Annotated in this window: 50 protein-coding genes and 1 pseudogene (2 of these 51 cut by a window edge); 16 read left to right on the forward strand and 35 right to left on the reverse strand. The window is 39.3% G+C overall.

The features are described 5' to 3' along the window. Positions 1-92 carry the beginning of a pirin family protein gene (locus tag B3H30_RS18905; RefSeq protein ID WP_046671756.1) on the reverse strand. 808 nt of this gene lie to the left of the window's left edge, so the window shows 92 of its 900 coding nt (coding positions 1-92); its start codon is at positions 90-92; its stop codon lies off the left edge, out of view. A 45-nt stretch (positions 93-137) separates the two neighbouring features. On the opposite strand from B3H30_RS18905, the gene B3H30_RS18910 reads away from it, so the two are divergent. Then, on the forward strand, positions 138-737 hold the full coding sequence (locus B3H30_RS18910) for a hypothetical protein (protein ID WP_286834783.1): 600 nt from the start codon (positions 138-140) through the stop codon (positions 735-737). Here the strand turns inward: B3H30_RS18910 and B3H30_RS18915 are convergent. Then, positions 734-1,516: a Cof-type HAD-IIB family hydrolase gene (locus tag B3H30_RS18915; RefSeq protein WP_046671754.1), complete on the reverse strand. Its 783-nt coding sequence runs from the start codon at positions 1,514-1,516 to the stop codon at positions 734-736. The genes B3H30_RS18910 and B3H30_RS18915 overlap by 4 nt on opposite strands. A 566-nt stretch (positions 1,517-2,082) precedes the next feature. Between B3H30_RS18915 and dnaE the strand changes: the two genes are divergently transcribed. Both dnaE and trxA read left to right on the forward strand, forming a co-directional pair. After that, a complete protein-coding gene (gene dnaE / locus B3H30_RS18920) occupies positions 2,083-6,501 on the forward strand; it encodes a DNA polymerase III subunit alpha (protein ID WP_286834784.1) in 4,419 nt (1,472 codons plus the stop codon). 124 nt (positions 6,502-6,625) lie between these two features. Then, on the forward strand, positions 6,626-6,946 hold the full coding sequence (gene trxA / locus B3H30_RS18925; protein WP_046671752.1) for a thioredoxin: 321 nt from the start codon (positions 6,626-6,628) through the stop codon (positions 6,944-6,946). A 570-nt stretch (positions 6,947-7,516) separates the two neighbouring features. Here the strand turns inward: trxA and B3H30_RS18930 are convergent. The 9 genes from B3H30_RS18930 to B3H30_RS18970 all read right to left on the reverse strand — a co-directional run bounded on the left by B3H30_RS18930 (position 7,517) and on the right by B3H30_RS18970 (position 15,105). Continuing rightward, complete coding sequence (locus B3H30_RS18930) at positions 7,517-8,365, reverse strand: IS3 family transposase (RefSeq protein WP_286834785.1); 849 nt, start codon at positions 8,363-8,365, stop codon at positions 7,517-7,519. A 14-nt stretch (positions 8,366-8,379) separates the two neighbouring features. Further along, a complete protein-coding gene (locus B3H30_RS18935; protein WP_259655432.1) occupies positions 8,380-8,808 on the reverse strand; it encodes a helix-turn-helix domain-containing protein in 429 nt (142 codons plus the stop codon). A 104-nt stretch (positions 8,809-8,912) separates the two neighbouring features. Further along, the gene (rplI, locus tag B3H30_RS18940) at positions 8,913-9,356 is read right to left on the reverse strand and encodes a 50S ribosomal protein L9 (protein ID WP_046671751.1); all 444 of its coding nucleotides are present in this window, start codon (positions 9,354-9,356) and stop codon (positions 8,913-8,915) included. A 15-nt stretch (positions 9,357-9,371) separates the two neighbouring features. Then, on the reverse strand, positions 9,372-9,635 hold the full coding sequence (gene rpsR, locus B3H30_RS18945; protein WP_028071347.1) for a 30S ribosomal protein S18: 264 nt from the start codon (positions 9,633-9,635) through the stop codon (positions 9,372-9,374). Then, on the reverse strand, positions 9,635-10,003 hold the full coding sequence (rpsF, locus tag B3H30_RS18950) for a 30S ribosomal protein S6 (protein WP_046671750.1): 369 nt from the start codon (positions 10,001-10,003) through the stop codon (positions 9,635-9,637). The genes rpsR and rpsF overlap by 1 nt, the downstream gene beginning before the upstream one ends. Positions 10,004-10,151: 148 nt before the next feature. After that, positions 10,152-11,030 (reverse strand): 4-hydroxy-tetrahydrodipicolinate synthase, encoded by an 879-nt coding sequence (dapA, locus tag B3H30_RS18955; protein WP_046671749.1) that lies wholly within the window; start codon positions 11,028-11,030, stop codon positions 10,152-10,154. Between the two features lie 36 nt (positions 11,031-11,066). After that, positions 11,067-13,091: an NAD-dependent DNA ligase LigA gene (ligA, locus tag B3H30_RS18960; RefSeq protein ID WP_286834786.1), complete on the reverse strand. Its 2,025-nt coding sequence runs from the start codon at positions 13,089-13,091 to the stop codon at positions 11,067-11,069. A gap of 119 nt (positions 13,092-13,210) precedes the next feature. After that, positions 13,211-14,242 carry a glycosyltransferase family 2 protein gene (locus B3H30_RS18965; protein ID WP_070566056.1) on the reverse strand — a complete coding sequence of 344 codons (1,032 nt, stop codon included), beginning with the start codon at positions 14,240-14,242 and terminating at the stop codon, positions 13,211-13,213. Beyond that, complete coding sequence (locus tag B3H30_RS18970; protein WP_046671746.1) at positions 14,239-15,105, reverse strand: lysophospholipid acyltransferase family protein; 867 nt, start codon at positions 15,103-15,105, stop codon at positions 14,239-14,241. The genes B3H30_RS18965 and B3H30_RS18970 overlap by 4 nt, the downstream gene beginning before the upstream one ends. Before the next feature lie 87 nt (positions 15,106-15,192). Here B3H30_RS18970 and B3H30_RS18975 point away from each other — a divergent pair, with 87 nt between their 5' ends. Together B3H30_RS18975 and B3H30_RS18980 are read left to right on the forward strand one after the other, a co-directional pair. Continuing rightward, positions 15,193-15,804, forward strand: coding sequence for a WbqC family protein (locus B3H30_RS18975; RefSeq protein ID WP_070566052.1), 612 nt, complete (start codon positions 15,193-15,195; stop codon positions 15,802-15,804). Positions 15,805-15,868: 64 nt separating this feature from the next. After that, the gene (locus B3H30_RS18980; protein WP_286834787.1) at positions 15,869-16,555 is read left to right on the forward strand and encodes a hypothetical protein; all 687 of its coding nucleotides are present in this window, start codon (positions 15,869-15,871) and stop codon (positions 16,553-16,555) included. A gap of 2 nt (positions 16,556-16,557) precedes the next feature. Here the strand turns inward: B3H30_RS18980 and B3H30_RS18985 are convergent, their stop codons facing one another. Continuing rightward, positions 16,558-17,562: a YihY/virulence factor BrkB family protein gene (locus B3H30_RS18985; RefSeq protein ID WP_070566046.1), complete on the reverse strand. Its 1,005-nt coding sequence runs from the start codon at positions 17,560-17,562 to the stop codon at positions 16,558-16,560. Between the two features lie 35 nt (positions 17,563-17,597). Next, positions 17,598-19,364 carry an AMP-dependent synthetase/ligase gene (locus tag B3H30_RS18990; RefSeq protein ID WP_286834788.1) on the reverse strand — a complete coding sequence of 589 codons (1,767 nt, stop codon included), beginning with the start codon at positions 19,362-19,364 and terminating at the stop codon, positions 17,598-17,600. A gap of 260 nt (positions 19,365-19,624) precedes the next feature. Here B3H30_RS18990 and B3H30_RS18995 point away from each other — a divergent pair, with 260 nt between their 5' ends. Further along, positions 19,625-20,125: a hypothetical protein gene (locus B3H30_RS18995; RefSeq protein ID WP_112375613.1), complete on the forward strand. Its 501-nt coding sequence runs from the start codon at positions 19,625-19,627 to the stop codon at positions 20,123-20,125. A 58-nt stretch (positions 20,126-20,183) separates the two neighbouring features. On the opposite strand, the gene B3H30_RS19000 is transcribed toward B3H30_RS18995, so the two are convergent. After that, positions 20,184-21,929 (reverse strand): M61 family metallopeptidase, encoded by a 1,746-nt coding sequence (locus tag B3H30_RS19000; RefSeq protein ID WP_115046822.1) that lies wholly within the window; start codon positions 21,927-21,929, stop codon positions 20,184-20,186. A 318-nt stretch (positions 21,930-22,247) separates the two neighbouring features. On the opposite strand from B3H30_RS19000, the gene B3H30_RS19005 reads away from it, so the two are divergent. Next, the gene (locus B3H30_RS19005; protein ID WP_070566035.1) at positions 22,248-23,114 is read left to right on the forward strand and encodes an N-acetylglucosamine kinase; all 867 of its coding nucleotides are present in this window, start codon (positions 22,248-22,250) and stop codon (positions 23,112-23,114) included. Positions 23,115-23,125: 11 nt separating this feature from the next. Further along, a complete protein-coding gene (locus tag B3H30_RS19010; RefSeq protein ID WP_286834789.1) occupies positions 23,126-23,650 on the forward strand; it encodes a glutathione peroxidase in 525 nt (174 codons plus the stop codon). Positions 23,651-23,812: 162 nt separating this feature from the next. Here the strand turns inward: B3H30_RS19010 and B3H30_RS19015 are convergent, their stop codons facing one another. Further along, entirely contained in the window at positions 23,813-24,949 is a 1,137-nt protein-coding gene (locus tag B3H30_RS19015) for a serine hydrolase domain-containing protein (RefSeq protein WP_070566031.1), read from the reverse strand. 224 nt (positions 24,950-25,173) lie between these two features. Here B3H30_RS19015 and B3H30_RS19020 point away from each other — a divergent pair, with 224 nt between their 5' ends. Then, complete coding sequence (locus B3H30_RS19020; RefSeq protein WP_115046824.1) at positions 25,174-27,690, forward strand: TonB-dependent receptor; 2,517 nt, start codon at positions 25,174-25,176, stop codon at positions 27,688-27,690. An 80-nt stretch (positions 27,691-27,770) separates the two neighbouring features. Here the strand turns inward: B3H30_RS19020 and B3H30_RS19025 are convergent, their stop codons facing one another. Beyond that, on the reverse strand, positions 27,771-28,682 hold the full coding sequence (locus B3H30_RS19025; protein WP_236560271.1) for a LysR family transcriptional regulator: 912 nt from the start codon (positions 28,680-28,682) through the stop codon (positions 27,771-27,773). A 135-nt stretch (positions 28,683-28,817) separates the two neighbouring features. Here B3H30_RS19025 and B3H30_RS19030 point away from each other — a divergent pair, with 135 nt between their 5' ends. Then, positions 28,818-29,531 carry a class I SAM-dependent methyltransferase gene (locus tag B3H30_RS19030; RefSeq protein ID WP_046671831.1) on the forward strand — a complete coding sequence of 238 codons (714 nt, stop codon included), beginning with the start codon at positions 28,818-28,820 and terminating at the stop codon, positions 29,529-29,531. A 296-nt stretch (positions 29,532-29,827) separates the two neighbouring features. Here the strand turns inward: B3H30_RS19030 and B3H30_RS19035 are convergent, their stop codons facing one another. Genes B3H30_RS19035 through B3H30_RS19045 form a run of 3 tightly spaced genes read right to left on the reverse strand, consistent with a single transcriptional unit; the run spans position 29,828 to position 32,311 of the window. After that, positions 29,828-30,283: an NUDIX domain-containing protein gene (locus B3H30_RS19035; protein ID WP_046671830.1), complete on the reverse strand. Its 456-nt coding sequence runs from the start codon at positions 30,281-30,283 to the stop codon at positions 29,828-29,830. Positions 30,284-30,321: 38 nt separating this feature from the next. Then, on the reverse strand, positions 30,322-31,068 hold the full coding sequence (locus tag B3H30_RS19040) for a hypothetical protein (protein WP_112375617.1): 747 nt from the start codon (positions 31,066-31,068) through the stop codon (positions 30,322-30,324). Positions 31,069-31,120: 52 nt separating this feature from the next. Continuing rightward, on the reverse strand, positions 31,121-32,311 hold the full coding sequence (locus B3H30_RS19045; protein ID WP_172462455.1) for a DEAD/DEAH box helicase: 1,191 nt from the start codon (positions 32,309-32,311) through the stop codon (positions 31,121-31,123). Positions 32,312-32,538: 227 nt separating this feature from the next. On the opposite strand from B3H30_RS19045, the gene B3H30_RS19050 reads away from it, so the two are divergent. Then, positions 32,539-34,953, forward strand: coding sequence for an alpha-ketoacid dehydrogenase subunit alpha/beta (locus B3H30_RS19050; RefSeq protein WP_070566023.1), 2,415 nt, complete (start codon positions 32,539-32,541; stop codon positions 34,951-34,953). Between the two features lie 57 nt (positions 34,954-35,010). On the opposite strand, the gene B3H30_RS19055 is transcribed toward B3H30_RS19050, so the two are convergent. From B3H30_RS19055 to B3H30_RS19075, 5 genes are all read right to left on the reverse strand, one after another. Next, positions 35,011-35,865, reverse strand: coding sequence for an ROK family protein (locus B3H30_RS19055; protein WP_070566021.1), 855 nt, complete (start codon positions 35,863-35,865; stop codon positions 35,011-35,013). Further along, the gene (gene aroC / locus B3H30_RS19060; protein WP_046671826.1) at positions 35,852-36,958 is read right to left on the reverse strand and encodes a chorismate synthase; all 1,107 of its coding nucleotides are present in this window, start codon (positions 36,956-36,958) and stop codon (positions 35,852-35,854) included. The genes B3H30_RS19055 and aroC overlap by 14 nt, the downstream gene beginning before the upstream one ends. Before the next feature lie 203 nt (positions 36,959-37,161). Continuing rightward, the gene (aroA, locus tag B3H30_RS19065) at positions 37,162-38,412 is read right to left on the reverse strand and encodes a 3-phosphoshikimate 1-carboxyvinyltransferase (protein WP_070566017.1); all 1,251 of its coding nucleotides are present in this window, start codon (positions 38,410-38,412) and stop codon (positions 37,162-37,164) included. Next, complete coding sequence (locus B3H30_RS19070) at positions 38,412-39,524, reverse strand: chorismate mutase (protein ID WP_046671824.1); 1,113 nt, start codon at positions 39,522-39,524, stop codon at positions 38,412-38,414. The genes aroA and B3H30_RS19070 overlap by 1 nt, the downstream gene beginning before the upstream one ends. Positions 39,525-39,570: 46 nt before the next feature. Continuing rightward, positions 39,571-40,395: a prephenate dehydratase gene (locus tag B3H30_RS19075; RefSeq protein WP_046671823.1), complete on the reverse strand. Its 825-nt coding sequence runs from the start codon at positions 40,393-40,395 to the stop codon at positions 39,571-39,573. A 559-nt stretch (positions 40,396-40,954) separates the two neighbouring features. On the opposite strand from B3H30_RS19075, the gene B3H30_RS19080 reads away from it, so the two are divergent. The 4 genes from B3H30_RS19080 to B3H30_RS19095 are packed head-to-tail and all read left to right on the forward strand — an operon-like array spanning position 40,955 to position 43,777. Then, positions 40,955-41,431, forward strand: a complete 477-nt coding sequence (locus tag B3H30_RS19080; RefSeq protein WP_070566015.1) for a thermonuclease family protein — start codon at positions 40,955-40,957, stop codon at positions 41,429-41,431. Positions 41,432-41,445: 14 nt separating this feature from the next. After that, positions 41,446-42,312, forward strand: coding sequence for a transporter (locus tag B3H30_RS19085; protein ID WP_070566013.1), 867 nt, complete (start codon positions 41,446-41,448; stop codon positions 42,310-42,312). After that, entirely contained in the window at positions 42,309-42,926 is a 618-nt protein-coding gene (locus tag B3H30_RS19090; protein ID WP_115046833.1) for an IMPACT family protein, read from the forward strand. Before B3H30_RS19085 ends, B3H30_RS19090 begins: the two co-directional genes overlap by 4 nt. Continuing rightward, positions 42,923-43,777, forward strand: a complete 855-nt coding sequence (locus B3H30_RS19095) for a nucleoside phosphorylase (RefSeq protein ID WP_070566009.1) — start codon at positions 42,923-42,925, stop codon at positions 43,775-43,777. The genes B3H30_RS19090 and B3H30_RS19095 overlap by 4 nt, the downstream gene beginning before the upstream one ends. A gap of 100 nt (positions 43,778-43,877) precedes the next feature. Here the strand turns inward: B3H30_RS19095 and rodA are convergent. The 11 genes and pseudogenes from rodA to B3H30_RS19150 all read right to left on the reverse strand — a co-directional run. Then, positions 43,878-45,134 (reverse strand): annotated as a pseudogene (gene rodA, locus B3H30_RS19100) (rod shape-determining protein RodA); the annotation flags it as partial. Further along, positions 45,127-47,109, reverse strand: a complete 1,983-nt coding sequence (gene mrdA, locus B3H30_RS19105) for a penicillin-binding protein 2 (RefSeq protein WP_046671818.1) — start codon at positions 47,107-47,109, stop codon at positions 45,127-45,129. The pseudogene rodA and the gene mrdA, both read right to left, overlap by 8 nt. Positions 47,110-47,136: 27 nt before the next feature. Next, positions 47,137-47,655 (reverse strand): hypothetical protein, encoded by a 519-nt coding sequence (locus B3H30_RS19110; RefSeq protein ID WP_046671817.1) that lies wholly within the window; start codon positions 47,653-47,655, stop codon positions 47,137-47,139. Then, positions 47,648-48,490, reverse strand: coding sequence for a rod shape-determining protein MreC (mreC, locus tag B3H30_RS19115; protein ID WP_070566004.1), 843 nt, complete (start codon positions 48,488-48,490; stop codon positions 47,648-47,650). Before mreC ends, B3H30_RS19110 begins: the two co-directional genes overlap by 8 nt. A 91-nt stretch (positions 48,491-48,581) precedes the next feature. Next, positions 48,582-49,607, reverse strand: coding sequence for a rod shape-determining protein (locus tag B3H30_RS19120; RefSeq protein ID WP_046671815.1), 1,026 nt, complete (start codon positions 49,605-49,607; stop codon positions 48,582-48,584). 475 nt (positions 49,608-50,082) lie between these two features. Beyond that, positions 50,083-51,393: an NAD(P)/FAD-dependent oxidoreductase gene (locus B3H30_RS19125; protein ID WP_286834790.1), complete on the reverse strand. Its 1,311-nt coding sequence runs from the start codon at positions 51,391-51,393 to the stop codon at positions 50,083-50,085. A gap of 253 nt (positions 51,394-51,646) precedes the next feature. Next, the gene (locus B3H30_RS19130) at positions 51,647-51,979 is read right to left on the reverse strand and encodes a 2Fe-2S iron-sulfur cluster-binding protein (RefSeq protein WP_112375625.1); all 333 of its coding nucleotides are present in this window, start codon (positions 51,977-51,979) and stop codon (positions 51,647-51,649) included. 2 nt (positions 51,980-51,981) lie between these two features. Next, the gene (locus B3H30_RS19135; RefSeq protein ID WP_286834791.1) at positions 51,982-52,986 is read right to left on the reverse strand and encodes an NAD(P)/FAD-dependent oxidoreductase; all 1,005 of its coding nucleotides are present in this window, start codon (positions 52,984-52,986) and stop codon (positions 51,982-51,984) included. 2 nt (positions 52,987-52,988) lie between these two features. Next, the gene (locus B3H30_RS19140) at positions 52,989-53,426 is read right to left on the reverse strand and encodes a MarR family winged helix-turn-helix transcriptional regulator (RefSeq protein WP_046671811.1); all 438 of its coding nucleotides are present in this window, start codon (positions 53,424-53,426) and stop codon (positions 52,989-52,991) included. Between the two features lie 115 nt (positions 53,427-53,541). Beyond that, entirely contained in the window at positions 53,542-56,523 is a 2,982-nt protein-coding gene (gene secDF, locus B3H30_RS19145) for a protein translocase subunit SecDF (protein WP_070565994.1), read from the reverse strand. Between the two features lie 258 nt (positions 56,524-56,781). Further along, complete coding sequence (locus B3H30_RS19150; RefSeq protein ID WP_286834792.1) at positions 56,782-57,255, reverse strand: hypothetical protein; 474 nt, start codon at positions 57,253-57,255, stop codon at positions 56,782-56,784. 225 nt (positions 57,256-57,480) lie between these two features. On the opposite strand from B3H30_RS19150, the gene guaB reads away from it, so the two are divergent. Further along, positions 57,481-57,671, forward strand: the 5' end (the start) of a protein-coding gene (guaB, locus tag B3H30_RS19155; RefSeq protein WP_115046845.1) for an IMP dehydrogenase. It continues 1,285 nt past the right edge of the window; 191 of the gene's 1,476 nt are visible here — the first part of the coding sequence; it begins with the start codon at positions 57,481-57,483; its stop codon lies off the right edge, out of view.

The raw sequence follows: 57,671 nt of genomic DNA on the forward strand, positions 1-57,671 counted from the left end.
ATACGTTTCTGCCTGAAAGGAAGAAGTCGCCCAACTAAGAAATTGCCTATGTCAGCGGCTCTTTCTTCAATAACTATTGCAATATTTGACATAATGTTTCCTTATTTTTGTGTTTCTAATCTACAGCAATTTAAGAAATGTCAAGTATAATCAATCGGTTTTTGGGTAAAAAGAGTGTAAGAAATGAAGCGCTTTTGGCACTGGCAGATAGGTTGTCTTTTAGGAACAGTCAGCTGGACAGTTTCTTGATCGATCACCTAATACAAAGTAACAAAATAGATCCAGCCGACTTTTTTGCTTTCCAAGAGCAGTTGCTTAAGCTTCATGTTGACCGATTGGAGTCGATGCAGGTGGAGCTTAGCTTGTTGAACCAATATTTGCAATTGGCTGAACGTTTTCTTCCAGCAGGTTTTACAGTCAAATGGGAAAATAAGCTTCAGGCTCAGGAGGAGATGATGTTGCCGCCGCTCATTCTTTTTCCTGTGGTACAGCATGCTGTTGAGAATGGTTATAATACGATGTCTTCTCATCCTGTACGGATCCGATTATCGGGCTCATCCAAGTTGATTATGCTTGAAGTTAGCTATCGTGTGAACCATTATCTGGAAAGTCAATTTAGCAGTACACTGATACGTGATTTTAGACAGCGATTGGACTATCTTTTTCCGGAAAAACATAATTTGCTGATGAATAGCAACAGCAATACTTCTCGAATAACTTTAACTATCCAACTTTAGATGATATTGAAGTGTTTTAATGCATTCCAGATACCATTTTCATCAACACTGTCTGTTATATAATCTGCAATTTCCTTTACCTCGGGATTTGCATTACCCATAGCAATTCCAATATGGGTGTGCGCTAGCATGGTAATATCATTTCCGCCATCGCCAAATGACATAGTTTCTTCCAAGGTAAAGTTGAAATGATCTAAAAAAACATCTATTCCAATTTTTTTGCTTTGCCCCATCGGATTGACATCCGCAAAAATGGGCGTCCATCTCGAAGCAACTGAATTTGGCATCACATTTTCCATGAATTCAGCTTCTTCTTCAGGATTGATGAAAACATTGACCTGCATAACGGAGTCCAGATCAAAATCCTTTTCGTAATCCCGAATAGGTGGTGTCGGCACATTGACCTGTTCGTACATTCGTTGTACCTCAGGTGTAACCTGGTTTAAGGAAATTTCCTTTTCGGACATAAATGAAAAAGTCAGGTCCTCACGCTTTTTAGCATAATCCAATAAGGAGCGAATGTCTTTTTGAGGGATGTTATTTTTATAAATGACTTCCTGTTCCTTTGTGACGCAATACCCGCCATTGAAGGTGATATATCCATCAAAATCGAGATAACGAATATGTCCCAGCTGATTGTAGGATCGTCCTGTTGAAACAAATACCTTGATGTTTTTTTCTTTTAATAATTGAAATGCCTGTTGAGTAGATTCGGGAACCTGATGTGTTTTGAAACTTAGCAAAGTTCCATCGATGTCAAAAAAGATCGCTTTAATCATGGATTTTTGGGTCAAAACCAAATATACTAAATACTTAGGATAGTGTAACTATTACAATATTAAATCTGAGGCGTTTTATCTCCTACAGACCATGAGAATTTTACCACACTGGTGGAAGAAAGGTGAATGTCAAATTTGTAATTAAAAGGAAATAAAACCTGAAATAAAAGGGACTTAATAGGTAGATTATAGGGCTTCATCCGAATGAGGTCCCTATGAGGTCCCTATAAAGTCCCTATTAGATACGTATTAAATGAGTTGTTAATTTGAATTTGATATAAACTTGGCTCCTTCAATATATACGAAAAAAAGAGGCCGGGGGCTTTACGATTTGGTTTGATATTTACTCATGGGATACACATAAAAAAAAGAAGATTGAGGAGTTTATGATGTTATTTCTTGTTGAAGCGGAACCGGTAGGCGGTATCGTGTGGCGCTAGATTTTCTTTAGTGGATTTTCGCAAAAATCTGACATAATCTTCTCTAATAATTTCGTAAATTTCAAGTTCAAAAAAATGTAAATTGTCTTGCATTTAATGTGTTGTATTAAAGAGGGTTAGAATTTTATGTATATTATTTTCGATACGGAAACGACGGGTTTGCCTAAGCGTTGGGACGCACCAATTACCGATACGGACAATTGGCCTCGCTGTATTCAATTGGCTTGGCAGATTCATGATGAGATGGGAAATTTGGTCGAACATCACGATTTCTTGATTAAGCCAGATGGATTTGATATACCCTATGACTCTGAAAAAATACACGGCATATCGACTGCATTGGTAGAAGAGCAGGGATTGCCGCTCCAGGAGGTCTTAGAGAAATTCAATGTGGCATTGAATAAAGCCAAGTTTGTGGTTGGACAAAATATTGGTTTTGATTTGAATATCATGGGCTGTGAATTTTACCGTTATGGTGTTACGTCCAATATGGCTAATATGCCTGTATTGGATACCTGTACGGAAGTAACAGCTGAACTTCTGAAAATTCCAGGCGGTCGTGGAGGACGCTTTAAACTACCCAATTTGACTGAGTTGCATTCTTATTTATTTGGAGTGCCATTTGCTGAGGCACATAATGCAACAGCCGACGTTGAAGCGACAACACGTTGTTTTCTGGAGCTTGTAAGAAGAGAGGTATTCACTGCCGAAGAACTTCAGGTCGATACGGGCTACTTTGTCGATTTTAAAACCAACAATCCGGGGCCTATACCCACTGTTGGACTGAAACATATCAACCTAAAAGCAGCTTCTGATGAAATTAGAAAAAGGTCTCAGCCAGATGAAGTCAAGGTTGTCGTTGATGCGGACGCGTTAGCAGCTTTAAAGCATGCCAAATTTGCCCATTTACATAACCACTCTCAGTTTTCGATCCTGCAGTCGACGATGTCGTACGATAAGTTAGTTTCGGCAGCGGTGAAGGATAATATGCCTGCTGTTGCATTAACGGACCACGGAAATATGATGGGGGCTTTTGAGTTTGTCTCTCGTGTTATAAGTCATAATAAAGAAGTTGAAGCGCAAAATGCGGAGGCAGTTGAGAATGGAGAGGAGCCTACTGGTCAGCTTTTAAAGCCAATTGTTGGTTGTGAATTTTTTGTTTGTGAAAACCACAAAGATAAGTCGAGGAAGGATAATGGTTATCAGATTGTGTTATTGGCGAAAAATAAACGGGGGTACCATAATTTGGCTAAACTGGCTTCTTTTGCTTATACCGCGGGCTTCTATTATGTGCCGCGGATTGATAAAGATCTTATTCTTCAATACAAGGAAGATGTTATCGCTTTGTCAGGTAACCTACAAGGCGAGGTGCCGAATAAAATACTGAATATAGGTGAGAGTCAGGCCGAAGAGGCTTTGCTGTGGTGGAAAGAACAATTTGGGGATGATTTTTACCTGGAATTAATGCGTCATGGTCAGGAAGATGAGGATCGTGTGAATCAAACCTTGCTTAAATTTTCCCGCAAATATCAGGTCAAAGTTGTTGCGACCAATAATACGTATTACGAGAAGAAAGGCGATGCACATGCGCATGATATTTTGCTCTGTGTGAAAGATGGTGAAAAGCTATCGACTCCAAAAGGTAGGGGACGTGGATTCCGTTTTGGTTTACCCAATCAGGAATATTATTTCAAATCTTCAGATGAAATGAAGGCCCTTTTTAAAGATTTGCCCGAAGCGATTCTAAATATTCAGGAGATTGTCGATAAGGTAGAGATATTTAAGTTAAACCGCGATGTCCTCTTACCTAAATTTGATATTCCTGAGGAATTTCAAGTGGAAGCCGATCTGGAAGATGGGGGAAAACGTGGTGAAAATAAATACCTGGCGCATCTTTGTTATGTGGGGGCTGAGAAGCGTTATGAGGAAATAACAGATGATATTCGCGAACGTCTTGACTTTGAGTTGGCTACCATTGAGAAAACGGGGTATCCAGGTTACTTTTTGATTGTTCAGGATTTTATTGCGGCGGCCCGGGATATGGGAGTTTCCGTGGGGCCGGGACGGGGATCTGCTGCTGGTTCGGCAGTAGCTTATTGTTTGGGAATTACCAATATCGATCCGATTAAATATGACTTGCTTTTTGAGCGTTTCTTAAATCCAGACCGTGTATCCATGCCCGATATTGATATCGATTTTGATGACGAGGGACGTGGACGTGTCATGCAATATGTAATCAATAAATATGGTGCTAGTCAGGTTGCCCAGATTATTACCTATGGTACAATGGCAGCGAAGTCATCCATCAAAGATACAGCGCGTGTATTGGACTTACCTTTGGGTGATGCCAATGAAATTGCCAAGCTGATTCCGAACCTTAAATTATCCAAGATTTTTACTTTAGATGATGCCGGTTTAAAGGAAAAGCTAAGGACTGAGGAAATTGAAGCCGTCAATAGATTGAAATCTATTGCGGATGGTGCTGGATTGGAAGCGGAAACGATCAGACAGGCCCGGGTTTTGGAGGGTTCTGTACGAAATACAGGTATCCATGCCTGTGGTGTTATTATTACACCAGACGATATTACTAATTTCGTTCCTGTTTCTTTGGCAAAAGACTCTGATCTTTATGTGACGCAGTTCGATAACCACGTTGTTGAAAGTGCCGGTTTGCTGAAAATGGACTTTTTGGGTTTAAAGACACTGACACTGATTAAAGATACGGTTGAAAATGTCAAATTAAGTCATGGTATTGTGCTGGATCCGGATCAGTTTCCGATCGACGATGAGCTTACGTATGAGCTCTTTCAGCGTGGAGAAACCATAGGGGTGTTCCAATATGAATCTCCTGGAATGCAGAAATACATGCGCGACCTTAAACCGACAGTATTTGCCGATTTGATTGCGATGAATGCACTCTATCGTCCGGGACCAATCGAATATATTCCAAGTTTTATTAAGCGTAAGCACGGTATAGACCCCATTGTTTACGATTTGGATGCTTGTGAGGAATACCTCAAGGAAACCTACGGTATTACAGTCTACCAGGAGCAGGTTATGCTCTTGTCCCAGAAGCTTGCGGGATTTTCAAAAGGTGATGCCGATGTCTTGCGTAAGGCTATGGGTAAGAAGCAAAAGGCTGTACTCGATAAGATGAAGCCGAAGTTTGTTTCGCAGGCAGAGGAGAAAGGGCATAATGCAAAAGTTCTGGAGAAGATTTGGACCGACTGGGAAGCTTTTGCGAGTTATGCATTTAATAAATCCCACTCGACCTGTTATGCTTGGGTTGCTTATCAGACCGCTTATTTAAAAGCGCATTTTCCTGCGGAATACATGGCTGCGGTACTTTCCAATAACATGAATGATATCAAGCAGGTGACATTCTTTATGGAGGAATGTAAACGAATGGGCTTGCAGGTATTGGGGCCAGATGTGAATGAATCCTATTATAAGTTTACGGTAAATGAATCTGGAGCTATTCGTTTTGGAATAGGTGCGGTGAAAGGCGTTGGGGCAGGAGCGGTAGACGCTATCGTGCAAACACGGCAATCAGGATTGTATAAATCTGTTTTTGATATGGCTAAACGAATCGATCTTCGTGCGGTAAACAAGAAAGCTTTTGAGAGTCTGGCTTATGCTGGAGGCTTTGATAGTTTTGAGAATACGCACCGTGCACAATATTTTCATTCGGATGAAAATTCAACAGGAATGGAAAAGGCGATCCGATTTGGCCAGCGCTTTAAAGAAAATGAAAGTTCGGCCCAGGCGAGCTTGTTTGGTGTAGGAGGGGCTGCAGAATTGCCTGAGCCGGTTTTGGCGCCATGTCCGCAATGGGGATTGATTGAAAAGCTTAAATATGAAAAAGATGTTATCGGTATTTATCTGACCAGCCACCCCTTGGATACCTACCGGTTTGAAATTGAACATTTTTGTCAGAATTCCGTTTCAGATTTGGCATTAATCAATAAGGTAAAGGCAGCAGAGGTCGATGAAGAGACTTTGCTGGAGTTTAATCGGATCAAGAACAAAGAATTGGTGATTGGTGGTATTATCGCATCGGCAAACCATCGATTGACGAAGACGGGTAAGCCTTTTGCGTCATTTATCATCGAGGATTATAGTGATTCTTATGATATGGCAGTTTTCGGCGAAGAATACGTTAAGTTGAAGGGATATTTGCAAGAGGGATATTTTGTGCAATTGCGGGGTTTGGTACAGGAGCGTTTCAGACAGGTTGGAAATTGGGGCTTTGAGCTGCGCAGTGTGCAGTTGCTTTCGGATCTTCGTGAGAAGATGGCGAAGAGTTTTACGATCAATATTCCTTTACCTAAGTTGAACGAAGCATTTCTTGATGGTATCAAGGATATACTGGCGCAAAATGAGATCGAGGGAGTTGTGCCAAATTGTCAATTAAAGTTTAAAATCTGGGATCCCCAAGATGAAATATCTGTCGAAATGCCAGCTAAAAGTCTGAAAATAAACCTAACAAATGAATTTTTGGACTGTATAGATAAGTTTGAAGGGATAAATTACCGATTGAATTAGTTTGGATTAGAATTTGTGTAATTAAGATTACAAATACATTGGTAGTAGTTACTATCTTTGTTTATTGATTTTAGCAATTAAATAGTATTATAGATATAACTTCGGTTTATAAAATTAAAAGATTATGGCATTAGAAATTACAGATAGCAACTTTGAAGAAGTTGTCTTAAAAGCAGACAAACCAGTATTAATCGATTTTTGGGCAGAGTGGTGTGGTCCTTGCCGTATGGTAGGTCCTGTGGTTGAAGAATTGGCTAAGGATTATGAAGGTAAAGCTGTTGTAGGAAAAGTGAATGTAGATGAAAATCCAGAGATTTCTGTTCGTTATGGCATTCGTAATATTCCAGCTTTATTGTTCTTTAAAAATGGAGAAATCGTTGATAAACAAATTGGAGCTGTTCCAAAATCAGTATTGAACGAGAAATTGGAAAAACAATTAGCATAATTTAGCTGAAAAATAAAAAAAAAGCCTGAAATATTATATTTCAGGCTTTTTTTTTGCTGTTAAATTTTATCTATTTGAATTTTATTTATTGTTTTTTCTGATTTTTATCTTGATTTTTATTCTTTTTATGTTGTTTTTATGTTTTCGTTTATGTTTTTACGTTTTTTTTTCTGTGTTTGTTTAAACATTTGTGGTTTTATTGTAGTTTTTAGTGACTTATTGTCCTCTTTTTATGTTTATATTTTTGGAAGTTTAAAATTATTTATGATTTTTTGATAAAAAATTCAATTTAATTTGTAAAAATGAATATTTTTTCCTTCTTTTGAGTATTGAAATTGAGTTTCGAAAAGGATTTGTTTCGGTTTAACTGGTTTCGATGTTATTTTTTTGACTCGGTGGTTTTGGAGTTGTTTTTTTAAAAAAAATAGAGATTGATAAAGATTTTCCCTTTCAAATACCCTAGATTATGCCTCGCGTTGCTCTCCGTAACGCGAGTTTTTTTTGGGGGTAAAGTAGGGTGACTAGTCCTGAAAAATCGATACAGGTTTTCAGTGATTAAAAATAAATAATTTAAACAGTAGTAGCCGATAGGTTGCTACTGTTTTTTGTTTTATAAGTTCTGAAGTTCATGTTTGATTTCATGTGCATCTGATTTGGAGTTAACATATGATTAGACCAATGTGGTCTGTCATTATTATAGATATCGATTGCTTCAGCTACGATCTGCTTCATCAAATGTAGATCTAAATGATAGGTATCAATCATGAACTCTTGTTTGAGTATACCATTGATTCGTTCAGCGATGGCATTTTCATAAGGATCAGAGTTTTCTGTCATACTGCACCTGAGCTGATATTTGTTTAGGTAATATTGGTATTCTTCTGCACAATATTGTACCCCTCTGTCGGAATGATGGATTAACGGCTCGTTTGTTTTTCTTTGTTTTTGTGCCATTTTTAGTGCTTTTACAACATGCGGTGTGCACATGGTCCGCGAGACCTCAAAGCCAACAATTTTTTTCGAATAGGCATCTGTAACCAAACTCAGGTAACAGGGGCTTTCTCGCTTCCCTATGTAAGTGATATCACTTACCCAAACCTGATTGGGACGGCAAACAGTCACTTCTTTAATAATATTCGGATATTTTCTAAATCTATGATGTGACATAGTGGTCGTATGATAGCTTCTTTTAGGTGTAATTAACAAATGGTTGGCGCGTAAAATATCAAAGAATTTGTCTCTGCCCACTTTTAATGCCTGTAGCTCCCTTGCCAATATATGGTAAAGTTTCCGTGTGCCTATTCTTGGCTGGGTACTGCGTATTTCATGAACTAAGTCCACAATTTTCCCGGCTATACCCTGGCTCCTCACTATACGTTTGATCCTTCGATAATACACCTGCCTGTCTAACCCGAACAATCCACAAGTAAAACTTAGGCTTTCTTGTTTTTCTTGCCGGAAACGATTGATTGCGCGGGTTTCAAGTTTTTTCTTACGTCGATTTTATATTCTTTTTCTGCAATATCGATCATCATGTCAAAGATGATCGCTTTGGAATCAGCGATGTGATTCTGATGCTCAAGTTGAGCCTTTTGCTTCTCCAGCAGTCTGACTTTGGCTTCCAGTTCTAAAATGCGCTGTTCTGGTGACTTTGCCATATTGGATGGTATTTGATTCTCCCAATCAAAGTTACCATATTTTTTTAACCAATTGCGAATAGTGCTATCTCCCTGGATGCCATACTGTTTTTGTGCTTGGGAGAGTGTCAATTTCCCCGATTCAATCTCTTTAACGACATTCAGCTTCAATGTTAAAGTGTAATCACGCTGAGTCCGCTTTACATAATTTGTTCCTTTTTCCATAACGATTCTTTTTGTGTATCGATATTTCAGGACGAGACAGGGGTAAAACAAAAGCGGCTATCCGAAAGGATAGCCGCTTTATATTATTGACTAAATAAACTGAATTATTCAGCAATTACTTCGAAAGGAACTTGAACTTTCACTTCTTTGTGTAAGTTTAAGTTAGCGATGTATTCACCTAATTCTTTAGGTTCAACTTCGAAAGTGATACGACGACGATCTACATCAAAACCTTTTGCTTTCAACGCATCAGCAATTTGGATGCTGTTTACTTTACCAAAGATTTTACCAGATTCACCTGCTTTAGCACCAATTGAAAGTTTGATAGCTTCCAATTTACCTGCTAATTCAGTAGCGTCTTTTTTGATTTTTTCTTGTTTGAACTGAGCTTGTTTGATGTTCTCAGCTAAAACTTTCTTTGCAGATTCAGTCGCTTGGATAGCAAATCCTTGCGGGATTAAGTAGTTACGACCGAAACCTGGTTTTACATTAACGATATCGTTTTGCTCACCTAAGCCTTTGATATCTTGTTTTAAAATTACTTCCATTCTCTATCGTCCTCCTTATTTAATTGCATCAGCTAAGTAAGGTAATAAGCCGATGTGACGAGCACGTTTAACAGCTTGAGCTACTTTACGTTGAAATTTCAAAGATGTACCAGTTAAACGACGAGGTAAGATTTTACCTTGATCATTTACAAATTTCATCAAGAAGTTAGCATCTTTATAATCGATATATTTGATACCATTCTTTTTGAAACGACAGTATTTTTTACGGTTGTCCTCTACTTTAGGAGCAGTTACGTATTGGATATTTTCGTTAGCCATTAGTTTGCGCCCTCCTCAGTTTTAGTTTCAGCTTTTTTGTTGAATGCACCGCTACGTTTTTTCTCGTTGTATGCTTTAGCATGTTTGTCTAAGCTTACAGTCAAGAAACGCATAATGCGCTCATCACGTTTGTATTCAACCTCTAATTTATTGATTAATTCACCTGGAGCCTTGAATTCAGTTAAGTGATAAAATCCAGTAGTTTTTTTCTGGATTGGATACGCTAATTTTTTCAAACCCCAATTGTCTTCAGCGACAATCTCGGCTCCGCCTTCTGTTAAGATGTTTTTGAATTTTGCGATTACTTCTTTCGCAGCATCATCAGAAAGCAACGGGGTAAGAACGATTACAGATTCGTACTGTTGCATTTTGTTAATTAATTTTGTTATTTAAAATTCCACTTTTGTGGAAGTGCAAAGGTAGTTATTATATTGTTATGTTGCAATGCTTTGAAATAAAAAAGTTTAGACCCTTTCCTGTAATCTAAACTTTTTCTCAAACGAGTTCGACTATATCTTAGTTCAATTTCTTTAATTCTTCTTTGATAGCTGCCTGGATTTTTTCGCTAACAGGCACTAAAGGAAGCCTTAATTGATCTTTTCCAATCCCCAATTCCTGCAGAATGTATTTTACACCAGCTGGGTTTCCTTCAATAAAACATAGATCTGTGATGTTAAGAAGTTCATTGTGGATTGATCTAGCTTCGGCATAATTGCCTTCAGCACATAACTTCGCTAATGTGGCTACCTTTTTCGGTAACGCATTTCCGATCACTGAAATGATACCAGCAGCGCCAAGCGACATCATCGGCAAGGTAACCGGATCGTCTCCGGAAATCAATAGAAATTCTGCTGGTTTATCCCGTAGAATTTCGCTGAATTGTGCAAAATTACCGGAAGCTTCTTTGATGGCTACGATATTCGAAAAATCATTGGCCAGTCGTAATGTTGTCTGTGCTGTTATATTGCTACCCGTACGTCCAGGTACATTGTATAAAATAACCGGAAGTGGAGAGGCGCTTGCAACAGCCTTATAATGCTGGTAAATGCCTTCTTGTGTTGGTTTGTTGTAGTAAGGAGATACCGATAGAATTGCGCAAAAACCTGTTGGATCAAAGTTTTTAATTTGCTCCACAATTTCGGCTGTATTATTTCCACCAATTCCAGCAACCAAGGGTAGTCTACCGTTCACGCGCTTGACAGTAAAATCCCAGATGCGCTTTCGTTCATCATTGGTTAAAGTGGCAACTTCTCCAGTTGTACCTAAAGAAACCAAATAATCCATACCTTCGTTGATTTGCAAGTCAATTAGCTGACCTAATGCTTCGAAATCAACAGATTCATCTGAGTTAAAAGGAGTGACTAATGCTACTCCTGCGCCGTGAAGCTCGTTCATCTTGTTTTTGTATTTATATAAATTTAATTAAAAAACTTACTTGGGATTAATGAGTTCAAATAGTTCTTGATCATTAATCATCGGGATACCCAATTTTTCAGCCTTCGCTAGTTTGGACGGTCCCATTTTATCTCCTGCCACGAGATAGCTTAGTTTGGCAGAAATGGAAGATAACATCTTTCCGCCATTGCTTTCAATTACAGCTGCCAGCTCTTCACGTGAATGTTCTGCAAATACACCGGAAATCAGAAAAGTTTTCCCTTCAAGTGAATTGCTCGCCAGGATAATCTCCTTTTCCTCAATTTCGAAATTTAAGCCATAATTCCGCAGTGCAACAATCTGTTGTTGATGAATTGGATTGTCTAAGTATTCTTTGACGCTCTCCGCGATACGGCGTCCAATATCTTGTACTCCTTCGATTTCTTCTGTTGAGGCTTGGGCTAGCGCATCAATATTTTTGAAATGCTGCGCCAATTTTTTTGCAATTGTCTCGCCGACATGACGTATTCCAAGCGAAAACAAAACTTTTTCAAAGGGTTTTTCTTTGGATTTTTCAATGCCATTGAGCATGTTATCGATTGATTTTTGACCGAAACGTTCCAGTTGTTGTAGGTCATCTTGATGGTCTTTCAGGCCATAGATGTCAACGATGTTGTGTAGCAAACCTTTCTTGAAGAAAGTATCCACGGTCTCATCTCCCATTCCTTCGATATCCATCATTTTTCGTCCGATAAAATGTTGCATTTTGCCAACAATTTGCGGCGGACATCCAGTTTCATTCGGGCAGTAGTGTACTGCTTCCCCTTCTTGCCGTATAAGTACTGTGCCACATTCCGGACAGGAAGTCGGGTAGACAAAACTTGTCGATCCCGATAACCTTTTGTCGAGGTTTACCCCAATTATTTTAGGGATAATTTCGCCCCCTTTTTCCACAAAAACAGTGTCATCTTCGTGTAGGTCGAGACGTGCGATTTCATTTGCATTGTGTAAGGAAGCGCGTTTTACGGTTGTGCCTGCCAGCTGTACAGGTTGAAGATTGGCAACAGGTGTAACAGCGCCGGTACGTCCAACTTGATAACTAATCGAGTTAAGAATGGTTTCTACACGCTCGGCTTTGAATTTATAGGATATTGCCCAACGTGGATTTTTGGCCGTAAAGCCAAGCTCTTCCTGTTGTGCGTAATCATTTACTTTAATAACGATTCCATCAATTTCATATCCTAGGTTGTGACGTTCGACATCCCAATAGTCAATAAATGCAAAAACATCGGTTGATGTGCTGCATTTTCTGCTATGCTCGCTGACGTGGAATCCCCAGTCTTTGACATGGTTTAAGCTATTCCAATGATCGTGAAATAGATTTGTTCTGTTGTCGCAGTACAAAAAGTAAAGGAAACAGTCCAATGGGCGCTTGGCAACTTCAGCAGAATCTTGGAGTTTGATGGTTCCAGAAGCGAAATTTCTTGGGTTGGCATAGGTTTGCTCCTCATTATCGGCTCGTTCCTTATTCAGGCGGAGAAAAGCTGATTTATGCATAAATATTTCACCTCGTATTTCGAATTGATCTGGATAATCTCCTTCTTTGAGTTTGATCGGGATAGAACGAATCGTTTTAACGTTGTTGGTGACAACATCGCCTTGTGTACCATCCCCGCGTGTAACGGCTTTACTTAGTAAGCCATTTTCATAAGTCAAGCTGATGGATAAACCGTCAAATTTTAATTCACAAACATACTCGAACTGATCGCCGATGATTTTGCGGATCCGCTGGTCGAAGTCAAGTAATTCCTCCTGATTGTATGTGTTGCCCAATGAAAGCATTGGCCAGCGGTGTTTTTCCGTTTGAAATCGGGAGGTAATGTCTCCACCAATACGCTGTGTAGGGGAGTTGGGGTCGGCAAAGTTGGGATATTGAGCTTCCAGCGCTTCGAGTTCCTTTAATTTGAGGTCGAAGTCGTAGTCCGAAATAACACTGTTCGCCAATACATAGTATTGATAGTTATAATGGTTGAGCTCTGCCGTTAAGTCTTTTATCTTTTTTTCAATATCCATCACCAACATTTTGCAAAATTACAAATAAAAAGTACGTTTAAATAAAATAAATAAAGAATCTTGTTGTAATGACTGCTTTATTTTTAAAATGCGGTTTTCTGCATTTTGTGTTTTGGGAAAATAATATGCTATTTAAAATCCTCTGGATTTAGCTGTGAAAATTTATGTTTGTTATTTGTGTAAAAATCAATGATAATTGATTTTCTGTAATGCCCTTTTGTATTTTCTTTCGCCTTGTATTTTTTTCGTTTTTTAGCATTTTTGAAAATATTCAAGAAGAAATACTGATGCGCACGACTGATTGCCCAAGCATCCTTAGGTTTTCTGTCGATCAGAAACTTAGCAAGGGCAGCAAAGTCAAACCAAAGCCTGATGAAAATAATCCATATGGCTTTGCCTAACGGAAGGTTTTTTTGCAGCATGACCATATTATTCCTAAAATTGAGGTAAGTCTTTTTGGGATTACTTGCATTGAGGGTTCCTCCACCAACATGATAAACAACAGATTTAGGGCAATAACCTATGCCGTAGCCCATTTTCTTTAATCGCCAACACAGGTCGATTTCCTCCATATGAGCAAAGAAATCTTCATCAAGGCCATCTGCTTCCTTCCAGGCTTTTGAGCGAATAAAAAGCGCAGCTCCAGATGCCCAAAAGATCTCAGATTCCTTATCGTACTGTCCCGCATCATCTTCTACTTCATGTAGGATTCTCCCTTTACAGAAAGGAAAGCCAAAGTAATCCAGATAGCCACCGGCGGCTCCGGCATGTTCAAACTTCTGCTTGTCATGAAATGAACGTATTTTGGGCTGTGCTGCTGCCAGGGAAGGGTTTCTTTCCAAGTATTCAATCACGGGTTCAATCCAGTTTTGGCTCACTTCGACATCCGAATTCAGGAGTACATAGTAATCAGCGTCTACACGCTGCAGTATTTTGTTATAACCTCCTGCGAAGCCATAGTTTTTATCATTTTCAAGTATAGTAATCGTCGGATAGTACTGTTTCACAAATGAAATTGAATCATCATCGGAGGCATTGTCTCCAATGACAAATTCGACATTCGGATACGAACTGTTATATACGGATGGCAAAAATTTTTCCAGGAAAAATCGACCATTCCAATTGAGGATAACGACAGCTACTTTGGGTAATTTACTCATTTTCTACGTTTTCTTTTCCAGCGATTATGTGACCATAACCAATATTCTGGGTTTTCACGAATAAGCTGTTCAGCAAATTGATTGTGTATATCGGTAATTTCATGCTCGCCAAAGCCACTTGGATCTTCGATTAAAGTAACGAATTTACAGAAATACTGCCCTCTTTTGGGCTTTCTTCCGATATAACAATAGACCACAGGTGCTTTACTTATTCTAGAAAGTCTTTCGGCTCCTGTATAGACCAATGTTTCCTGATTTAGCCAATTAATAAAATAATCGGAATCCGAATACAGCGGTGTTTGATCCGCAACGAGTATACTGATATTGGGCTGGCCCTTCAACTTGACGATATGACGGAGTATTTGTTTCATTGGTACCATTTCGGCGCCAAACCGTCCCCGCATGTCATTGTACACCGTGTCAATGTCTTTGTTGTTGAGTGGTTTGTATACTATCAGTGTAGGGAAGTTTGTGATTAAACTCAAACGGTGAATACCAAGCTCCCAATTGGCATAATGTGAAGTCACCCCGATTACGTTTTTGCCTGCCTCGAGGTGTCTCGTCAATTCTTCTACATCTTCCAAAGTCATCTTTTTCTTGACTTCCTCAGCCGTAATCGTTTTCAATTTGATCGATTCGACAAGGAGATCCGGGAAAAAACGGTAAAACTTTTTGGCAATAACCAGGCGTTCTTTATCCGTTTTTTCTGGAAAAGCATTCTTTAAGTTTTGAAATACAATATTCTTCCTATATCCAATCATATAGTATAGTATGTAATAAAGCCCATCGGAGATCAAATATAGAAACCAATAGGGGAGAAGAGAGATGATATAGATTAATGCGTTTAACGCTTTTTGTTTCATGCTATAGCTAAAATTCCCAGTGTTCTTTACAAATATCCTTAATTTAAGTTATTTTTGCGTCACTTATAACAAAAATCATCAGTTTTTATGGAATCGCAGTTATTACTTCCGGCATGTTATCTTCCACCAATATCTTATTTTCATACAATACAAGAGCATAATCTTCCTTTGTTCATCGAGAAATACGAGCATTTTCAAAAGCAGAGCTATCGTACGCGGGCACGCATTGCTTCAGCAAATGGTGTGCAGGATTTGATCGTACCCATTCAACATGGCAATAAAGAACGAGTTCCCATGAAAGATATTCGTATAAGTTATGAATTTAACTGGCAACGTTTACACTGGTTAAGTATACAGACCGCTTACCGGAGTTCTGCATATTTTGAGTATTATGAGGATGATTTTATACGGTTTTACGAAGGTAAATATGACTATCTCGTCGATTTTAATGTGGCCCAGCTGGAGCTTATTCTAAAATCAATCAAACTTAAACGAACCATAGGGTTTACAGAAGCGTATGTGGCCGAGCCGTTAGAAGCGATCGATTTCCGCAACCTTATACATCCCAAAAAAGAAAGCATATGGCCTGATCCAAAAGAATATTATCAGGTTTTCTCTGATAAAAATGGATTTTACCCAGATTTGAGTATTATCGATTTGTTGTTCAACCAAGGGCCGCAATCAAAAAGTTATCTATAGTCGGACGACTTTTTTGAACAAAATGCGTTTAATATTGTTGTTATTCAATATTGAACGCATTTAAATGAAACAATTCTTTTTTACTTTTCTCCTTCTTTCTTTGTGTTGGAGCTCTATACGGGCTCAGGGCGGCGTTGATACGATACATTATCGAAAAGTTTACTATTGGGGTACAACCGGAATGGGTTTTCCGATCGGGAAAACCAAAGATATACTTTCGCCAAAGTTTTCGGGTAGTATTGGTTTAGATATATCCCTGAAAAATTCTATGTTTTTTGTATCCCCCACGCTTTATACACTTTCATTTAAGTACAAACAACCCTTAATTGATCCCGATTTCGAATACCGCATAGAAGATGCCAATACGAATTTCTATACTTTTTCATTCTCGGGCGGGATTAGGAAACAGATGCGTAGACTGAATATCTACGGTTTTGCTGGGCCTGGCGTTGGTCTGGCGAGTGAGCCGAGAGCGCGTGTGCTGGCAGATCAAAAGCTCGTCAAGATGGAGAATAAAAATCATCTGAATTTTTCCAGTAAATTGGGGGCTGGCGCAGATTACAAATTTAATGGCTTCTTTTTAGGGCTCGAGCTTGGTTATCTCCATAATTTTAGGAAGATACAGGGTAGGCCTGTTAATATTTTTACCGTCATGATCGGGTTAAAATCCGATATCACGCAGATTGGAGACAAAGTCATTGACGTCATCGGTATAGACGGTTCCATCAGTGGTAAAAAAGACAAAAAATAAATTTATTGTTTTAAGACCTGAATGGTGTCTCCAACATGTGCTTCGGCGTCGCTTCCTGTTTTTTTAACTTTTTCCGTCTGTTCAACCGCTACCGCAAATGTGGAAGGCACAATGCCCGCGCCAAATTTAATGGCATAAAACTTGGTGAATTCTGCCCCAAAATACAATATCGCAGCCGAATAGTAGATCCATAATAACATGACAATTATCGATCCTGCGGCTCCATAAAAGCTGGCTGTGGAAGAGAGATTCAGATAGATTGAAATGCCGTACCGGCCTAACATGAAAAGTAAACCTGTAAAAATGGCTCCCCCGAGCATGTCTCTGAATTTTACTTTGGCATCGGGAAGGAAAGAAAAGATAAAGCCAAATAAAATGACAATGACCGAGAAAGTGATGCCTGTATTTACCCACGAGATAAGCGCAATGGGAATAAAGGGAAAATAGGTCATAACTAAATTGGTCACGGCAACGATAACTCCATTGATCATGAGTGAAGCAATTAGTAAAAAGCCCAAGGCGATCACGATGGAAAAAGAAATTAATCTATTGATGATTAATTTTAACCAGCCTTTTTTGGGTTTCGGTTTTACTTTCCAGATATTGTTTATGGAGTCTTGTATATCAACGAATAAGGTCGTAGAGGAGAGAATCAATGTAACAATACCTATCGTGATCCCCATATTGGATTTATTCTCGAAAGTTATCTTTTGAAGATAGGACTGGATCTGCGTTGTTACATCCTGTCCAAAAAGAACCATGACTTCCTCCAACACCTGATCCTGCGCCGAAGATCCACTCTGAAGATGTTCTCCGTAGAAGAAGCCGATACACCAGATCACAATCATAAGAAGTGGGCCGATGGAGAAGACGGTATAGTAAGCCAATGAAGCACTCTTCTTCATACATTTGTCATCATTGAATCCATTAAAGGCATCAACTAAGACATGCCAAATGTTTTTCCAGTAGGCGAGTGTAAATAAATCTCGTAGTGTAACGTGCTTCATAATAAGATGATCAGCCCCAATAATCGTGCAAATTGCTATTCTTGGTTTTGTTCCTGATACAATTTGTCGATTACAGCTTCGTTCTCTTTTAAAATAATTTTTCGTTTTAAACTCAATTTTGGCGTCAATTGACCGTCGTTGATTGTCCATTCCTTTGGAAGAAGAATAAATTTCTTGACAATTTCCCAATGCCCAAAGTTAGTAGATAATCGGTTAATTTCTTCCTGATATTTTTGGATTACTTCTGGATTTTTGATGATTTCTTCGTTTGAACCGCTGGTGATACCTTTTTGGCTTGCCCATTTGGACAGCACATCAAATGCAGGAACAATCAAGGCTCCAGGAAATTTTCTATTTTCTCCGAAAACCATGACTTGTCCGATTAAGGTAGATTCCATGAGTTTGTTTTCAATGGATTGGGGGGCAATATATTTACCACCTGCCGTCTTAAACATTTCCTTTTTTCGATCGGTTATTTTAAGGAAACCATCGGATGTTATTTCTCCGATGTCGCCTGTTTTGAAGAATCCATGATCGTCAAAAGCCTCTTTCGTGGCTTCTTCATTTTTATAATAGCCAGTCGTGATACTAGGACCTTTGACAAGGATTTCGCCATCTGAAGCAATTTTAACTTCTAAGTTTTTGAGGGGTTTCCCTACCGTCCCAAATTTCAATCCATTGGGTAAGTACGAGTTTACCGCAATTACGGGGGAGGTTTCAGTTAACCCATAACCTTCGAGCACTTTAAGTCCAGCAGCCCAGAATACACGCGCTAAACGTTCTTGAAGGGCAGCGCCACCTGACACGATAATTTTAATATTTCCGCCAAGAGCTTCTTGCCATTTGGAAAATATGAGTTTTCTAGCAATCGCAAGTTTGAGATTGTAAAGCGGTCCATTTCGTTCAGGTTCTTGAAATTTCAGGCCGAGATCAACAGCCCAGAAGAAAATTTTCTTTTTTAATCCCGTTAAGGCTTTCCCTTTTTCAATAATCTTATCGTATACTTTTTCCAGTACACGCGGTACTGTGGTGAAGACATCCGGTTTGACATCGTTGATATCGGCAACGACCTTGTCTAAGGTTTCCGAAAAATAAATCTGAATTCCTTTCGAATAGTACATATATACTACCATGCGTTCAAAGATATGGCATAGCGGAAGAAAGCTTAGCGCCGTTTTGAAATCTGATCGGATGAGATGATTGCAGGCCAAGACGTTGCTGTATACATTTTTATGGGACAAGTATACGCCTTTAGGGCGTCCTGTGGTACCTGAAGTGTAAATTAAGGTTAGCAGATCATCTTCTGTGACTGCATCACGAAGCGGAGCTAGATCAGTTGAGTCATCTTTTGCTGTTTCGATGAATGTTTTTAGCTGGGTATAATTTTCAATGGCATCAAAAGTATACAGTTGTGGGTGTATACCGTGCTCCCTGATCGCTTGTTCAATACGGTTTGTCAATTCGCTGTTGCTGACAAAGAGTACATTGACATCCGAGTCATTCACGATAAATGAAAGATCCTGTGCAGATAATGTGGGATAGAGGGGAACAGTTGCGAGACCGATTTGATTGCAGGCAAAATCAACTAAATTCCATTCGGGACGGTTGCCGGACATGATTCCGACCCGATCACCTTTTTTGAGGCCTAGTTTAAGTAACGCCCTGCTTAAGGTGTCAATCGCGTCGGTGTACTCTTTGGTAGAATACGTTTTCCACTGGCCGTTTCCATCTCGACCTGCCACCATGATGTCCTTTGCGTATTTTTCTTTATATAAGGTTATAAAGTCAAAAATTCTGCCCATATCACTTGAGTTTATTTGGTTACTACTACATGCTGTATTGATCTAAATATACAGAAATAAAGTTGGATAATTCGGGATTATTGTCATAACAAATTAAACATTGTTTCGTTATAGCTGTAGTGGATATTTACCCTATTGAAAAGGTCCTTCATAGGGGAAGTTCTGGTAAATAGTTTTTATGTGCACTGCAATATATTGCATATAAAAAGCAATTTATCTATGTTTGAAAAAAATGTAAAGCAAAAAAGCGTACGATTTTTATGAGAAAAATATTTTTGGCTGTCGGTGGAATACTGATGTTTGGAGCATTATCCAATAGAGCTATGGCTCAGTTGGACAATAAGGGTGCTATTGGTGGACGTTTTGGGTCTGCTCAGGGAATTACATATCGTCATACGCTTAACTCGGACCATGCATTGGAGGCTATCATGAGCATTCAGAGCAATTCTGATTTCCGCCGTTTCCGCGTTGTTGGTTTATATGAAATCTATAAACCATTGACTGGAGGATTCAATTGGTATTATGGTTTCGGTGGTAGCGTAGGCTCTTATAAAGAGAAAGATAAAATTATAGATGGTCAACGTCATTCGTTTGACTCACAACTCAATTTAAGTATCGACGGTATTGTTGGTATTGAATATAATATTCCCCAAGCTCCATTTCAGATCTCATTGGATGTAAAACCTTATTTCGATTTTCTAAACGAATCCAGTATCAAATTATTTGATCCGATCGGTTTTTCGGTAAGATATAAATTTTAAAAAAGAATAGCGGGAGACCCCGCTATTCTTTTTTAATTTTAATACTAGTACTTTCGTGTTATGCCATCCAGATTTTACCCAGCAATTCCTGTAAAAAGGTTTGTTCTTTGAGCGGACGGATTTCATAGATCTTTTTATTGCTCTTTCTGATCTGAACAGGGATTTCACGCACTAAACCATCTCGTGCCACCAGGAAGTTTAATGTTTCCCCCTCTTTGGCATGTTGAACAATGAAATCAATTTCCTTGTCTTTCACGTCGAGCCTGTTATTATTAATTGCAATCAGTTCGTCTTTTACATTCAATCCGGCGTCATACGCACCAGAGCCTTTTTCCACTGTTGCTACCGAAATTAACCCATCCACTTTGTTGGTCGTAATGCCGAATGTCAATGTGTTGTTATCAATATTGGTATCCACAATTTCGTAACCAACGAGATTAAAATAATCGTTATAATCCAGTTCTCCGTCCTGATGGGCAGCATTGAAAATGTCGTCTAACGACGTGCCTGCGATGCGTTCAGCAAGGCTTCTCAATTCATTTTCTTCAAATCCGCGATCAAGTTTTAGGTAGAACTCCTCATAAGCCTCACGGATAACATCATCCAATTTTAGTCGACCTTCTGTAGCAGCGATAATTTTAATATCCAACAATGCTGTCAGCATTGCCCCCTTGTTGTAATAGGAAATTCCTGAATTCATCGAATTTTCATCAGGCCTATAATATTTAATCCAGGTATCGAAACTTGAGGCTGCGGCAGACTGTATCGCATGACCCGGTCGGTTCAGTACAATATTGAAATCGTTAGCTAGCAAAGCGAGGTACTCTTTTTCATCATAAAATCCACAGCGTTTAATAATTAAATTATCATAATACGAAGTGAATCCTTCCATGATCCAGAGGCCTGTGGTATAGTTCTCGCCATCGTAATTAAACGGTCCTAATGCTTTTGGACGTAAGCGCTTGACATTCCATAAGTGAAAATATTCATGCGCAACGAGACTCAAATAGTTTTTGTAGCTTGTCTCATTTAAATACGCATTCCTCGACGCTCCCAATACTGTTGAATTGAGATGTTCTAGGCCTCCACCTCCAGATTGGTAATTGTGGGTAATAATGACATATCGCTCATTGGGGTTCGAACCCCAGATGCGGGTTTCCTCTTCGACGATACGTGTGATATCTTTCGTCAGACGGTCTTTATCATAACTACCACCTCCGACCATGGCGCATTCATGCTCGACACCGGCAGCTTGGAATTTCCAGACATCTTGGTTACCCGCTTCGATGGGCGTATCGTATAATACGTCAAAATTTGGTGCATAAAACTTATGTTCTTCAATTTGTTCGAGTCCTGTTGATATACTTGCCCAAGAATCTTTTAGTGCTATGCTGACTGTTGAAGGACTGTCTATACGGCCATCGATATGAAAGAAAGTTGCCGTAGGCACAATAAAAGCATGATCACTATCGAAAAAGTTGGTACGCACAGAAACTTCAAAACCGTATACAGCGTAGATTACTTCGATTTGATCCAAAGATTCTGTGGGTATTCGCCAGGTATTTTTTGAAATTTTCTGATAGGAAATCGTATTTCCTGTTTTGTCAAATGATCGAAATCGTTCTACATTTTTAGCATATTCACGAATTAAATAAGATCCAGGAGACCAAACTGGCATTTTTAGATCGACATAAGGCTGGTTGAGCTTTGTGATGCTCATTTTTACTTCGATGTAATGAGCTTGTGCTTCTGAAAATGATACCTCAAAATGTATTTCGGGTATGTTGAAAGGGTCACTGTCCATGAAAGATGATTTTAGTATGAGCTTACAAAATTACAAGTATCGTACGCTTAACCAAACAAAAAAAAAGATTGTTGGTTCTACAATTATGAATCAGCTGCTTCCTGTCATCANNTGATGACAGGAAGCAGCTGATAGTATCCTCCAATATACATAAATTTATTTAAGAAATGAGGTATAATTCGATGGCAAAATTGCTGCTTTGGATAAAACGACGGTTTTAATTGGGCTGGGGAGATGAAGCAAAAAATCTGTTTTTTATCAGAATTTTTGCTAAGTTTGATACAGTAGTTTATAGGGGAAAAATAATCAAGAATTTGTATGATCTTAGTTGTTGATAGCGGCTCTTCAAAGTCGGATTGGAAGTTGGAATTGCCAGATAGTGCGCCTATCTCATTCAGTACAAATGGACTTAATCCTTTTTTTGTGAATGAAAAGGAAATCACACGTGTTATTAAGGAAATACCCGAAATTATTCCCTATGCCGATGAAGTTACTGAGTTGTATTTTTTTGGTGCGGGATGCATTACGCCCGATCGTCGGGAAATGGTTTCAAATGCATTGACACCCTTATTCGAAAACGCTTACATTTCTGTTGAGAACGATCTTTTTGGTAGTGCCTTAGCGACCTGTGGTAATAAAAAAGGTTATGTAGCGACATTGGGGACGGGGTCTGATTTGAGTTTTTTTGACGGGGAGGAGCTTATGCCCTCACATAATGGAAATGGCTACGTATTAGGTGATGAGGGGTCGGGGGCATATTTTGGAAAAAACCTGGTCAGGCTTTTCCTATATGGCCGTATGCCGAAAGATCTGAACGAAAAATTTGCGAACAAATACAGAATCAATAAAGAGATTGTCATCAAAAATGTTTATCAAAAAGAACGTCCAAATGCTTTCTTAGCATCTTTTGCGCCGTTCATGTCCGATAATATTACCCATCCCTATATTATAGATCTGGTAAAGAGTGGATTCGAAGAATTTGTTCAAGCTTCGATTTTGACCTATCCAGACTATAATAAATATGCATGTCACTTTGTGGGTTCTATTGCGTATAGTTTTGATTTAATCTTGCGGGAAGTCTGTGAAGCACATCAGATACAGGTAGGGACCATTTTAAAATCTCCTATCAACGAGCTTTTTGATGCGGTATTGGAAAGAGAAAGTAATTCATTGTTAAGTCTTTAAAATAATTAAATATGATTATTGCAACTATTATGGTGTATATGTCAATGTTATTTGGCAATCCCAACTTTTATGATTTTAAGTTTACGACACTTGAAGGGCAAGAAGTGAAAATGTCCGATTTCAAGGGGAAGAAAATATTGATCGTGAATACTGCCTCAAAATGTGGTTTCACAAAACAGTACAAAGATTTGGAGGAATTGCACAAGACCTATGGCAATAAGCTCGTTATTATTGGCTTTCCGGCAAATAATTTTGCACAACAGGAACCGGGTTCAAATGCGCAGATTCAAGAGTTTTGTGAACAAAATTATGGTGTTGATTTTTTAATGGCCGAAAAGGTCGATGTAAAAGGAGATCAAATTTCACCCTTGTTTAAATATTTGACCGCTCAGGAGAACCCAGATTTTAAAGGTGATATCAAATGGAACTTTGAAAAGTTTTTGATTGATGAGAACGGCAAACTTGTCCATCGTTTTCGTTCTGCGACGAATCCGCTGGACCCTGCTATTGTAAACTGGGTGGAAAACAAGAAATAGTAAAAATAACAAAGTAAAAAAGCTGNNCAGCTTTTTTACTTTGTTATTGTCCAGTTGATCCGAAGGCTCCTGGTTTTGCCATAAACCGGGACAAGGCTCTATTTGATGGGTTTGGCTTTCGTTTATTTATTAAACTTTTGCCTATTTGATGTAAGCCGTTGCCTATTCAATGTAAGCATCGTACAGGGCGCTAATGCAGTCTTCAAGCAAAGGGTTGAAGTCATCGCTGTCGGGAATATTGCAGCCGTTTGTAATGACAATAAAGCCATATTTCTTTGCAGGGTTGAAAAATAGTGCACTATAAAGCCCGTAAGCCGAACCCGTATGGCCTGTCAAAGTAATCCCCGGTATAATTTTAGAATTATTCATCATAGCTAATCCATAGCCCGATTCCTTATTTACAGCGGTCTGCATAATCTTCGCATACTTTTTATCGATGATGTTTTTTCCCTGACTATGGCCGTAATTCATATGCATCATCATATATTTAGCTAAATCTAAGGCAGATATTTTCATTCCACCTGTCGGAGAGAGCACAGGAGTGCTATAGCCCAAGATGTACTGATTGAGTTCCTCCCGACGTGGATTATAGGCACTGGGTTCTTCATGCGGTGTACCTTTAGCATCAAAGGAATATAAAGGAACAAATCTTCTTTGGTCCAAAGAGTCGATACAATAACCACCATATAGGTTGAGCGGTTTGAGGATATGGTTAACAATATAGCTGTCGACGCGTGTATTGGTCAGTTTCTCCAGAACAGCTCCTGCCATATTAAAATTGAGATTACAATATTGGTATTGTGTGCCGGGTTCATAAAGATTGTAGGAATCTTTCCAATTGGGGTTCTTGGATGGATTGATGACATCTAGGTTGAAGTAACCGTTTTTATCATTGATACTGGAGGTATGGGAAAGGATCATCCGGACGGTGATTTTTTTGCCTGGAAAATTCGGATTTCTGATTGGGAAACCTATCAAATCCCCGAAGTCGTCGTCGAGTTTGCATCGGCCATCCGCTATTAATTGCATCAATGATGTTGCGGTGAATGACTTTGAAATCGAAGCAATCCGAAAGAGGTCATTTTCTCCGAGAGGCGTTTTGGTTTCCAAGTTTTTGTAACCATAATTTTTGTGATACTCAATTTTATTGTTTTTGACGACGACCACACTGAGCCCTACGGCATTATAGCGACGCATAATTTCTGTAAGATCATGATCAACCTGTGTGTGCTGGCCAAGCAAAACTGTGGGAACGAATAGATAAATAAAGACGGCGAGTAGGAGCTTATACTTTCTCATTGGATTGATTAGTTGGGATGTTAGTTCTGGTATAAATGTAGGAAATACTGATGAATAATAGAAATAGTTACAATGAATCCGTGCAGCATATCATAGTTGCTATACAGCTCAATCATGCTTTATTAGCGTAATAAACTATTTTTATTTAAAACTATTCTAAACAATAAAATAATATCGTATGTTTGCGCCGACAAATAATTTTTACGAACTCACAATTTATTAACATGAAAAGAACTTTTCTAGGACTTGTTTTAAGTCTAGGATTAGTAGGAGCAATTCATTTGGATGCATCGGCGCAAAGTAAGGGGATACATGGCCGTGTTAAAACCAAAGATGGTGCACCAATTGAATCGGCTACAGTAACCATAGTTTCTTTAGGTAGGTCTACTTCGACTTCAGGTGATGGAAGCTTCCATTTCTCTAATCTTCCGGATGGAACCTATACTATTCGGATCAAAAGTATCGGAAATGGAGTCGAGGAGCGTACTATAGAGGTTAAAAATGGAAAGGCGATGGCCGTGAATGTTGCTTTGAATATTTCTGAATCTCAATTGGAACAAGTGGAAGTCGTGGGCTACAACTCGCACAACAGCAAAACAGTGAATGTGGGTAAAGCAGGGATTATTGACCGGGATTTGCCGCAGAGTGTACAAATTATAAACGAACAGGTAATTGCGGATCAACAGGTTAATCGCCTGAGCGACGCGCTAAAAAATGCAAACGGTGTCGCGATGGGAGCGAACCGTGGTGGGGTCAACGAAAATTTTTACGCAAGGGGCTATAGCTTAGGCGGAAATAATATATTTAAGAATGGCGCGCGAACCAATAATGGAGGTTCGATTGAGGCGAGCACCTTAGAATCTGTCGAGATTTTAAAAGGAAGTTCTGCTTTGTTGTATGGCGGTGTATCTGGTGGGGCCGTTGTAAACCTAGTGACGAAAAAGCCTAAATTTTATTATGGAGGCGAAGCGTCAATGCGTGTAGGAAGTTATGACTTTTATAAACCAACAGTAGATGTGTATGGTCCAATCTCCAATAAGGTTGCATTCCGGGTTATCGGAACTTATGAAAAAGCGGGTAGCTTTAGGGATCAGGTCACATCAAAACGTACATATGTAAATCCTTCTGTTTTATATAAAATATCCGATAAAACTGATCTCAACTTTACATTCGATTACTTAAAAAGTGATTTTACGCCGGACTTTGGAATGGGGACCGTGGATGGTAAGTTGAATAATGAAGTTGGAAGAAACACTTTTATGAATGTGCCTTTTGCTTTCAACAGAACAAATACCTCAAACGGGCAGATCAATTTGAACCATAAGTTTAATGATTCATGGAATTTAAACGCAATAGCAAGTTACCAAACCTACGATCGTGATTACTATGGATCAGATCGGATTCAAGCGAATAAAAATGGAATTGCTCCACGGAATTTAACCCGATCCAAATCAAATGAGTTTACAGCCAATCAGCAATTGAATCTAACAGGAACTGTAAAAACAGGGGCGATCAAGCATAAGATCTTGGTGGGAGCAGATGCCGATCAGTCGCATTCAAATGCGTATGCCTATAAAATTGATGCATCTAAAAATGTGGGCGGTGTATACGATTCTATTTATGTCTTTAATCCCTCGCAAACTGCGCAGCATTTGGCTTCGGGAAATGGACTTCGGACAGATATGCCACAAGCGGATTTATTAACCAAAACAACGACGGATATCTTTCGTTATGGCGTATTTTTTCAGGACCTAATAGAAGTTACTGAACAATTTAAAGTGTTGGCTGGTATTCGCTACACGTATCAGCGTACACCTAATTCGGAAAAGTATACTTATGCGACGAATCAATCGGAAGAGATTATTAATCTAGATGGTCAAAAAAATCCGATTGGAGCAAAAGTGGATAAAGCATGGTCGCCTAAATTTGGATTGATCTATCAGCCGATCCGCTCATCAAGTGTCTATGTCACTTATGCAAATAACTTTACATCGAATTCGGGATATGATGTGAATTACCAACCGATGGCTCCCTCTATCATCGATCAGTATGAGGCCGGTGTGAAAAATGACTTTTTCAACGGTAGGTTATCCGCAAATGTTGCTTGGTATAGAATTAACAACAATCGCTTTGCCCAACAGTTATTGGTGCTTCCGAATGGAACAAGCAATAGCGATGCAAATATGAAAGAATTTTCTGGAAAGACGGCTTCAAGCGGATTGGAAGTTGATGTTACTGGAACCTTACTCCCAGGACTGAATGTAATTGCAGGTTATTCCTACAATTATATGCGTTATACCGAAACCAATCCGATTTCAAGTTATACAACCATCGTTGATGGTAAGGAGAAAGTGACTGAAATTTCTGGGAACGAAGAAAATGTACGTCTGGTAGGAACCACAGCACATACGGCTAATGGGACCGTGTTTTATACCATTCAAAATGGGACAGTTAAAGGACTGAAATTAGGTTTTTCCGCATTTTATACAGGTCGACGTAATGCAGGTTGGAATAATACTAAGATCAATGTACGCGATGGCCTCAATCGTCTGATCTCTGTTAGTCCATTTACGACCATAGATTTCTCCGCTGGTTATGCTTATAAAAACTGGAGTATTTTGGGTAAATTATCCAATATTACCAACGCGTTTAATTATTATATCCATGAAAACTATAGTGTGAATCCGATTCCACCGCGTAGTTTTATGGCAACGCTAGCGTATAAATTCGAGAAGAGGTAATATTGCTCTTCGATCCAAAAAAAAGGAGTCAGCAACATGCTGACTCCTTTTTTTATGCTGGAATTTCAATAGATGCCCCTTTAGGACGCATTGAAATCAATATACTCTTTCTGGATACAGGCTATAAATTCGCCTAATGCACTGTTTTTACTTTTTATATTAGAGACCAGGATCACTTCTGTTTTGCTATCCATATCTTCAAGCTTCATGATTTTTAGGTTTAAATGCGGGTATTGTTTGATGGTGGAATAGGGGACGACTGCCAGGCCCAACCCCTGTGCTACCAACTCAAGGATGGAAGACATCGAATTGCTCTGGTGTACAATCTTAGGTTCGAAGCCCATGCGATTACAGGTGTTAATAACAAGCCGGTGATATTCGGAGGCGTATTTCTGATTGAAAGAAATGAAACTTTCATTAAAAAAGTTGATCGCATTAAATTCCACCTGTGAAGGACCTACAATCACCATAGGGTCTTCGAAAAGAGGAGTGGTCAGCAATTCATTTGAATAAATTGGAGCGCGCATGATGCCTAGATCCAATTTTCCATTTTCCAACGCCAGCTTTTGCTTCTGTGTCGAAGTTTCAAAAAGACTAACCCTTAAGTATGGAAACTTTTGTTGAATTTGCTTCAATACTGTAGCAAGCATCTTTTTTGGTGTTGAACTGATATAGCCTAGTTTGAATTCTCCGGAGATATTGTTGTGAATCTGTTTGGTGATCGTTTTGCTGTGCTCTATGTTCTGCAGAATCTCTAACACTTCCTCCAAAAAGTATTTACCTGCTTCAGTTAGCTCGACACGTTTGTTGGTCCGGAAGAAAAGAATAACACCCAATTCGTCTTCTAGATCTTTAATCTGCCGGCTTAATGGGGGCTGGGACATAAATAAGCGTTCTGCTGCTCGGCCAAAATGAAGCTCTTCGGCTACTGTTTTGAAATAAATGAGATGTCGGATTTCCATCGATACTTTTTTGGTATGAATTGATGACAAAATAAATATTTTTAATGAATTCCAGTTAGTCCTACCTTTAAATTATTAAAAATTAATGGATGAAATGCCCGATGGACTGTAAGATACAGCTGTAGGGGGAATCTATCTGAACTTTAGAGCATAAACAATTTAGAGATGAACAAAGCTACACTACAGGAGATTGAAACACGGTTTGACAATGATGTCGAACGGTTCTCAAATTTAGAAACAGGTCAAGCAACCACATTGGATGCGGTATGGAATATGGAGCTTATTACGGATGCCATTGTCAGTCTTTATCCAAACGCTCAAAATATATTGGACATTGGATGTGGGGCTGGCAATTACGACGTAAAACTATTGCAAAAATTGGAGTCTAATCCAAATGTTAGTCTGTTGGACCTGAGCCAGCCCATGTTAAATAGGGCAAAGGAACGCGTTGGAAAATTGACCAACGGAGAAATTCATTTGATTAAAGGCGACTTTCGTACTGCTGCTTTGGAAGAAGACAAATTTGATGTCATCATCGCAACATCCGTTTTACATCATCTTCGAGATGATAAAGATTGGGAAAATGCGTTTGGCAAGCTGTTCCGCTTATTGAGAACCGGGGGAAGTGTGTGGATTTTTGATTTGATTGAGCAAAATAATGAACAGCTTCAAAAATTAATTTATAGAGAAAAATATGGTGAATACTTAACTAGCCTGAAGGATGAACAGTACCGTGATCATGTTTTTGACTATATTGAACACGAGGATACACCAAGATCGCTGATTTATCAACTCAACTTATTGACACAAGTTGGCTTTAAAAATGTTGATGTTTTACATAAAAACCTTTGTTTTGCTTCTTATATGGGATTCAAATAGGCCCTGGAAAAAAGTGTAAAATAAATAAGGCGATACGGGGAGTATCGCCATAAAATCACACTAACTATTAAAAAACCTATAGGACTAGGAATTTACAAATTCAATAAACCAATGTATGTCTCATCCCACGCTCCTCTACTTTTATTCCTCGTCACATGCGAGATGTCAAATAAATAATAAAATGTAATTATTAAGGTCAATACTTTAAAAAAATCAAGTATTTCCATTGGTTTACGTAAAGATATGTCTTTATTTTTTAAATACAAATAAAAATGATGAAAATTGAAAAATTATTATTATTTGACCGTTTTTAAGAATTCTTCCCAGGCGATCTGATCTGTTTTGAAGGTCAAATCTTCCGTTAACACCGATTCAATCGGTACCCATCGAAAAGACTGAAGCTTATTATCTTCAGGTTTCTGATCAGGATCGAAGTCGAAGGCTTTGGTAGTCGTTCTGATCTGAATAGCTGAGGTATTCTTGACCTGATAGTAAATCGATATGATTTGGCTATCGTTAAAACTTGATTTCTCATAAAAGTCTGTGGTGTAAATATGTTTAACCACAGCAATGTCAAAAGCACATTCTTCCTGATACTCCCGGATCAAAGCATCCAATAAGCCTTCCCCGTATTCTAAGCCCCCACCAGGGAATTTGGTAAATGAAACATTTTCCGTTCTTTCGTCGCTGATCAATACCTCTTGATTTTCATTGATCAATATTCCGTACACTCTTACGTTAAATGGAAACATGGGTTAATTATGTTTGTATATATTTTAGTTTCTGTCTTTTACAGTGGCATAAAACCATTGTCTACTGCAAATTCATCCAATCCGATATAAGAATAATGTCTCGGAAGAAACCAGCCAATTGCTTCCATGATGTTGGTGAATTCTTTTTCAGTCCTGAATTGGTTCGCAGCGATATTGAATGCCAAATCTTGTGAAGCATTTTCTTCATCTTTATAATTACGCGCAATGAGCATCACCTTTGCATTCTTTACGCCATAATAATCTAAAAATTCACGTAATTGGTTGCGGACAGCCTGTGGAAGAATGGTCTCGGCAGGTTGCCCCACTAATATTTCTTCATCTTGACCGATAATCGTTTGTTCATTTTTCTTTGAGAAAACACTTTCATCTGTATAAAACTCTCCGTTTAAAAAGTAGTTAACTAAGTCGCCGTAGGTGAATACCCAGTCGGGGTTTTCATTTTGTGTATTGATAGCAATACCAAAACCTTTTGGCAACACGTAATCCTTCAGCCGATTTTTAATGACAAAGGCCTGAAAGTTCTGATCTTTCGGAACACTTTCGAGTTGAAAATAGGGGAACCCATCAGGACCAACAACCACTTCTGTTTCTGCTAATTTTAAGGTGCATTCAGCAATATTAGCCAGAAAAATATCACGCCACTCTTCATCCCGCTCTTCAAAGGGAACTTCCATCAGGCTATTTATTATAATCGTTTTTTCCAGGTCTCCCAAACGATTATCATTCGCATTGTTGCTATCGTCAAATAAATGTATTGTACTCATCTCGGATTGTGATTTTTTGATTTGCTGGTAAAAGTAAAAGAATATTTATTAATTAACGACGTTTTCTTGATTTCGAGCCGCCTTTTCGTTGATTGTTTTGGCTGCTAGAACGCATTTTCTCCCAACTCAATAAATAAGGATGTTGATCGTCAATTTTAATTTGCCGTTTTAAGGATAACTGTAATTTTATCCACTTTTCATTGTCCTCCGCATCGCAAAAGGTAAATGCTTTTCCCTCTGCTTCCGAACGACCTGTTCGACCGATTCGATGCGTATAGAGCTCGGCGGAATCCGGAATTTCGTAGTTGATGATAGCTTCTAGGTCCGGAAAATCTACCCCTCGAGCCAAAAGGTCCGTCGCAATTAATACACGTACCTCTTTTTGTCTGAATTTAGCAATAATCTCTTCTCGTTTTTGCTGCGCTATATCGCCATATAACGCCGAGCAAGAAATGCCATTTCGATCTAAATCTGTTGCGATGCGTTCGACAGCATGAACTGTTCGCGTGAAAACGATTACTTGCTGTGCAATACGGTTTTCAAGGAGATAACGCAGAAGGGTCTTTTTATCATTTTTATCAACATAGAGGACAGATTCTTCTATTTGACCCTTTTTGGCCGTTGTTTCTAGGTTGATCTCAACAGGGGTATTTAATCTTTTTCGAACAATTTTTTCGATTTCAGGGGTTTTCGTAGCTGAACTGAAAATGGTTTGTCTCTTAGCAGGCAATGTGCTGATGATTTTATTGATTTCTTTCGTGAAACCGAGATCTAACAATTGATCGAATTCATCGATCACCAGGATATCTATCGTTTTTAGATCGATAATGCCTTGTTCAATAAAATCCAGCAAACGTCCTGGAGTCGCAAGGACCATCTGGGCTTTCGGATAAACGTCGAGTTGACTTTCATAAGTTCCGCCACCATAGAAGCTGGCGATAGTCAACTCCATTCCATCGATAAGCCCCGATATGCGCTGTTTGGTCTGTATACAAAGTTCCCGTGTAGGAAGGAGTATAAGGACCGATAAGTGATCTGGGGTAATCTTGGTTCGTAAGCGCTGAATAATAGGGACGGCGAAAGCCTCCGTTTTTCCCGTGCCGGTTGGGGCAATCGCCAAACAGTCTCTACCTTCTAAAATGGCGGGGATAGCTATTTCTTGAATAGGTGTAAGCGAAGAAAGCTTTTGTTTTTCAAGATTAGCGATAAGGATTTTATCGAGTTTAAGTGCTGAAAAATTCAAAATAATGAATGTAAAACCCAAAAATAAAAATTAAAAAGGACAATGGTGTTTTTGCCTGCTGATTGGAATTAAAAATCTGTAAAAATTAGGATTTTTTGTCAAAAAGTACTAATTTGAGAAATTAGAATATTCTATTTCAAATCTGAATTATTGATTATCAATTTATTTGATAAACACCAATTATATAGAATAATATTTTTGTTAAATTTGTTGAAACAAAAAAGAATATGTTTGATACTGCATTTGACCAAAACAATGAATCTATTTCCACTTTGAGCTTTGACGAGTTCAAAAAGATTATTGTGAATGATTATCGAACTGCCTTAGAAAGTCGTTACGTGAGTTTATTGGGACGTAAAGAAGTGCTTACAGGTAAGGCTAAGTTTGGTATTTTTGGCGATGGAAAAGAATTGGCACAAATCGCGATGGCTAAAGTTTTCAGAAATGGGGACTGGCGGTCGGGATATTACCGTGACCAAACATTTATATTTGCTTCTGGCATCAGTGATGTCTATCATTTTTTCTCTCAATTATATGCCCATCCCGATGTTGAGGCAGATCCTTCTTCTGCAGGAAGGCAAATGAACTGCCATTTTGCCACGCGTGTTGTGGACGACCAAGGTAACTGGTTGGATCAAATGGTTCAGAAAAACTCGTTTTCAGATATTTCGACCACTGGCGGTCAGATGGCAAGATTGCTGGGCTTGGGCCTGGCTTCTAAGTTGTATAAGCAGAATAGAAATTTAGACTATCTATCTTATTTTTCAAATAAAGGAAATGAAGTTGCATTCTGCACTATCGGAAATGCTGCTACTTCTGAAGGCGTATTTTTTGAAGTCATCAACGCCGTAGGTGTTCACCAGATTCCAACAGTGATTTCTATTTGGGATGATGGGTATGGGATATCTGTGCCTAATGAAATTCAAACAACAAAAGGAGATATCTCCGAAGTCCTCAAAGGTTTTCAGAAGGAAGACCTAACAAACGGGATCGAGATATTCAAAGTGAGGGGATGGGATTATGCGGGTTTATGTGAAACCTACGAGCAGGCCGCCCAAATTGCTCGCGAAAAACATATTCCATGTCTGATTCATGTGACCGAATTGACGCAGCCTCAAGGACACTCTTCTTCAGGTTCACACGAACGGTATAAATCGCAAGAAAGATTGCAATGGGAAACTGATTTCGATTGTATCGCGAAAATGAAAGAATGGATCGTAAGTTCTGGTATTGCTACCACAGAAGAATTGGATCAATTGGATCAACATGCTAAAGACCATGTTCGTCAAGAACAAAAACGAGCTTGGGCCGATTATATTAAAACATTGAGCATCGAAGCTCGGGAAGCTATTGATTTACTTCAGGGTATTCCAAATGAGCGGGCTGATTTTGCGTCAAAGAAATTGCAATCGATGGTTGAGCCTTCTTTGAAAGAAGTTTATGGCCAGGTTCGCAAGGTGTTGCACGAGCTTAAAGGTCAGCATAGCGATGGGCGCCAGCAATTATTAAATTGGTACAAAGAGAAGCAGGAACTGAATGAGAAACGTTATAATTCAAAATTATTTACAGATGGTGTAGATTCACCTGCTCACGTGACGGTCGTACCTGCAGTCTACAGTGAAGAAGCTAAAGTGGTCGACGGACGTGAGGTCTTGAATCTATGTTTTGAAGAGAACTTCCGGCGTGACGAACGATTATTGGCGTTTGGAGAGGATGTCGGTAAGATTGGAGATGTGAATCAAGGTTTTGCAGGTTTACAAGAAAAGCTGGGTGTGCATCGTGTATTTGATACCGGTATTCGGGAGAATTCAATTATAGGAAAAGGACTAGGTTTGGCAATCCGTGGACTTCGCCCAATTGCTGAGATCCAATACCTGGATTACCTAATCTATGGTATTACAGTAGCAAGTGATGATTTGGCAAGTTTAAGTTATCGCACCTTTGCAGGTCAGAAAGCACCATTAATTATTCGTACACGTGGCCATCGATTGGAAGGTATATGGCATTCCGGATCGCCCATGTCAGTAATTTTAGGATCTTTGAGAGGTCTGCATGTATGTGTGCCGCGTAATATGACCCAGGCAGCAGGTATGTACAATACGTTGTTCCGCTCTGACGAACCTGCTATCGTTGTCGAATGTCTGAATGGGTATCGTCTAAAAGAGCGTCTACCAGAAAACGTTGGTGAATTTACTGTGCCAATCGGTTATGCCGAATGTGTTAAAGAGGGGCGGGATATCACGGTGGTATCCTATGGGTCAACTTTACGTGTTGTTGAAGAAGCGGCCGTGGAATTGGAACGTTTGGGGATATTCATCGAAATTATTGATGCACAAACATTGCAGCCTTTTGACAAAGGAAAACTTTGTGCTGAATCGCTGAAGAAAACAAATAAACTACTTATTGTGGATGAGGATGTGCCCGGTGGGGCCTCAGCTTTCATCTTGCAAGAGATATTAGAGAAACAAAATGGCTACTATCTATTGGATAGTCAGCCGAGGACACTGACTGCAAAAGCACATCGTCCGCCATATGGCTCAGATGGGGATTATTTCTCGAAGCCATCTTCTGATGATGTTGTCGAGACAGTGTATGCAATTATGCATGAAGCTAATCCAGAAAAATATCCATCTATGTTTTAATAGATGGATATCTTTTTGCTTTACTAAGCTAAATATTCCAACGGCTGGGATGATATTTTAATTGAATATACTCGCAGCGCCAATCATAGCGGCTTTTTCACCAAGTATTGCTGTATAAATTTGAAATCTTTCAAATTCACTTCGGTCACCAATGAAAATAGGTAGCGCTTTGGCGATATTGCCACCGACTATAAATATTTCAGCAGCATGTTTCTCTGCGAAGAACTGCATAAAATCAAAGAGATGTTTAGCATATTCATCTTTGATGATTTGAAATTCCTTAGTTTCCCGATGATGATCTAAAATATCTTTAAGTCCCGTAACATCTTTTCCTGCTACTTCTTTGAAACGTTTGATGAACCACCGTGTGACAAGAAATTCTTCGAAAATACAATCTTCGTAAGGGCTGTTCCATAGGGCGGCATCATAGGCTTTTTCACCTTGATTCCATACCGCAGATCCAAGTCCAGTACCCAACGTAATTCCTAATATCCGCTTGTTTGTTTGCAAGTTCTGTACGAATATTTCACCTTGTAGGAAGGCTGCTGCGTCATTGATAAAGTGGATAGACGTAGGCGGAAGTCCCAGCTCTTCAGCTAAAAGCGCTTTGACATCCATGTTGTACAGATTGTCATATTTGCTTTGTCCCTGTATCTTAGATATTCCATTTTCGTAGTCAAAGGGTCCCGGCATAGCAATGCCGATAAACTGAATAGGAGCCGGTGAGGTGGCTATGATATCGCGTATAGCTGATGCCCAGGTTTGTAAAATCGTTTTAGCATCTCCTTGAGAAAAAACGTGGTTTCTGGCCACGTTTTCTAAGTATATATTCCATTGTTTTGTGTCAATGATACAGGCAGAAATATGTGTGCCTCCAATATCAACACCTACGACATAATTATCTTGCAGCATGTTTGTAACTTTGATTTTTAAGTAGATGATCCGCGATTACAAGTGCTGCCATAGCTTCCACAATAATTACTGCTCTCGAAACAACACAAGGGTCATGTCTCCCCTTGCCACTTGCAATAGCAGGGTTGCCATGGATATCCACTGTTTCTTGATCTCTCATGATAGTGGCAACAGGCTTAAATGCTACTTTGAAAGTAATATCCATACCATTTGAAATCCCGCCCTGAATCCCTCCAGAAAAGTTGGTATGTGTGTGCACTCGATTTAAATCATGGTCATCTGCTACAAATATATCATTATGTTCGGAACCTCGCAACTCCGAACCTGCAAAACCTGAACCATATTCAAAACCATGTACCGCATTGATGCTCATCATTGCTTTAGCAAGGTCTGCATGGAGCTTATCAAAGACCGGTTCGCCTAAACCAACAGGGACATGTCTGATGACAGCCGAAATACGTCCGCCAACCGTGTCACCCGCTTTTCTGACCGAGTCGATAAACTCAACCATTTCATTTGCTGTTGCTGGATCTGCACAACGTGCAATGTTAGCTTCCCGTAATTCAAGCAAAGCTTTTAGATCTTTGGTATCGACATTTGGTGCCTCGATGGTGCCTACCCCCGAAACGTGGGCAAAGATTTCGATGCCAAATTGATTCAGAAAGCTTTTTGCTACAGCACCAGCAGCAACACGGGCAGCGGTTTCCCTCGCCGAGGACCGTCCACCGCCACGATAGTCACGTATGCCATATTTCATCTGATAAGTGAAATCAGCATGGGAAGGTCTGAAAATATCTTTGATATGGGTGTAATCTTTCGAACGCTGGTCTTCATTTGGAATAACAATTGCTATTGGTGTTCCCGTTGATTTGCCCTCGAATACGCCAGATAAGATTTGTGCAGTATCACTTTCTTTTCTTTGTGTCGTGATCTTAGATTGACCGGGTTTTCGTTTGTCGAGCTCAGACTGGATAAATTCCTCGTCTATTGTTATATTTGAAGGGCAACCATCAATAATTACACCTATAGCTTTGCCGTGTGATTCGCCGAAAGTGCTAATTCTGAATAAATCGCCAAATGAATTTCCTGCCATAAAAATTAAATTTCAATAAACTTAGATAAATTTGCCTTTAAATGCAATTCTAAAGCACCAGACTGAATACAAATTATGAGTCTGTAACTCGAAGATGGCCTAGTAGATTACATTACAATTTTTGTCCCAAGCTAAAAGGCTATCTGGGAGATTGTATCATAAAACAGAGATTAATATTGATGTTAATCCCTGTTTTTGATATGTTAGTCAATTATAAAAGCTTGCGCTTGTAAATGTTTCCAAAAATCAGGATATGACTTTTCTACAACTTGAGGTTCAGCAATCTTGATTTGGTCAAAAACTAAAGCCAAAGGTGCGAATGCCATCGCCATGCGGTGATCCTCGTAAGTCTCGAAGGTCACATCTTCTGGTTGATATACACCTGCAGTTTTCAGATGGTATGTGTCACCATCTTCGATCAATTCAGCACCGAACTTCGCGATTTCGGTCTGCAATGCAGCAATACGGTCGGTCTCTTTAATCTTTAAGGTTTCTAGACCTGTAAAGGAAACATCACGTTTTAAAGCAGCTGCGACAACGACTACTGTTTGCGCAAGATCAGGGCATTCTTTAAAGTCGAACAAGGTTTTGTCTGAATTGATTTCTTTTTTAGTTAAATGCAATCCATCCGATTCAAAGCTCGAATAAACCCCAAAATGTTCCATAATGCTTATGATGGCAATATCGCCCTGTAAACTATGTTGTCTTAGCCCGGGCAATACGATCGAGGCATCTGCATCAGCTAGTGCTACAATAGCATACCAATAGGATGCTGCGCTCCAATCTGGTTCGACATATATGGTTTGCTTTTCAAATGCTTGCGGTGCAATTTTAATCGCATTCTCCGTCCATTCATATTGGATCCCGACACTTTTAAGCATATCCAAAGTCATGGATACATAAGGTCTGGAAGTTAATTCGCCTTCAATCTCTAAGGTAAGTCCCTTTTTTAATGCCGGAGCAATTAATAGCAGGGCCGATATATATTGACTGCTGATATTTCCTTTAATCTTAACACGGTCTTTTCCTTGAAATAATCCGCCTTCAATCTTCAAAGGAGGGTAACCCACCTTTTTTTCATAATGGATTTCGGCACCAATTTCTTTCATGGCATCGACCAATATCCCAATTGGACGCTGTTGCATGCGCTCTGTCCCTGTCAGGATAAAATTGCCTTTAACAAGGTTGAGGTAAGCTGTAAGGAAGCGCATAGCTGTTCCTGCAGGGCCTATGTCAATTGTATTATAACCAGGTTGCGGTTCTGACGCGATTTTTAATACGCGGTTTAGAGTAACCGTATCTGCAGCCTCAGAGAGGTTGGCTATTTCAACTTGTCCTTTGCTCAGCGATTGGATAATAAGAGCACGGTTGCTCTCAGATTTTGAACCTGTGAGTTGGACCGTGCCCTGTATCTTTTTTGCAGGATGCGTCAGCGTGATGACTTGTTGATTCATTATGCTTCTGCTGTTGGTTGCTCTTGCGTATTCATGACCGCATTTTGTTTGCGGATAGATTCGTTGTGAATTAATTCCAGGAATTTCGTCGCAAATTCGCTACCCAAAGAAAGCGCTTCCGCTAATTTTGTGCGTTTTTGAACAATTTCATCCCAACGGTTAACTTGCAAAATTGTCACGTTGTTATCGCGTTTGTATTCGCCGATTTTCTCAGCAATTTTCATGCGTTCACCAATTTTTTGGATGATCAAATCATCTAATTTGTCGATGTTGCTACGCAATTCTGCTAATTTATCTTCAAATGAAGGGTTGTCCGAAGCAGCTTTACGTAACGTCAAGTGGTCGATCAACTCGGCCAATGCAGCTGGCGTTACTTGTTGTTTTGCGTCAGTCCAAGCGACAGATGGATCGATATGTGATTCGATAATCAATCCTTGCATATCCATATCCATTGCTTTTTGTGCGATGTATGGTAACAATTCGCGGTTTCCACAGATGTGACTTGGATCGTTGATGATCGGTAGGTTTGGACAAGCCGTTTTTAACTGAATCGCTAAATCCCACATTGGTTCATTACGGAATGCTGTTTTCTCGTACGATGAGAAGCCTCTATGAATAGCACCTAATTTTTTGATACCAGCACGGTTGATACGTTCCAATGCACCGATCCACAGCGATAAATCGGGGTTTACAGGGTTTTTAACAAATACTGGAATATCTACGCCTTGCAAAGCATCAGCAATTTCTTGTACAGTAAATGGATTTGCCGTTGAACGTGCACCTACCCATAGTACATCCACACCAGCAGCCAAAGCTTCTTCCACGTGTTTTGCTGTAGCAACTTCAGTAGCTGTTAATAAACCTGTTTCTTCTTTCGCTCTTTTCAACCACTCCAAACCAATTGAACCGATACCTTCAAATTCTCCCGGACGTGTACGTGGCTTCCAGATACCAGCGCGTAAAATATTTACTTTTCCGGTATTTGCCAACAAATGCGCTGTTGATACCAGCTGCTCTTCTGTTTCTGCGCTACAAGGACCTGCGATAATTAAAGGTTTGTCTCCTGTATCCAACCAAGATTTTAAAGGAGTGATGTCTAATGTATTTTTCATGTTAAGTTTGATTATCTATTTTAATATTGTCTGCGTAAATTGTTAATTATAGTTTTTCGTTTTTGACATACTCGCCCATAATATTGAAATTGACACTATGTTTGAGTACTTTACGTATAGCTGCTTCGTAGTCTGTTTGTTTTTTCCATTCTACGTCGACGAAAAAATCATATTCATTGCGTTTTCCGATTACCGGCATTGACTGAATCTTGCTCAAGTTGATATTCTGTTCAGCAAAACATTGTAAAATAGTCGCCAGAGATCCCACTGTATTTCCTGTTTGGAATGATAATGACGCTTTATTGGCATTTTTATGTTCGACAACCTCATTCGATAGTACGAGGAAACGCGTTGCGTTCTTTTTATTGGTTTCGATTCTCTTTTCTAATATTTCAAGACCATATATTTCAGCGGCCAATGTCCCTGCAATTGCCGCAGTATCCGTCAATTTTCGCTCGGCAATCATTTTTGCAGTTGCAGCCGTATCAGATCCCTCGGTTATACGTACACCTTCAAGTTCAGAAAGAAATTCTTCACATTGGCGAATGGCAATCGGATGCGATTCGATGTGTTTGATGTCCTTTAATTTTACGCCCGGCAATACCATGAGATTCTGTTGGATGTTTAGGTAAACCTCCCCAGTGATATGGAACTTGTAATCTCTCAATAAATTATAATTCGGCAATAAGCTTCCCGCAATTGAATTTTCGATGGCCATAACGATATAGTCGACTTTTCTTTGCTTCAGCAATTCACAAGTTTTTTTAAATGAATCACATTCTACAATCTCAACTTCTCTTCCGAAAAATTTAAATGCGGCCTCTTCATGAAATGAAGCCTTTGCTCCCTGTATTGCAATTTTTAAACTCATTGTTTTTTGTTCGCTATGTTGTCTCCAAAAAAAAGAGTCCCGATCATTTGAACCGGGACTCTTCTTGTTTGTATTTTTTATGATTTATACACAATCTAATCCCGGCTCTTATTTTTAAAATAAAAGAAGTTAAAATAGAAATATGTATATGTTCTGTTCATCCTGTTGTTGTTTGACATTTCAAATGTACGAATGTTTTTGAAATATCAAAGAAAAAAATAATTTTTTATTAAAAATATCTGATTTATTTAATGGTTTTTTGACGCATTTTTAATGTGTTTTTCTAGCTTAATTTTATTGGTTTATTGTTATTTTTTTTTGAATATTTATTTTGTTATAATGTTGTAAATAAGTTATTTGTATTTTTTTTACAACAATTTTATTCTCTAATAAGCTTTAGTTTTTAGCTATTTTATGCACCAAAATTGATTAGTTTTTTGTGTGTTTTTTAGCTATATTTTTATATTAAATTTATGTGTTTTTAATGTTAATATAATCGCTTTTTTTAGCTGTTTTGTTAAAGAAGTATTTTACTACCTTTGGGCAAACGCTGGATTTTATGCTAAAACGAATTAATTTTTATGTGTGTGGCAGTGTGATCTGTTTGTTGTTGACAGGTTTCACTTTTAAAGGAGAGGAAAAGGACGCGAAAGTAAAGCGTGTTATTGATGGCGATACCTTTGTCATTGAAAATGGAACCCCAAAAGGGGAGAAAGTTAGGTTAATAGGGGTAGATGCTCCGGAAACGAGACGTACTGCGCGGAAGGAAATCGGGTACTATGGTCAAGAAGCGAAACAGTACTTAACGGCGATGTTGAACGGGAAAAGTGTGAAGTTGGTCTTTGACGTCGGAAAACGGGATCGGTATGGAAGACTTCTTGCCTATGTGTACGTTGGAAAGAAGTTTATCAATCGGGATTTGGTTGAACAAGGGTATGCAGTATCCTATACGCTGGCACCAAATGTACAATATGCAGAATTATTTGTAAAATTGGAACGTCAGGCTCGTCAGGAGAAGCGTGGTCTTTGGCGATAAATGAAATTTGAATCATGATTTTTGTTTTATTAAGTGTCATCTGCAGCGTTACCGTCGCTGTTTTATTAAAATTGGCAAAACAAAATGGAGTCGAAACCAAACAGGTTATCGTTTGGAATTACCCCATGGCAGTTGCACTGACCTATTTTGTCTTACAACCAGATCTAAAATCGTTCGTATGGGATGCAATGCCGATGACGTTGTATACGAGTTTGGCGGTATTACTTCCGGGAATGTTTGTTTTTATTGCTTTGTCCATTCGCTATAGCGGTCTGGTCAAGACAGAGATCGCACAGCGCCTATCGTTGTTCATTCCCTTGCTTGCATCATTTTTCTTTTTTCATGAAAAAATGGAAGGACACAAGATGCTGGGAATAGCCCTTGGTTTATTGGCCATCCTGTGTTCTATTGGTTGGCAAAAGAATCAGCATGTTAGCTCGGCAGACAGCCGTTATAAAGCGCTTTACCCGTTATTGGTATTTATCGGTATGGGCATAATTGATATCCTCTTCAAACAGGTTGCCTTGCATGTCAATATACCTTATATCAGTTCCCTATTTATTATCTTTGTGATGGCGATGTGTATTGCAATGGTGCTATTGCTGTATTTCCTTTTTGTGGAAAAGCAACATTTTTCAAAGCAAGCTATGGGCTATGGATTGGTTTTGGGTGTATTTAACTTCTTTAACATCCTTTTCTATATGAAAGCGCATCGTGCGCTACCAGAAAATCCATCAGTTGTATTTACGGGGATGAACATTGGTGTGATTTCATTGGGTGCATTAATCGGCGTCTTATTTTTTAAGGAAAGGTTATCGTTGTTGAATTATTTAGGCATAGCGCTTTCTATTGTTTCAGTTTTAATCATAGCATATCTATGAGTTTATTTGAAGATACTTACCGGACTATTGAAGCAAAATATGAGGGAATTTTTAGGGATAAAGGCAGTAAGTTTATTGCATATGCTTTTCCTTTTAAATCCGAAGATCAACTAAAAGATCTGATTTTGGAAGTGAAAGCGATTCATCCGAAAGCGAGGCATCATTGTTGGGCTTATCGCCTCACACCAGATCGTGCGGTCTTTCGTGTGAATGATGATGGAGAACCTTCGGGAACTGCAGGACGGCCTATTTTAAACGTTCTGCTGTCTATGGATGTCACCAACGTTATCGTAATTGTCGTTCGTTATTTCGGCGGTACCTTGTTGGGGGTTCCAGGCTTGATCAATGCCTACAAATCAGCAACCCAAGATGCTTTGACCGAAGCCGAGATTATCGAGCGTACAGTGAATGACCATTATAGTATTACCTTTGATTACCTGCATATGAATGATATTATGCGGATCATAAAGGAAGAGGGCGTGGAAATTGAAAAGCAGGAATTTGATAATCGGTGTTATTTGGAGTTTGAAGTCCGAAAAATGCAGGTCAATCGAATTGTGGATCGGTTTTCCAAAATAGAAGGCTGTCAGTTAACCTATTTGTATACAATATGATCAACGAATCGGAATTGATTTTAAACGCAGATGGAAGTATATATCATCTGAATTTGCTGCCGGAAGATCTGGCAAGTACAGTAATTACTGTTGGCGATCCAGACCGTGTAGCCAAAGTATCGAAGTACTTTGACCGGATTGAACTCAAAAAAGGGAAGCGTGAGTTTATTACGCATACCGGCTATCTGGGAAATAAACGGTTGACGGTAATCTCAACAGGTATAGGTACTGATAATATTGACATTGTGTTGAATGAACTGGATGCACTAGCAAATATTGATTTTGCCAATAGAACAGTAAAGTCGACGCTCAGCTCATTGCATATTGTACGCATTGGAACATCTGGAGCAGTACAACAAGATGTCGAGATGGGAACTATTTTAGCTTCTGCTTATGGAGTAGGTCTTGATGCCTTGATGAACTATTATCGGGGATCTTACGACGGCGAGGAGCAGGCGCTTCAGGTAGAACTAGCCAAATATTTCTCTGCATTAAACCTAAACCCCTACGTTGCGAAAGCTGGTGCAGGCCTTTTGGATCGAATTGCCTTTGATTTACCGAAGGGAGTTACGTTAACTGCGCCCGGATTTTATGCTCCGCAGGGAAGGACTGTCCGCTCCACGAATACGATTCCTAATTTTATAGATTTGATCAACTCCTTTCAATATAAAGGTCAGCGCTTCACCAACCTGGAAATGGAAACAGCTGGTATTTATGCGTTGGCTAATATGTTTGGACATCAAGCTTTATCCATCAATGCGATCTTGGCAAGTCGGGTAGATGGCCGGTTTTCTTCCGCACCTGAAGAAGTTGTTGATAAGGCCATACAGCTCGTTTTGGAACGCATTTAACAATTTTTCTGCGTCATGCAGAGGCGATGATAGTTTTTCTCAATGATGCGGTAAAAGAGTTGAAAAGAATTAAATATTGATTCAAATAGAAAAGGAGNNCTCCTTTTCTATTTGAATCAAATTTAAGCATGATAAACAGTAAAATGGTGAAACTCCATAAGGATGAACCACCATAACTAATAAAAGGCAGCGGAATACCGATAACCGGAACAATACCGATGGTCATACCGATATTGATGAATAAGTGAAAAAAGAGAATGGACGCTACACCGTATGCATATATCCTGGCGAAGGCTGAACGCTGTCGTTCGGCTATATGAATAATGCGAAGCAGTAGGGTGAGATAGATAAGTAATAAGGTAACCGATCCAACAAATCCCCATTCTTCTCCAACGGTGCAAAAAATAAAGTCCGTGCTCTGCTCAGGTACAAAGTTGTATTTTGTTTGCGTTCCCTGAAGGTAACCCTTGCCTAGGAGCTGCCCTGATCCAATTGCAATCTTCGACTGATTCAAATTATATCCTTTTCCTTTAGGGTCTTCCATTTTACCCAGGATAATGTCAATACGGTCACGTTGATGAGGTTGTAGCACATGCTCATACACCAGGTCCACACAGAGAATAAATACAGCGCATGCAGCAAAAAGTATACTGAGATTGATAATGTATTTTCTTCTCTTGCGGTAGTTCCACATGACAAGGCCAATAAGCAATGCTAAAATCAAGATAAGTATCCAAGGATTGACCAATAAAGAAAGAACAAAAAGTAAAATGCAGAGCCCGCCAAATATAAGCAGTTCATTATTTACATAGCCTTCACGATAGAATACAAAAATCAACGAAAAGAACGCAAGGGCAGATCCCGTATCGGGCTGCAGCATAACTAAAAATACAGGAAATAAGACAATACCGGCTCCCATGGCCAGTGTCTGCATGGTCGGTGCTTTATTGCTCTGAGCGCTCAAAAAGTTAGCTAAGAGCAGACAGGTCGAAAGTTTGGCAAACTCAGAAGGTTGTAAGCGGAAAAAACCTAGGTCAATCCACGCTTGGTTTCCGCCGACATTTCGCCCTACCACGAGCACGATGACAAGCAATACAGCTGTTATACCATAAAATATCGGTGAGGCGGAACTGAAAAATTTCGCGTCTATGATGAGAATGGATACCCCTAGAATAATTGCGGAAACAAGATATAAAGACTGTTTTCCATAATTGGTTCCTAAGGTAAAGAAATTGGGCATTTCAGGATTAAACACCGCTGCACGGATATTGAATAAGCCGATTAAGCATAGCGCAAGCCAAAGCGTGATGGTTAGCCAGTCTATCTTTCCAAAAAAACTTGTTTTTTGATTATTCATATCTTCTCTTTATCTCGCTATGGTGAACAATTGTTTCCTTTGGTTTTGTTAAAGCTGCCAGCTGGCGTTTTGATTTTAACGTGTCAGTTTTCGATTTGACTGAGTCTGTCTTTTTTACATCTTTAGTCTTTGGATCCACAACTTTTTTGGGTGCAGGAAGAAAATTTGCTTTATAAATGCGGTCCTGAATATATTTTGGCGCAGTTATCGTGTCTTTGAGGTATTTCTCAACCATCATACTTGCGATAGGTCCTGCCCAGGTTCCACCGTAACCCGCGTTTTCAACAAAGACAGCAATAGCAATTTTAGGGTTTTCTCGTGGGGCAAAAGCAAAGAAAACGGCATGGTTTTCACCATGTGGGTTTTGCGCTGTACCTGTTTTTCCGCACATTTCGATGCCCGGGATACGATTGGCCCAAGCGGTACCTTCGGGTGTATTAACAGCATCACTCATCCCTTGGATAACAACAGGATAGTACCGCTCATCCACTCCGGCACTGACTTTTTCGGTAAATTCCTTCTTGGCAATTTTCTGTGCACCAATACCTTTAATCAAATGGGGCCTGTAATAAAAGCCTTTGTTGGCAACGATAGCCATAATGTTGGCCATTTGCAACGGTGTTATTCCCATTTCCCCTTGTCCGATCGATAAGGAGATATTGAAACTTGAACGCCATTTATCGTTACCGTATCTTTTGGTATAAAAATCTGATGTCGGCAGTAAACCCGGCTTTTCACCCGGTAGATCAATGCCTAGTTTATGGCCAATTCCAAACTGTGTCACGGCATTGCGCCATAGATCGTAGGCCTTAGGTCCCGAAAGCCCACGTCCGTCGATCATCTTAGCATAGGTAAAACCATAATAGGTATTACATGATACGGCTACAGAGCGCTGTAATGTGGTTGATCCATGATAGTGCGTACAGCCCATCCAGCCGCGTCCACCACCATAGCTGTATCCATGTGGGCAGAAAAATACGGTATTACGATCAATAACACCAGCCTGCTGCGCAGTCAATGCTGAAACAACTTTAAATACAGAGCCTGGAGGGTAGGAGGCTTGAATAGGGCGGTTAAAAAGTGGTTTGGTTTCGTCTTTCAATAATTTCATATAATTATTGCCGGACTGCCTGCCGACCATCATGTTGGGGTTGTAACTCGGGCTACTGACATAGGCCAAGATTTCACCCGTTGCAGGCTCAATGGCAACTATGGACCCCAATTTATTTTTCATGAGGTTCTCCCCAAGAATCTGAAGGTCTTTATCCAACGAGGAAACCAGTCCTTCCCCTGCAACAGCAAGTGTGTCGTATTTCCCTTCCATAAATACCCCTTTCGGACGGTTCAGCGCATCAACCATTAAGTTGTTGACACCGCGTTTTCCACGAATAAGGTCTTCATAAGAACGTTCTACTCCACTGCGACCAATGTAGTCACCACTACGATAAAACCCATTGGAGCGTTCAATATCTTTATCATTTACCTCACTTACATATCCTAAAAATTGAGCTGCTATGCTGTCGGGGTAACTTCGGATTGTTCTTTTTTGAACATAGAAACCACGAAATTGATATTGGTATTCCTGATATTGAGCCCATGTCCGTACAGACAGCTGTTTTTCAAAAATAGATGCACGGTAAGGCGAGTGCACTCTTGCCTTTTCCATCCGTTTGATAAAGCCTTCCTTGTCAATGTCTATCAATTTGCAAAACAAAGCGGTGTCGATTTCTTTCACCTCACGCGGAGTAACCATAAGATCATATACCGGTTCGTTCTGAACCAATACCTTTCCCTTTCGGTCCAAAATAACCCCTCTGGCGGGGTACACAATGACCTTGCGCATGACATTGCTGTTTGCGGAATGTATATAGGAATCGTCTATGATCTGTAAATAGAATAAGCGGGCCACCAAGGTCAATGTGATGGCAATAAAGATTCCTGAAACGACGTACTTACGCGCAAAAAAACTGTTCATAGAAATGAATTTCTATCCATCGATTTACTACAACCGATCTTTCTTTTTGTAGAATAATATGCTAAATAATAGCATGATAATTACTGTAAATATACAACTTAAAACGATACTCAATAAGGTGTATTGGATGTGCTGGAAGGAAAAAGATTCCAAGAGATACAAAAATGTATGATGAATCAATGTTCCGAAAAAGATGTAGGAAAAGAACCAGCGAATATTCATGAAGCCCAACATCGGGGTAAAGAAAGATTCGCGTTCTTCAACTTCAAGCGTAATTTTCATGAAGAAAATACGGAAGGCTGCCAGTGCAACACAGGCTGCGGTATTGACCCCAAGGGTATCATAAAACGAATCTACGGTAAGTCCCGTGAGAAATGCGATCAAATACACCAGGAAATTAGGTGTTCCTGTAGGAAGTAAAAAAATAAATAAGATATAAGGAAATGCAGCGACCAGATTGTAATAACCGATATTTTGAAATAGGAAAACTTGCATCCCTATCAAAACGATAAATCGAATAATATTAAATATTAAAATCCTAGCCATTGTCCTTTGTCGATTCTTCTAGTGTCTTTAATTCTTTATTTAACAGGTCTTTTACAACGTAGACATGTTGCAAGTTGGAGAAATTGGTACTCAACAATAGTCTAAGATCCAAAAAAGCGTCTCCTGAAGAGATCCCCGTCTGAATGACCGTTCCAACAAAAATTCCTTTTGGAAAATGTCCTGAATATCCTGAGGTGTACACTTTATCTCCTTTGTTGACTTTGATATGGTTTGGAATTTCCTTGACCATTGCCGCGCGGTAATCCATGCTATTGCCCCATACCAACGAGCCGAAAACCTCGGTGTGGCCTAATGTTACGGATATACGCGTATCGGGATGCAATAGGGATTGCACTGTCGAGAAGTTTTGGGAAACATTCAATACGATACCAACTACTCCGTTGGGAGCGATAACACCCATACCTCGCTCTATACCATCTTTGCTGCCTTTATCGAGTGTGATCGTATTTGCCTTTTGGTGAATGCTATTGTTGATGACATTTGCAATAATAAATTCGTAACGCCCAAACTCACTGCTATCGATTGCCGGGACAGGACCGATCTTGATGCTGTCTGTTGATCGATAGGCTTGTAAGTCCTTTCTCAGTTGTGCATTTTCCTTTGCAAGTGCATCGTTGGTCTCCCCGAGGTGCAGGTAGCTTTTCCAGGAATTGACCTTTGCATACAGGCCTCCGATGATACTATTTGAAGAATTTAAAACAGAATTACGTTGGAAAGAATTGTTGGTGATCACCAAAAATAACGAGAATCCAAAAAATAGGATAAACCAGAAGAATGCATTGTATCGTCTCAGGAATAACCAAAGGTTTCTCATTTTTTAATGTGGGTATTTAATAAGCAAGCGATATAATAGTTTTGCATATTATATCGCTCTTTAATAAAATATTGTTATTAATTATCGAACGTTATGATTGCATCAAGAATTTAAATCGTCCAATATTTTTAAGTGCAATACCAGTCCCTCTTACGACAGCACGTAACGGATCTTCGGCAATATGTACTGGAAGTTTAGTTTTCGCTTGTATACGGCGGTCCAAACCACGCAACAATGCACCACCACCGGTAAGATAAATACCTGTTTGATAAATATCCGCTGATAATTCTGGTGGGGTAATTTCAAGTGCTTTTAAGATGGCTTCCTCAATTTTTGATATGGACTTATCCAGACAATGCGCTATTTCGGTATAAGAAACAGTAATTTGCTTAGGAACACCTGTCATCAAATCACGGCCTTGAACAGCGAAATCCGCCGGTGGTTCCTGCAACTCTGGTAGAGCAGCACCGACTTCAATTTTGATTTTTTCAGCCGTACGTTCACCGATCATGATGTTATGTTGTCTTCTGATGTATTGAACGATGTCAGAATCGAAGTTATCACCAGCAACACGAATAGATTGGTCACATACAATACCCGATAAAGCGATGACAGCAATTTCAGTGGTACCACCACCGATATCGATAATCATATTACCCATTGGTTCTTCCACATCAATTCCGATGCCGACAGCAGCAGCCATGGGTTCATGAATTAAGTAGACTTCTTTCGCACCAGCAATTTCCGCTGAATCGCGTACAGCTCTTTTCTCTACTTCCGTAATACCGGAAGGAATACAAACCACCATACGTAGGGAAGGGAAAAACCAGCTCTTACCATTGTTTACCAATTTGACCATACCTCTGATCAAGTGTTCAGCTGCCGTAAAATCAGCGATTACTCCATCACGTAAAGGACGTACTGTCTTTATATTATCGTGTGTTTTACCTTCCATTTGCATGGCCTGGCGACCAATGGCGATCACTTTGTTTGTGGTGCGGTCAAATGCAACAATAGAAGGTTCATCCACTACTACTTTGTCATTATGAATTATTAGGGTATTTGCAGTACCCAAGTCAATCGCAACTTCTTGCGTAAACCAATTAAATAAGCCCATCTGCTAATCCTTAAGCTATTTTAAAATAATATGCAAACCTACACAAAAAAAATTAATCTTTTTGAGGTTATACATCAAAAAAAACTATATTCTGAAAGTAAATTCTATCTGGAAAAAACTGTCTTTAAATTTAACGAATATAATCTGTAATTCTTACGTCCCGGCTGAAGTTATTTTTAATCGGACGCCGTGTTAAATTAAGAAATAAGTGGGTGTTTTTTAAATCATGGAGCACAAGGAGCAAGAATCCAAAAGTGAAAAGGTGGTTTTGGAAAACTAGCTAAAGACTCAAATGCTATGAAGAGCTGATAAGCGAAGCCGTCACAACGTTTTAGAAGCCTATTCAGTAGGTTAATATGGCGAAGAGAAACAGCTTCAGAAGGTTAATAAAGATAAAAGAAACAGCGGCATTATCGTTTGGGATAATGCCGCTGTCGGGCTACTGAAATATGTTTATTTAGACTCCAATAGGAAGTTAGTGGGCAGTTTCTGCTTGTTTTTCCTCTGGAGTTGGCTCATCATATTTGTGGAAGATCAAACGCACACCACTGTTTTTGGTGAAAAATTTGATCGACCAGTTGACGAATGTGATCAATTTATTTCTGAATCCATAGATGGACATCAAGTGGACAAACATCCATGTCATCCAGCCAAAGAATCCATTGAAATGGATTTTTCCCATGTCGACGACAGCTTTGTTACGACCTACCGTAGCCATGGATCCTTTATCAAAATAGTTGAATTTCTCTGTTGGTTGATTGGACATGGTTTGGAGAATGTGTTTTGCAACATATGCTCCCTGCTGTTGCGCTACCGGTGCAACACCAGGTAAGCCACGAGGAAGATCATCTGTGATAAATGCCGAAACATCACCAATAGCATAGACCCCTGGCATATCAATAACACGGCATTGATCATCTGTCTGTATACGGTTACCACGTTGGATAATCTCCTTTTTGAAACCATTCGGATACTGCCCAGCTACACCTGCTCCCCAGATAACAGTTTTTGTTTCAATGCTTCTGCCATCGGCGAAAGTAATTGAATTGCCATCATATCCAGTTACCTGAACATTCAATAATACTTCTACACCCAAATCTTTGAGGTACATTTCTGAATCTTTAGAAGATTTTTCAGATAAGTTGGCCAATACTTTTGGAAGTCCTTCAACCAGGTAAACCGACATCTCAGATTTTTTCAATTCTGGATAATCTTTCTCAAGAACATTGTTTTTAATTTCTGCGATTGCTCCCGAAAGTTCTACACCTGTTGGACCACCCCCAACAATAACAAAGTTCAAATTAGCTTTACGATCAGCAGGGTTTTCTATTCGCACTGCTTCTTCGAGGTTCTGTAAAACATAGCTTCGAATATTTAATGCTTCTTGTATATTTTTCATCGGCAAAGCATATTTCGTGATTTGCTGATTTCCGAAGAAGTTCGTGGTAGCACCTGTCGCAACAATTAAATAATCGTAGTCAAAATCACCAACATCTGTTCTTACAATCTTAGCTTCATTGTCTACGCTTTTTACGTCAGCAAGTCTAAAATGAAAGTTGTCTTGACCTTTGAACATTTTGCGAACAGGGAAGGAGATGGAGTCCGCTGAAAGAGTACCCGTGGCAACTTGGTACATCAATGGTTGAAAAGTATGAAAGTTATTTCTGTCCAGCAACAGAACTTCAACTTCCTTATTTTTAAGCTTTTTAGCAACTTCAATTCCTCCAAATCCAGCACCAATAATGATTACTCTTGGGAATTTTCTATTTGAACTATTGCTTGGCATATTTTTAATAGTTTGTTGTAAAAATTCGGTACAATCGAATTAAGCTGCAAATATCTTAAATTTTGGCTCAAAAAGCTAAAAAATATTTATTTATTATGCTGATATGTTGTGAATTTTATTGTAAAGAGGCTAATTCTTTCAATAATATGTTTTGTAGTTGTTTGATTTTTAGCTCTTTATAGTGTACATTGTACCCTTTGAAAAAAAACGATGTATAGTATCATCATTGTGTATAAAATACACAATGATGATACTATTGTAGCGCACCTTTGATCTTGATTTTCATGCCGTTGTTGTTATTCTGTAGATACAGCTGACAGGCAAGTCGACTTTGATCATCGGCATCCGGAAGCGTGTCCAGCATGTCGAGTTCTTGATCACTCGCTTGGGGAAGTGTATGCAGTCCTTCGACAACTTCGACATGGCAGGTAGCGCACAGCGCCATACCACCGCAAGTGGCCAATATTTCATAGTCGGATGCCTTTAAAATCTCCATGAGTGAAAGATTGATATCGGTCGGAACTTCCAGGATATTTTCGGTCCCATCCCGATCTATAACAGTGACTTGAATTAAATTATCGTCCATGGCTAGAAAGTATTTATACCGTTTACTGTTGTGTATTTGAATGTCAATTTTTGATCTGGATACACAAATTTGAACGCACTTTGACACATTAGTGCAGCCTCATGGTACCCACAAAGAATGAGTTTCAGTTTACCTGGATAGGTGTTGATGTCTCCAATAGCATAGATTCGTTCGATATTGGTCGAGTAATCGAACGTATCGACCGCTATGGCATTTTTATCGATATTTAATCCCCAATCTGCAATTGGACCAAGCTTCGGTGTAAGACCATATAAAGGAATAAAATAGTCTGCATCTGTAGCAATGACTTCTTTTTCTTTATTTGTGGTTTCAACATGGGACAAGTAGCCATTGCCATGGATATTGGTCAGATTGTGAGACAATAATAGGTTGATCTTACCCTGCTTGGCCAATTTGAACACTTTCTCAGCCGAGTCTGGGGCACCCCTGAAGGAGTCACTTCGGTGGATTAAAGTGACCTGTTGCGCAATATCTGCAAGATGGAAAGTCCAGTCGAGCGCGGAGTCACCGCCACCGGCAATGACGATTTTTTTATCCCGGTATTTGGCGGGATCTTTTACCATATAATCGACGCCTTTTCCTTCAAAGAGATGAAGGTTTGGGATTTCTGGCTTGCGCGGTTCAAAGCAGCCTAATCCCCCGGCAATGACAATGACCTGTGTATGGACCATCGTATGATCATTGGTTTCTACGATAAAGGAACCATCGTCCTGTTTTGTGATATGTTCCACTCGCTCGCCTAAGGTGAATGTGGGGTCAAAGGGTTTAATCTGTTCGAGCTGTTTATCGATCAATTCCTGCGCAGTGATACTTGGATAACCGGGAATGTCGTAGATAGGTTTATGGGGGTAGATCTCCGAAAGCTGACCGCCCACTTGAGGTAGTACATCGATCAAATGGCAGCGCATTTTTAAAAGTCCAGCTTCAAAAACTGCGAATAGGCCAACAGGTCCTGCTCCGATGATACAGATATCCGTATTTATCATAGCTATTCTATATTTAAGTTGTTATATATTGTATTCAAAATTCTTGTAAAAGCTTCGAAATCTTCGTCTGCTAGATTTTCCCAGGCCTTCATGCGAATCTCTGTAACAAGCGGCGTTAGCGATGCTACTTTTAATTTTCCTTCTTCTGTCAAATGAAGGTAGAGACTTCGACGGTCAGTTTCGTCAGTAATCCGCTCGGCCAGGTTTTTTTTAAGAAGGATATCAACGATCCGTGTCAGTGTGGGCTGGTCTTTTCCGCAGCGCTTTGCCAATTCTTTTTGTGAAAGTTGATCTGTTTCGTATAAAGCCTTTAAGATGGTCCATTGGTCTACAGTAATATCAAATCCTTTCTCCGCAAAAGAAGATTGGGCGAACTGTTTTACTTTCTTGGCCGTTTGGTCCAAGATGAAAGAGTAGCGGTCAAATTTTTCGTTTAGCATACAAATATTTAGTGTAACAAATATATTTAAAATATTTAGTGTGACAAGTAATTTGAATGCAATAAAAAAAGGGCGTTCATTCGAACGCCCTTCTTTATTTTATTAACATTAGCTATTATGGTCTTACGACTTCAGCTTTTTTAGCTGTATTACCTTCTGCTAAATGCTTTCCTTTACGTAAGTCATATACCGAAGGTGCCGCTAAGATAATCGATGAATATGTACCTACGATAACACCGATTAAGATTGCGAATGAGAATCCACGGATAACTTCACCACCAAAGATAAACAATACAGCAAGCACAAACACGATTGTCAATGATGTGATGATTGTTCTACTTAAAGTAGAGTTTATCGCATGGTTTACCACATCGCCTAGATCTTCATTATGCGCATTTGGTTTCGATACGAATTCACGTAAACGGTCAAATACAACCACTGTATCATTCACCGAGTAGGCAATTACAGTTAATATCGCTGCCACAAAGTGTTGGTCAATATCCAATGAGAATGGTACGATACCATCCAAAATTGAGAATAATCCCAATAAAATAATCGCATCGTGAATTGTTGCAATAGCTGCTCCAACTGAATATTCCCATTTATGGAAACGGATCAGGATGTAAGCTGCAACAATGATGATAGAGAAAACTGCGGAACTGGTTGCTCTAGATTTGATGTCGGTAGCGATACTTGGTCCAACTTTTTGAGACGAAAGGATCTCATGTTTATTGGAAGCATCTACTTTTGATAAACCTTGGTTTAATTTGTCCAATACCTCTTTATCAGCAGTGTCCGAAGTTTCTTCGATATGGTAAGTTGTTGTTATACGCAGTTGGTTGGATGCACCAAAGACTTTTACTTCAGTTGTTTTCTGGAAGATATCATCCAAGTTTGTACGTACAGCTTCCAAGTCCACAGGTTTATCATAACGGACAGTATACGTACGGCCACCTTGGAAGTCTACACCTAAACTGAATCCTTTTGTGAAAATTGATGCCGCAGAAATTAACACGGCAACGATTGAAATCGCATAAAAGATTTTACGTTTCTGAACGAATTTAAAGTTTGCATTATGCAAGGTATTTGCAGACCAAGGGAAAGAGACTTTGATTTTGAAATCTTTCGCCAACATCCATTCGAAAATAACACGAGTAACAAGGATCGCAGTAAACAATGAAGTAATGATACCCACCATTAATGTTGTTGCGAAACCTAAGATTGGACCGCTACCAAATAAGAATAAGATAATACCGATCAAAAACGTTGTGATCTGCGAATCCAGGATGGAAGGTAAAGCGTGTTTGTAACCATCTGCAACAGCCTGACGGATCGATTTTCCTAATCCCAGTTCTTCACGGATACGTTCATAAATCAAGACGTTCGCATCGACCGCAGTACCCATCGTTAATACGATACCCGCGATACCCGGTAAGGTGAGTACAGCATTTAAGGATGCCAATACCCCCATAATGATAAATACGTTTAACAACACCGCGATGTTTGCCACGATACCTGCAGTATTGTAGTAAGCGATCATAAAGATCATTACTACGATAATACCGATAACAGCAGAGTTAACACCCGCATCGATGGCAGCCTGACCTAGAGTAGGTCCCACAATAGCTTCTTCAACGATTTTAGCAGTTGTCGGAAGACGACCTGCTTTCAATACGTTTGCTAAATCTTTGGTGTCTTCTACCGTAAAGGATCCAGAGATTGATGAACTACCATTTGGGATTTCACCGTTTACAGAAGGAGCAGAATAAACCACATTATCAAGAACGATCGCAATTGCATCTCTGTTTTGAGCCGCTTTTGCAGTAATTTTCTTCCATTCACGTGCACCTTCGCTGTTCATTTGCATACCAACCACAGGTTGATTTTTCTCATCAAAGTTTGCTGTTGCATCCGTAATGACATCTCCTGTCAATACAGCACCGTTGTCTTGTCCAGCCCCCTTAATTGCATATAATGATAGTTGCTCAGGTGTCTTTTGCTCAGGTTTTACAGCCCATAAAAGTTTTAAGTTTCCAGGTAGGATTGATTTTACCTCTGGACGTTGTAAATAAGCATTTACTTTTGCTGTATCTTTTAAAGAAGCAATACCAACCATTGAACCTGGCATAAGCGCCATTTGTTGGTTTTCGCCCATATAAACTGCTGGACGTAATACTTCAAATAATGGATTTTTCTGACCTAGATTTACAGCAGCACTGTCTTTCTTAGCATCTTTCTTACCACCGGTTAGATTAGACAATAAATCATCTGATTTTTTGCTTGTATCTGCAGCAGCATTTGTCGTAGCTGCTGGAGCAGCTTTTAACGTTGAAGCTAAAGTTTTGTCGATATTTTCTAATATTGGATAAACTTCCTGATTCGTATAGGTCTCATAGAATTCCAATTTAGCTGAACCTTGTAATAGGTTACGAACACGGCTTTCATCTTTTACACCAGGTAATTCGATTAAAATACGGTTTGTACCTTGTTGAATTTGAATGTTTGGAGATGCAACGCCAAATTTGTCGATACGCGTACGAAGTACTTTGTAAGAATTTTGGATGGCATTGTCTGCTTCTTTTTGAAGGAATGATTCAACTTTTGAGTCTGAATCACCCGGTTTAATTAAAGAAGCATTGTCTTTTGTTGAGAAGAATGTTGAAAGTGGCGTTGTCGCACCGATGGATTTGTATTCCTCCATAAATAAAGCAACGACTGTTTTTGCACTCGTTTTACTTTTTGCCACTGCCTGTTCCAACGCTTTGTTGAATTTCTCATCTTTTGGATTGTTCGCCAAATTGCGGATCAATTCGTCCAATGAGATCTCCATGGTTACGTTCATACCGCCTTTTAAATCCAATCCCAAAGCGAGTTCATTTGCTTTAGCTTCCCGATAGGTGTATTTTGCAAAACCTAAATTGTACACTACTTCACCTGCCATTGAGTCGAGATAGCTTTTCTCTTTTGCCAAGTCTCCTTTGGCAAAATTCTCAGCATCTCGCTCCACATTGCGGGTCACCCAAGTAAATGATAGGGAGTATAGACACGCTAATGACACCACTATCACTAAAAGTTTAATCAGCCCTTTACCTTGCATCGTCTGTTATAATTGTATTAATTTTAATGTTAAATACTGTTTATGTAATTGATAATTAGTTCTCGTTTAATCACATTTTACCAAGAATGGCAAAGGTATAAAATTTTTGTAGAATGAAAAGTTTTATTTATGCCAATTAGGTCAACGGCATAAAAATAGGAGAATTGAAGAAAAAAAGAAATATTAATTGATTTTATTTATAAAAAAAGGCCCTACTCAAGACGAGAAGGACCTTTTTACACTGTTTAGTTGCTTATATTATTTCAATGTGTATTTGATACCAAAAGAAAATGTTGATGCATCAAAATCACTATTGTGATTCAATCTCCAGTCTGGTTTCCAGTCTGCGTGGAAAGCAATCGGAGCAACTGGAATTTTGAATTCCAAACCTAGTTGAGGACGTAAAGCAACATTTGTAATATTATCTCCTACGTCGATAGATGTCAATTGTGCACCAACGCCGGCATACCATCCCAAACCATTCACGCCTTGGAAGGGTCTTGCATATTGGTAGTCTGCACCTACAGCAACCACGTGGTCGTCAAACATCACCTGTGCTTGTCCCATGTTGGCACCGCCAAAAGATTGCTTATATTGAACACCCCATAAGTCAGTTGTTGTACCATCGAATACAACACCTATCGCTGATCTGAATGGAGACTGAGCTTTCGCTTCCTGTGCGCCAAATGCTAATGCTGCGACGGCAGCTAATGAGAGTAATGTCTTTTTCATAATTATCTTATCTTTATATTTTCATTAATTAAAATAACTTTTCGTGTTACACAAAAGCAAATAGCTTGCCAAAAAATGATATTGCCAACATAGGGGCCGTCATGTAGTCTTAATTCATAACGTTTCTAATTTGTCTTCCGATTGTAATTTGTATCTTTTATTTTTTATTATTGCTTATTTTTCTTAAATTTGCCTGGCAAATAGAAAACCCAATACATATTTGCCATGCAATTAGATCCACAAAAATTCGTAGCAGAAGGTCTCACTTACGACGACGTCTTATTAATTCCAGCTTATTCTGAAATTTTACCCCGTGACGTTGATACGAGCACTTCGCTAACAAAAAAAATCAAATTAAATATTCCATTGGTTTCTGCAGCAATGGATACGGTAACCGGTGCTGATTTGGCGATTGC

It is taken from the genome of Sphingobacterium sp. UBA7038, assembly GCF_002494055.1.
Lineage (GTDB): Bacteria > Bacteroidota > Bacteroidia > Sphingobacteriales > Sphingobacteriaceae > Sphingobacterium > Sphingobacterium multivorum.

What these genes read in the sequence shown, in the direction of transcription:
- B3H30_RS18910 (WP_286834783.1), top strand. Translation starts at nt 138, where the DNA reads ATGTCAAGTATAATCAATCGGTTTTTGGGTAAAAAGAGTGTAAGAAAT.
- B3H30_RS18915 (WP_046671754.1), bottom strand. Translation starts at nt 1,516, where the DNA reads ATGATTAAAGCGATCTTTTTTGACATCGATGGAACTTTGCTAAGTTTC.
- dnaE (WP_286834784.1), top strand. Translation starts at nt 2,083, where the DNA reads ATGTATATTATTTTCGATACGGAAACGACGGGTTTGCCTAAGCGTTGG.
- trxA (WP_046671752.1), top strand. Translation starts at nt 6,626, where the DNA reads ATGGCATTAGAAATTACAGATAGCAACTTTGAAGAAGTTGTCTTAAAA.
- B3H30_RS18935 (WP_259655432.1), bottom strand. Translation starts at nt 8,808, where the DNA reads ATGGAAAAAGGAACAAATTATGTAAAGCGGACTCAGCGTGATTACACT.
- rplI (WP_046671751.1), bottom strand. Translation starts at nt 9,356, where the DNA reads ATGGAAGTAATTTTAAAACAAGATATCAAAGGCTTAGGTGAGCAAAAC.
- rpsR (WP_028071347.1), bottom strand. Translation starts at nt 9,635, where the DNA reads ATGGCTAACGAAAATATCCAATACGTAACTGCTCCTAAAGTAGAGGAC.
- rpsF (WP_046671750.1), bottom strand. Translation starts at nt 10,003, where the DNA reads ATGCAACAGTACGAATCTGTAATCGTTCTTACCCCGTTGCTTTCTGAT.
- dapA (WP_046671749.1), bottom strand. Translation starts at nt 11,030, where the DNA reads ATGAACGAGCTTCACGGCGCAGGAGTAGCATTAGTCACTCCTTTTAAC.
- ligA (WP_286834786.1), bottom strand. Translation starts at nt 13,091, where the DNA reads ATGTTGGTGATGGATATTGAAAAAAAGATAAAAGACTTAACGGCAGAG.
- B3H30_RS18965 (WP_070566056.1), bottom strand. Translation starts at nt 14,242, where the DNA reads ATGAGTAAATTACCCAAAGTAGCTGTCGTTATCCTCAATTGGAATGGT.
- B3H30_RS18970 (WP_046671746.1), bottom strand. Translation starts at nt 15,105, where the DNA reads ATGAAACAAAAAGCGTTAAACGCATTAATCTATATCATCTCTCTTCTC.
- B3H30_RS18975 (WP_070566052.1), top strand. Translation starts at nt 15,193, where the DNA reads ATGGAATCGCAGTTATTACTTCCGGCATGTTATCTTCCACCAATATCT.
- B3H30_RS18980 (WP_286834787.1), top strand. Translation starts at nt 15,869, where the DNA reads ATGAAACAATTCTTTTTTACTTTTCTCCTTCTTTCTTTGTGTTGGAGC.
- B3H30_RS18985 (WP_070566046.1), bottom strand. Translation starts at nt 17,562, where the DNA reads ATGAAGCACGTTACACTACGAGATTTATTTACACTCGCCTACTGGAAA.
- B3H30_RS18990 (WP_286834788.1), bottom strand. Translation starts at nt 19,364, where the DNA reads ATGGGCAGAATTTTTGACTTTATAACCTTATATAAAGAAAAATACGCA.
- B3H30_RS18995 (WP_112375613.1), top strand. Translation starts at nt 19,625, where the DNA reads ATGAGAAAAATATTTTTGGCTGTCGGTGGAATACTGATGTTTGGAGCA.
- B3H30_RS19000 (WP_115046822.1), bottom strand. Translation starts at nt 21,929, where the DNA reads ATGGACAGTGACCCTTTCAACATACCCGAAATACATTTTGAGGTATCA.
- B3H30_RS19005 (WP_070566035.1), top strand. Translation starts at nt 22,248, where the DNA reads ATGATCTTAGTTGTTGATAGCGGCTCTTCAAAGTCGGATTGGAAGTTG.
- B3H30_RS19010 (WP_286834789.1), top strand. Translation starts at nt 23,126, where the DNA reads ATGATTATTGCAACTATTATGGTGTATATGTCAATGTTATTTGGCAAT.
- B3H30_RS19015 (WP_070566031.1), bottom strand. Translation starts at nt 24,949, where the DNA reads ATGAGAAAGTATAAGCTCCTACTCGCCGTCTTTATTTATCTATTCGTT.
- B3H30_RS19020 (WP_115046824.1), top strand. Translation starts at nt 25,174, where the DNA reads ATGAAAAGAACTTTTCTAGGACTTGTTTTAAGTCTAGGATTAGTAGGA.
- B3H30_RS19030 (WP_046671831.1), top strand. Translation starts at nt 28,818, where the DNA reads ATGAACAAAGCTACACTACAGGAGATTGAAACACGGTTTGACAATGAT.
- B3H30_RS19035 (WP_046671830.1), bottom strand. Translation starts at nt 30,283, where the DNA reads ATGTTTCCATTTAACGTAAGAGTGTACGGAATATTGATCAATGAAAAT.
- B3H30_RS19040 (WP_112375617.1), bottom strand. Translation starts at nt 31,068, where the DNA reads ATGAGTACAATACATTTATTTGACGATAGCAACAATGCGAATGATAAT.
- B3H30_RS19050 (WP_070566023.1), top strand. Translation starts at nt 32,539, where the DNA reads ATGTTTGATACTGCATTTGACCAAAACAATGAATCTATTTCCACTTTG.
- B3H30_RS19055 (WP_070566021.1), bottom strand. Translation starts at nt 35,865, where the DNA reads ATGCTGCAAGATAATTATGTCGTAGGTGTTGATATTGGAGGCACACAT.
- aroC (WP_046671826.1), bottom strand. Translation starts at nt 36,958, where the DNA reads ATGGCAGGAAATTCATTTGGCGATTTATTCAGAATTAGCACTTTCGGC.
- aroA (WP_070566017.1), bottom strand. Translation starts at nt 38,412, where the DNA reads ATGAATCAACAAGTCATCACGCTGACGCATCCTGCAAAAAAGATACAG.
- B3H30_RS19070 (WP_046671824.1), bottom strand. Translation starts at nt 39,524, where the DNA reads ATGAAAAATACATTAGACATCACTCCTTTAAAATCTTGGTTGGATACA.
- B3H30_RS19075 (WP_046671823.1), bottom strand. Translation starts at nt 40,395, where the DNA reads ATGAGTTTAAAAATTGCAATACAGGGAGCAAAGGCTTCATTTCATGAA.
- B3H30_RS19080 (WP_070566015.1), top strand. Translation starts at nt 40,955, where the DNA reads ATGCTAAAACGAATTAATTTTTATGTGTGTGGCAGTGTGATCTGTTTG.
- B3H30_RS19085 (WP_070566013.1), top strand. Translation starts at nt 41,446, where the DNA reads ATGATTTTTGTTTTATTAAGTGTCATCTGCAGCGTTACCGTCGCTGTT.
- B3H30_RS19090 (WP_115046833.1), top strand. Translation starts at nt 42,309, where the DNA reads ATGAGTTTATTTGAAGATACTTACCGGACTATTGAAGCAAAATATGAG.
- B3H30_RS19095 (WP_070566009.1), top strand. Translation starts at nt 42,923, where the DNA reads ATGATCAACGAATCGGAATTGATTTTAAACGCAGATGGAAGTATATAT.
- mrdA (WP_046671818.1), bottom strand. Translation starts at nt 47,109, where the DNA reads ATGAACAGTTTTTTTGCGCGTAAGTACGTCGTTTCAGGAATCTTTATT.
- B3H30_RS19110 (WP_046671817.1), bottom strand. Translation starts at nt 47,655, where the DNA reads ATGGCTAGGATTTTAATATTTAATATTATTCGATTTATCGTTTTGATA.
- mreC (WP_070566004.1), bottom strand. Translation starts at nt 48,490, where the DNA reads ATGAGAAACCTTTGGTTATTCCTGAGACGATACAATGCATTCTTCTGG.
- B3H30_RS19120 (WP_046671815.1), bottom strand. Translation starts at nt 49,607, where the DNA reads ATGGGCTTATTTAATTGGTTTACGCAAGAAGTTGCGATTGACTTGGGT.
- B3H30_RS19125 (WP_286834790.1), bottom strand. Translation starts at nt 51,393, where the DNA reads ATGCCAAGCAATAGTTCAAATAGAAAATTCCCAAGAGTAATCATTATT.
- B3H30_RS19130 (WP_112375625.1), bottom strand. Translation starts at nt 51,979, where the DNA reads ATGGACGATAATTTAATTCAAGTCACTGTTATAGATCGGGATGGGACC.
- B3H30_RS19135 (WP_286834791.1), bottom strand. Translation starts at nt 52,986, where the DNA reads ATGATAAATACGGATATCTGTATCATCGGAGCAGGACCTGTTGGCCTA.
- B3H30_RS19140 (WP_046671811.1), bottom strand. Translation starts at nt 53,426, where the DNA reads ATGCTAAACGAAAAATTTGACCGCTACTCTTTCATCTTGGACCAAACG.
- secDF (WP_070565994.1), bottom strand. Translation starts at nt 56,523, where the DNA reads ATGCAAGGTAAAGGGCTGATTAAACTTTTAGTGATAGTGGTGTCATTA.
- B3H30_RS19150 (WP_286834792.1), bottom strand. Translation starts at nt 57,255, where the DNA reads ATGAAAAAGACATTACTCTCATTAGCTGCCGTCGCAGCATTAGCATTT.